This window comes from Moritella sp. (genome assembly GCF_013215705.1).
Taxonomy (GTDB): domain Bacteria; phylum Pseudomonadota; class Gammaproteobacteria; order Enterobacterales; family Moritellaceae; genus Moritella.
In genome coordinates this window covers 1-57,671 of the sequence record NZ_JABSQR010000001.1, presented here as the reverse complement: position 1 = coordinate 57,671, position 57,671 = coordinate 1, and the positions used below count along the sequence as shown (strand labels likewise).

52 protein-coding genes and 2 pseudogenes (1 of these 54 running past the window's edge) are annotated in these 57,671 nt (G+C 39.8%); 22 read left to right on the top strand and 32 right to left on the bottom strand.

Annotation, left to right across the window (positions count from 1 at the left end; genetic code table 11):
* Both glgC and HRT96_RS00260 read left to right on the top strand, forming a co-directional pair.
* Positions 1 to 1,039 carry the 3' portion of a glucose-1-phosphate adenylyltransferase gene (gene glgC, locus HRT96_RS00265; RefSeq protein ID WP_293150545.1) on the top strand. The gene continues 278 nt to the left of window position 1, outside the view, so only the last 1,039 of its 1,317 coding nucleotides appear in the window; its start codon lies off the left edge, out of view; its stop codon occupies positions 1,037 to 1,039.
* Positions 1,040 to 1,192: 153 nt separating this feature from the next.
* A complete protein-coding gene (locus HRT96_RS00260) occupies positions 1,193 to 2,770 on the top strand; it encodes a glycogen synthase (protein ID WP_293150542.1) in 1,578 nt (525 codons plus the stop codon).
* A 131-nt stretch (positions 2,771 to 2,901) separates the two neighbouring features.
* Here HRT96_RS00260 and HRT96_RS00255 read toward each other — a convergent pair whose 3' ends face one another.
* The 5 genes from HRT96_RS00255 to HRT96_RS00235 all read right to left on the bottom strand — a co-directional run bounded on the left by HRT96_RS00255 (position 2,902) and on the right by HRT96_RS00235 (position 6,744).
* On the bottom strand, positions 2,902 to 4,176 hold the full coding sequence (locus tag HRT96_RS00255) for a DEAD/DEAH box helicase (RefSeq protein ID WP_293150539.1): 1,275 nt from the start codon (positions 4,174 to 4,176) through the stop codon (positions 2,902 to 2,904).
* Positions 4,177 to 4,330: 154 nt separating this feature from the next.
* On the bottom strand, positions 4,331 to 4,864 hold the full coding sequence (locus HRT96_RS00250; RefSeq protein ID WP_293150536.1) for a DinB family protein: 534 nt from the start codon (positions 4,862 to 4,864) through the stop codon (positions 4,331 to 4,333).
* A gap of 55 nt (positions 4,865 to 4,919) precedes the next feature.
* Complete coding sequence (gene dmpI, locus HRT96_RS00245) at positions 4,920 to 5,123, bottom strand: 4-oxalocrotonate tautomerase DmpI (protein ID WP_293150533.1); 204 nt, start codon at positions 5,121 to 5,123, stop codon at positions 4,920 to 4,922.
* 89 nt (positions 5,124 to 5,212) lie between these two features.
* Positions 5,213 to 6,100: an SDR family oxidoreductase gene (locus tag HRT96_RS00240; RefSeq protein WP_293150530.1), complete on the bottom strand. Its 888-nt coding sequence runs from the start codon at positions 6,098 to 6,100 to the stop codon at positions 5,213 to 5,215.
* The gene (locus HRT96_RS00235; protein WP_293150527.1) at positions 6,097 to 6,744 is read right to left on the bottom strand and encodes a TetR/AcrR family transcriptional regulator; all 648 of its coding nucleotides are present in this window, start codon (positions 6,742 to 6,744) and stop codon (positions 6,097 to 6,099) included. Before HRT96_RS00235 ends, HRT96_RS00240 begins: the two co-directional genes overlap by 4 nt.
* Positions 6,745 to 6,751: 7 nt before the next feature.
* Between HRT96_RS00235 and HRT96_RS00230 the strand changes: the two genes are divergently transcribed.
* On the top strand, positions 6,752 to 6,991 hold the full coding sequence (locus HRT96_RS00230; RefSeq protein WP_293150524.1) for a hypothetical protein: 240 nt from the start codon (positions 6,752 to 6,754) through the stop codon (positions 6,989 to 6,991).
* Positions 6,992 to 7,072: 81 nt separating this feature from the next.
* A pseudogene (locus HRT96_RS00225) lies at positions 7,073 to 7,189 on the top strand (type I methionyl aminopeptidase); the annotation flags it as partial.
* 206 nt (positions 7,190 to 7,395) lie between these two features.
* Here the strand turns inward: HRT96_RS00225 and HRT96_RS00220 are convergent.
* Positions 7,396 to 8,997, bottom strand: coding sequence for a trypsin-like serine protease (locus HRT96_RS00220; RefSeq protein WP_293150521.1), 1,602 nt, complete (start codon positions 8,995 to 8,997; stop codon positions 7,396 to 7,398).
* A 437-nt stretch (positions 8,998 to 9,434) separates the two neighbouring features.
* On the opposite strand from HRT96_RS00220, the gene HRT96_RS00215 reads away from it, so the two are divergent.
* Entirely contained in the window at positions 9,435 to 10,301 is an 867-nt protein-coding gene (locus tag HRT96_RS00215; protein WP_293150518.1) for a DNA replication terminus site-binding protein, read from the top strand.
* Positions 10,302 to 10,314: 13 nt separating this feature from the next.
* Here the strand turns inward: HRT96_RS00215 and HRT96_RS00210 are convergent, their stop codons facing one another.
* On the bottom strand, positions 10,315 to 10,749 hold the full coding sequence (locus HRT96_RS00210) for a TM2 domain-containing protein (protein WP_293150515.1): 435 nt from the start codon (positions 10,747 to 10,749) through the stop codon (positions 10,315 to 10,317).
* Positions 10,750 to 10,955: 206 nt separating this feature from the next.
* Here HRT96_RS00210 and HRT96_RS00205 point away from each other — a divergent pair, with 206 nt between their 5' ends.
* Complete coding sequence (locus HRT96_RS00205) at positions 10,956 to 11,375, top strand: CBS domain-containing protein (protein WP_293150512.1); 420 nt, start codon at positions 10,956 to 10,958, stop codon at positions 11,373 to 11,375.
* 67 nt (positions 11,376 to 11,442) lie between these two features.
* On the opposite strand, the gene HRT96_RS00200 is transcribed toward HRT96_RS00205, so the two are convergent.
* Positions 11,443 to 12,705, bottom strand: coding sequence for a multidrug effflux MFS transporter (locus HRT96_RS00200; RefSeq protein WP_293150509.1), 1,263 nt, complete (start codon positions 12,703 to 12,705; stop codon positions 11,443 to 11,445).
* Positions 12,706 to 12,812: 107 nt separating this feature from the next.
* On the opposite strand from HRT96_RS00200, the gene HRT96_RS00195 reads away from it, so the two are divergent.
* Positions 12,813 to 13,307 (top strand): MarR family transcriptional regulator, encoded by a 495-nt coding sequence (locus HRT96_RS00195; RefSeq protein WP_293150506.1) that lies wholly within the window; start codon positions 12,813 to 12,815, stop codon positions 13,305 to 13,307.
* 63 nt (positions 13,308 to 13,370) lie between these two features.
* On the opposite strand, the gene HRT96_RS00190 is transcribed toward HRT96_RS00195, so the two are convergent.
* The 5 genes from HRT96_RS00190 to HRT96_RS00170 all read right to left on the bottom strand — a co-directional run bounded on the left by HRT96_RS00190 (position 13,371) and on the right by HRT96_RS00170 (position 17,721).
* Complete coding sequence (locus HRT96_RS00190; RefSeq protein ID WP_293150503.1) at positions 13,371 to 13,895, bottom strand: hypothetical protein; 525 nt, start codon at positions 13,893 to 13,895, stop codon at positions 13,371 to 13,373.
* Positions 13,896 to 14,346: 451 nt separating this feature from the next.
* Positions 14,347 to 15,339 carry a Gfo/Idh/MocA family oxidoreductase gene (locus HRT96_RS00185; RefSeq protein WP_293150500.1) on the bottom strand — a complete coding sequence of 331 codons (993 nt, stop codon included), beginning with the start codon at positions 15,337 to 15,339 and terminating at the stop codon, positions 14,347 to 14,349.
* Positions 15,340 to 15,400: 61 nt separating this feature from the next.
* Positions 15,401 to 16,156, bottom strand: coding sequence for an alpha/beta fold hydrolase (locus HRT96_RS00180; RefSeq protein WP_293150497.1), 756 nt, complete (start codon positions 16,154 to 16,156; stop codon positions 15,401 to 15,403).
* Between the two features lie 118 nt (positions 16,157 to 16,274).
* Complete coding sequence (locus tag HRT96_RS00175; protein WP_293150494.1) at positions 16,275 to 16,994, bottom strand: tRNA-uridine aminocarboxypropyltransferase; 720 nt, start codon at positions 16,992 to 16,994, stop codon at positions 16,275 to 16,277.
* A gap of 136 nt (positions 16,995 to 17,130) precedes the next feature.
* A complete protein-coding gene (locus HRT96_RS00170) occupies positions 17,131 to 17,721 on the bottom strand; it encodes a hypothetical protein (RefSeq protein ID WP_293150491.1) in 591 nt (196 codons plus the stop codon).
* Between the two features lie 365 nt (positions 17,722 to 18,086).
* Here HRT96_RS00170 and HRT96_RS21900 point away from each other — a divergent pair, with 365 nt between their 5' ends.
* Together HRT96_RS21900 and sbcB are read left to right on the top strand one after the other, a co-directional pair.
* Positions 18,087 to 18,260: a 3-alpha domain-containing protein gene (locus tag HRT96_RS21900; RefSeq protein ID WP_366052043.1), complete on the top strand. Its 174-nt coding sequence runs from the start codon at positions 18,087 to 18,089 to the stop codon at positions 18,258 to 18,260.
* A 191-nt stretch (positions 18,261 to 18,451) separates the two neighbouring features.
* Entirely contained in the window at positions 18,452 to 19,894 is a 1,443-nt protein-coding gene (gene sbcB / locus HRT96_RS00165; RefSeq protein WP_293150488.1) for an exodeoxyribonuclease I, read from the top strand.
* An 82-nt stretch (positions 19,895 to 19,976) separates the two neighbouring features.
* On the opposite strand, the gene HRT96_RS00160 is transcribed toward sbcB, so the two are convergent.
* The gene (locus HRT96_RS00160) at positions 19,977 to 21,905 is read right to left on the bottom strand and encodes an AsmA family protein (RefSeq protein WP_293150485.1); all 1,929 of its coding nucleotides are present in this window, start codon (positions 21,903 to 21,905) and stop codon (positions 19,977 to 19,979) included.
* Between the two features lie 616 nt (positions 21,906 to 22,521).
* Between HRT96_RS00160 and HRT96_RS00155 the strand changes: the two genes are divergently transcribed.
* Entirely contained in the window at positions 22,522 to 23,913 is a 1,392-nt protein-coding gene (locus tag HRT96_RS00155) for a YjiH family protein (RefSeq protein WP_293150482.1), read from the top strand.
* Positions 23,914 to 24,028: 115 nt separating this feature from the next.
* Here HRT96_RS00155 and dcd read toward each other — a convergent pair whose 3' ends face one another.
* From dcd to apbC, 3 genes and pseudogenes are all read right to left on the bottom strand, one after another.
* The gene (gene dcd, locus HRT96_RS00150; RefSeq protein ID WP_293150479.1) at positions 24,029 to 24,631 is read right to left on the bottom strand and encodes a dCTP deaminase; all 603 of its coding nucleotides are present in this window, start codon (positions 24,629 to 24,631) and stop codon (positions 24,029 to 24,031) included.
* Positions 24,632 to 24,661: 30 nt separating this feature from the next.
* Positions 24,662 to 25,306 carry a uridine kinase gene (gene udk / locus HRT96_RS00145; RefSeq protein WP_293150476.1) on the bottom strand — a complete coding sequence of 215 codons (645 nt, stop codon included), beginning with the start codon at positions 25,304 to 25,306 and terminating at the stop codon, positions 24,662 to 24,664.
* A 152-nt stretch (positions 25,307 to 25,458) separates the two neighbouring features.
* Positions 25,459 to 26,538, bottom strand: a pseudogene (apbC, locus tag HRT96_RS00140) (iron-sulfur cluster carrier protein ApbC); the annotation flags it as partial.
* A gap of 200 nt (positions 26,539 to 26,738) precedes the next feature.
* On the opposite strand from apbC, the gene metG reads away from it, so the two are divergent.
* The 3 genes from metG to cdd all read left to right on the top strand — a co-directional run bounded on the left by metG (position 26,739) and on the right by cdd (position 31,100).
* Positions 26,739 to 28,802, top strand: coding sequence for a methionine--tRNA ligase (gene metG, locus HRT96_RS00135; protein ID WP_293150473.1), 2,064 nt, complete (start codon positions 26,739 to 26,741; stop codon positions 28,800 to 28,802).
* Between the two features lie 111 nt (positions 28,803 to 28,913).
* On the top strand, positions 28,914 to 30,104 hold the full coding sequence (locus tag HRT96_RS00130; RefSeq protein ID WP_293150470.1) for a class I SAM-dependent methyltransferase: 1,191 nt from the start codon (positions 28,914 to 28,916) through the stop codon (positions 30,102 to 30,104).
* 102 nt (positions 30,105 to 30,206) lie between these two features.
* A complete protein-coding gene (gene cdd / locus HRT96_RS00125) occupies positions 30,207 to 31,100 on the top strand; it encodes a cytidine deaminase (protein ID WP_293150467.1) in 894 nt (297 codons plus the stop codon).
* 99 nt (positions 31,101 to 31,199) lie between these two features.
* On the opposite strand, the gene HRT96_RS00120 is transcribed toward cdd, so the two are convergent.
* From HRT96_RS00120 to HRT96_RS00110, 3 genes are all read right to left on the bottom strand, one after another.
* A complete protein-coding gene (locus HRT96_RS00120; RefSeq protein WP_293150465.1) occupies positions 31,200 to 32,186 on the bottom strand; it encodes a GGDEF domain-containing protein in 987 nt (328 codons plus the stop codon).
* Between the two features lie 117 nt (positions 32,187 to 32,303).
* On the bottom strand, positions 32,304 to 33,143 hold the full coding sequence (locus HRT96_RS00115) for a 2OG-Fe(II) oxygenase family protein (RefSeq protein ID WP_293150462.1): 840 nt from the start codon (positions 33,141 to 33,143) through the stop codon (positions 32,304 to 32,306).
* A 242-nt stretch (positions 33,144 to 33,385) separates the two neighbouring features.
* Positions 33,386 to 34,063 (bottom strand): thiol:disulfide interchange protein DsbA/DsbL, encoded by a 678-nt coding sequence (locus HRT96_RS00110; RefSeq protein WP_293150459.1) that lies wholly within the window; start codon positions 34,061 to 34,063, stop codon positions 33,386 to 33,388.
* Between the two features lie 362 nt (positions 34,064 to 34,425).
* Between HRT96_RS00110 and HRT96_RS00105 the strand changes: the two genes are divergently transcribed.
* The gene (locus tag HRT96_RS00105) at positions 34,426 to 36,339 is read left to right on the top strand and encodes a methyl-accepting chemotaxis protein (RefSeq protein ID WP_293150456.1); all 1,914 of its coding nucleotides are present in this window, start codon (positions 34,426 to 34,428) and stop codon (positions 36,337 to 36,339) included.
* Between the two features lie 500 nt (positions 36,340 to 36,839).
* Complete coding sequence (locus HRT96_RS00100; RefSeq protein WP_293150453.1) at positions 36,840 to 38,753, top strand: methyl-accepting chemotaxis protein; 1,914 nt, start codon at positions 36,840 to 36,842, stop codon at positions 38,751 to 38,753.
* 66 nt (positions 38,754 to 38,819) lie between these two features.
* Here HRT96_RS00100 and HRT96_RS00095 read toward each other — a convergent pair whose 3' ends face one another.
* The 6 genes from HRT96_RS00095 to HRT96_RS00070 form a co-directional block, all read right to left on the bottom strand.
* Positions 38,820 to 39,593: an EAL domain-containing protein gene (locus tag HRT96_RS00095; protein WP_293150450.1), complete on the bottom strand. Its 774-nt coding sequence runs from the start codon at positions 39,591 to 39,593 to the stop codon at positions 38,820 to 38,822.
* Positions 39,594 to 39,758: 165 nt separating this feature from the next.
* Complete coding sequence (locus tag HRT96_RS00090; RefSeq protein WP_293150447.1) at positions 39,759 to 41,222, bottom strand: diaminobutyrate--2-oxoglutarate transaminase family protein; 1,464 nt, start codon at positions 41,220 to 41,222, stop codon at positions 39,759 to 39,761.
* A 53-nt stretch (positions 41,223 to 41,275) separates the two neighbouring features.
* Complete coding sequence (nspC, locus tag HRT96_RS00085) at positions 41,276 to 42,445, bottom strand: carboxynorspermidine decarboxylase (RefSeq protein WP_293150596.1); 1,170 nt, start codon at positions 42,443 to 42,445, stop codon at positions 41,276 to 41,278.
* Between the two features lie 2 nt (positions 42,446 to 42,447).
* Positions 42,448 to 43,665 carry a carboxynorspermidine synthase gene (locus HRT96_RS00080; protein WP_006034442.1) on the bottom strand — a complete coding sequence of 406 codons (1,218 nt, stop codon included), beginning with the start codon at positions 43,663 to 43,665 and terminating at the stop codon, positions 42,448 to 42,450.
* 127 nt (positions 43,666 to 43,792) lie between these two features.
* On the bottom strand, positions 43,793 to 45,307 hold the full coding sequence (locus HRT96_RS00075; RefSeq protein WP_293150593.1) for an aspartate aminotransferase family protein: 1,515 nt from the start codon (positions 45,305 to 45,307) through the stop codon (positions 43,793 to 43,795).
* 385 nt (positions 45,308 to 45,692) lie between these two features.
* The gene (locus HRT96_RS00070) at positions 45,693 to 46,451 is read right to left on the bottom strand and encodes a helix-turn-helix transcriptional regulator (RefSeq protein ID WP_293150441.1); all 759 of its coding nucleotides are present in this window, start codon (positions 46,449 to 46,451) and stop codon (positions 45,693 to 45,695) included.
* Between the two features lie 125 nt (positions 46,452 to 46,576).
* On the opposite strand from HRT96_RS00070, the gene HRT96_RS00065 reads away from it, so the two are divergent.
* The gene (locus tag HRT96_RS00065; protein ID WP_293150438.1) at positions 46,577 to 47,458 is read left to right on the top strand and encodes a hypothetical protein; all 882 of its coding nucleotides are present in this window, start codon (positions 46,577 to 46,579) and stop codon (positions 47,456 to 47,458) included.
* 3 nt (positions 47,459 to 47,461) lie between these two features.
* Here HRT96_RS00065 and HRT96_RS00060 read toward each other — a convergent pair whose 3' ends face one another.
* Together HRT96_RS00060 and HRT96_RS00055 are read right to left on the bottom strand one after the other, a co-directional pair.
* Positions 47,462 to 48,592, bottom strand: a complete 1,131-nt coding sequence (locus HRT96_RS00060) for a DNA alkylation repair protein (RefSeq protein ID WP_293150435.1) — start codon at positions 48,590 to 48,592, stop codon at positions 47,462 to 47,464.
* Positions 48,593 to 48,757: 165 nt separating this feature from the next.
* Positions 48,758 to 49,171: a RidA family protein gene (locus HRT96_RS00055; protein WP_293150432.1), complete on the bottom strand. Its 414-nt coding sequence runs from the start codon at positions 49,169 to 49,171 to the stop codon at positions 48,758 to 48,760.
* 230 nt (positions 49,172 to 49,401) lie between these two features.
* Here HRT96_RS00055 and HRT96_RS00050 point away from each other — a divergent pair, with 230 nt between their 5' ends.
* The gene (locus HRT96_RS00050) at positions 49,402 to 49,851 is read left to right on the top strand and encodes an SMI1/KNR4 family protein (RefSeq protein ID WP_293137928.1); all 450 of its coding nucleotides are present in this window, start codon (positions 49,402 to 49,404) and stop codon (positions 49,849 to 49,851) included.
* A gap of 275 nt (positions 49,852 to 50,126) precedes the next feature.
* Positions 50,127 to 50,696, top strand: a complete 570-nt coding sequence (locus HRT96_RS00045) for an NnrU family protein (protein ID WP_293150429.1) — start codon at positions 50,127 to 50,129, stop codon at positions 50,694 to 50,696.
* Between the two features lie 235 nt (positions 50,697 to 50,931).
* On the opposite strand, the gene HRT96_RS00040 is transcribed toward HRT96_RS00045, so the two are convergent.
* Positions 50,932 to 51,846: an alpha/beta hydrolase gene (locus tag HRT96_RS00040; RefSeq protein ID WP_293150427.1), complete on the bottom strand. Its 915-nt coding sequence runs from the start codon at positions 51,844 to 51,846 to the stop codon at positions 50,932 to 50,934.
* A gap of 79 nt (positions 51,847 to 51,925) precedes the next feature.
* A complete protein-coding gene (locus HRT96_RS00035) occupies positions 51,926 to 52,882 on the bottom strand; it encodes an alpha/beta fold hydrolase (RefSeq protein ID WP_293150424.1) in 957 nt (318 codons plus the stop codon).
* 202 nt (positions 52,883 to 53,084) lie between these two features.
* On the opposite strand from HRT96_RS00035, the gene HRT96_RS00030 reads away from it, so the two are divergent.
* The 4 genes from HRT96_RS00030 to HRT96_RS00015 all read left to right on the top strand — a co-directional run bounded on the left by HRT96_RS00030 (position 53,085) and on the right by HRT96_RS00015 (position 55,481).
* Positions 53,085 to 53,309, top strand: a complete 225-nt coding sequence (locus HRT96_RS00030) for a DUF368 domain-containing protein (RefSeq protein ID WP_293150421.1) — start codon at positions 53,085 to 53,087, stop codon at positions 53,307 to 53,309.
* Between the two features lie 254 nt (positions 53,310 to 53,563).
* Positions 53,564 to 54,055: a prepilin-type N-terminal cleavage/methylation domain-containing protein gene (locus tag HRT96_RS00025; RefSeq protein ID WP_293150418.1), complete on the top strand. Its 492-nt coding sequence runs from the start codon at positions 53,564 to 53,566 to the stop codon at positions 54,053 to 54,055.
* 234 nt (positions 54,056 to 54,289) lie between these two features.
* Complete coding sequence (locus tag HRT96_RS00020; protein ID WP_293150415.1) at positions 54,290 to 54,919, top strand: hypothetical protein; 630 nt, start codon at positions 54,290 to 54,292, stop codon at positions 54,917 to 54,919.
* 112 nt (positions 54,920 to 55,031) lie between these two features.
* On the top strand, positions 55,032 to 55,481 hold the full coding sequence (locus tag HRT96_RS00015) for an SMI1/KNR4 family protein (RefSeq protein ID WP_293150412.1): 450 nt from the start codon (positions 55,032 to 55,034) through the stop codon (positions 55,479 to 55,481).
* Positions 55,482 to 55,487: 6 nt separating this feature from the next.
* Here the strand turns inward: HRT96_RS00015 and HRT96_RS00010 are convergent, their stop codons facing one another.
* The gene (locus HRT96_RS00010) at positions 55,488 to 56,117 is read right to left on the bottom strand and encodes a LysE family translocator (protein ID WP_293150409.1); all 630 of its coding nucleotides are present in this window, start codon (positions 56,115 to 56,117) and stop codon (positions 55,488 to 55,490) included.
* Positions 56,118 to 56,427: 310 nt separating this feature from the next.
* Positions 56,428 to 57,564, bottom strand: coding sequence for a hypothetical protein (locus HRT96_RS00005; RefSeq protein WP_293150406.1), 1,137 nt, complete (start codon positions 57,562 to 57,564; stop codon positions 56,428 to 56,430).
* Between the last annotated feature and the right edge of the window lie 107 nt (positions 57,565 to 57,671).

Here is a 57,671-nt window from a genome sequence, read left to right as displayed (position 1 = left end):
ATCTGTCGAGATCTTACCGGCATCACAACGTTACGGTAACGATTGGTACTCAGGTACGGCTGATGCAGTATTCCAAAACATCGATATTATCCGCGACGAAAAACCTAAATACGTGATGATCTTATCTGGTGATCACGTATATCGTATGGATTACGGTGATCTGCTTGCTAAGCACGTAGAAAATGGCGCTGACATGACAGTATGCTGTATCGAAGTACCGACAGAAGAAGCGGCTGGTCAATTTGGGGTAATGACCGTAGATCAAGATAACCGTGTTAAGCGTTTCGACGAAAAACCGGCACAACCAAATGAGATCCCTGGTAAGCCAGGTCAGTGTTTAGCATCAATGGGCAACTATGTATTTAATACTGAATTCTTATTTGATCAACTAGAAAAAGATGCGACACGTACCACATCTGACCGTGATTTTGGTAATGACATCATTCCTGCAATCATTGAAGATCATCAAGTATTTGCATTCCCATTCAGCGATCCTGATAATGATCAACAACCGTACTGGCGCGATGTAGGTACGCTGGATTCATTCTGGGAAGCGAATATGGAATTGGTTACACCAGAACCACAGCTTAACCTTTATGACTCAAACTGGCCTATTTGGACTTACCAAGAGCAGCTACCACCCGCTAAATTTGTTTTTGACAATGATGAACGTCGCGGCATGGCTGTAGATTCGACCGTTTCTGGTGGTTGTATTATTTCTGGTTCTACAATCCGTAAATCACTGCTATTTTCGAGCGTACATGTTCATTCATACTCAACCATTGAAGAGTCGGTAATATTACCGGGTGCCGATATCGGTGAACATTGTCAATTACGTCGTACTATCGTTGACAGCAAATGTGTGATACCAGCGGGTTTAATCGTCGGTCACGATAAAGAACAAGATATAGCCAATGGCTTCCGAGTTTCGCCAAAAGGTATCACCTTGGTAACATCGGATATGCTGAAGAGAATGGCAGAAAAAGACACAAAAGCAGCACTCGAAAACACCGCTAAACAAACTGCAGAACTTGTTTAAGCGATAACAGATAAACGCTGATCTATAGATAATAGTCTAAAGCAATAAGTCGCTTAACTAAGTGACTTATTGCTGTTTTTGTTTTATAACTTTAATTTCACAACTATTTCTAATAACACAACTTTAATATTCTGCTTTAAGGACAATTTATTCATGCACGTTTTAATGATAGCCGCCGAAAATGATGCGATACCAGGTGCTAAAGTTGGTGGCGTTGCTGACGTCGTTCGGGATTTACCAAAAGCCTTACCTCAGCATGATGTAAGTGTTGATGTTGTGATCCCTGATTATGGTCAATACGCGACAAAGTTTGAGTCTCGTCAACTGGCCAGTGTCAATGTTGAGTTTGCCGGCCAAACAGAAACAGTGACCTTGTTCGAACTGTTTTTTCCTGAAACGCCAAATAAAGTCCGCCAATTTGTAGTACAACATCCGCTATTTGGTCAAGGTGGTCATGTTTATAGTCATGACGAAGGTAACCGCCCTTTTGCCACTGATGCAACCAAATACGCTTTATTCAACCTTGCCGTATGCCAACTTCTTATCGAGTCAAAATTAACCCGACCTGATGTATTACATTTACACGACTGGCACAGTGCAACAATCGCAGTACTAAACCAATACGCGCCGCAATATACAGAACTTGCAAACATTCACTCGGTCTACACTGTGCATAACATTGCCCTGCAAGGGATCCGCCCAATTGCAGACGATGAATCAAGTTTACGCCACTGGTTCCCTACCCTTAACTTTGATCAGAGTGTTGTTGCCGACCCACGTTATACCCATTGTTATAATCCGATGCGTGCTGGTATTAATCTTTGTAACAAAGTCCATGTAGTATCACCAACGTATGCAGAAGAAGTATTACATGCCAGTGATGCTAACAATGGTTTCTTCGGTGGTGAAGGTCTAGAAAAAGACTTAGCAGCAGCAAAACAGCAAGGTCGCTTAGTCGGTATTTTAAATGGCTGTGAATACGCTGCTACGCCAACGAGTAAACGCAATAAAGTTAATATAAAACCTGCACTCAGTACTTTTTTAGCCCCTGCACAACAACAGGTTAAGCGTTGGTTAGCACAGTCTGCGCAATTAAAAACAGTACATTACCTGGCTAATGAACAGATCAATAACTGGCATAGCCAGGCACCATTCACTGACTTCTTAGTGACTAGCATTGGCCGTTTGACCGATCAAAAAGCCCTGCTGTTACGCCAGCCTTATCGAGGTAAAACGGTATTGTCGGTATTACTTGATGATCTTGCGCGAGTGAATGGTCGACTGATTATTCTTGGTTCGGGCGATACCCGCATTGAATTTGAATTCATGCAGCTAATGGCGAGTCACGATAATTTCTTATTTTTGAACGGTTATGGTCAAGCGTTATCAGACCAAATGTATCTACATGGCGATCTGTTCTTAATGCCAAGTTCATTTGAACCTTGCGGTATTAGCCAAATGCTAGCCATGCGTGACGGGCAACCTTGTCTTGTACATGCGGTTGGCGGTTTAAAAGATACCGTTCAACATTTAGAGAATGGCTTTAGCTTTAACGGTTCATCACTGCAGGAACAAAGTGATAATTTGATTACCGCTTTTAACGATGCAATCAAACTGCATGCGAACAACCCTAAAACATGGAAAAAAATTGCCGACAACGCAAAATCAGCTCGTTTTAGCTGGCAGGAAAGCACCAAACAGTACCTAGACTTGTTATATACACCTGCTTAGATAAACACGACTAGGCTGATTATATAAAAAAACCACCCTGCAATGCTCGGTGGTTTTTTTTATAAGCATAGATTTATCTTTCATTCAGGTTTTAATCAGAAAGAGTGATCATCTATTTATTGTGATTGCTATCAAGATTTATTCAACCAGATATCGGCATTCACAGGCGCTTGATTTTTACGTTTTTTCTTACCGCTGCCTTCAGGTGGCGCCATCGGTATATATGCTTCGACAGATTCATCAACTTCAAAACCGACTTCTTGCTCACGCTCAAGTCGGATCTTGTTCTTTTTCTCGATGGTGCTGAAATGATGATAATCTTCATGATCGATAAGCGATAACGCTAAGCCAACTTCACCAGCACGGCCACTTCGACCAATACGGTGCATGTAGTCTGATGGGCTTCTTGGTAAGTCAAAGTTGATCACGACAGGTAGTTTTTCAATATCAATACCACGAGCAGCAATATCGGTTGCGATTAGCACGTGAACCTGGCCAGCTTTAAAGCCATCAAGCGTACGAATACGAGCACTCTGCCCCTTATCGCCATGAAACACTTGCGAGGTAATGCCACGTTTAGCAAGTTTGTCCGCTAAGTGATTACAGCTGTGTTTAGAATTAACAAAAATAAGCACTTGTCGCCATTCATGTCGTTTGATCAAATGCGCTAACAAGGCTGTTTTCTCGCCTTTGGTAACAGTAAATACGCGCTGTACTAAGGTACTGGCATCCGCACTTTGCAATTGAATTTCAACCGGATCATTTAGCAATTCTTGAGTTAAAGCTTGAACTTGCTCAGGAAAAGTGGCTGAAAATAATAAAATTTGTTTTTGCTTTGGCGTTAATGCCAATAGCGCAGATAGCTCTTCAGTAAAGCCTAGGCTTAACATGCGATCGGCTTCATCTAACACTAAGGTTTTAACTCTATCGAGCTTAATCGCATTACTTGAAATCAAATCGAGTAATCGACCAGGCGTTGCCACCAAAATATCCGTGCCGCCACGTAATGCGAGCATTTGCGTATTCGCAGATACACCACCAAAAACAGCAACCGTTTTAACTGCACCGTTTAAATGTGCAGCATAAGATTTAATGCTGTCAGCAACTTGTATAGCGAGTTCACGGGTAGGCACCAAAATTAGTCCAGTAACATAGTTACCTTTACTGCTGGTATCACCCAATTGTTTTTCAGTATGTAGTTGCTGCAATAGTGGCAGTGCAAATGCAGCTGTTTTACCCGAGCCGGTATTAGCCCCTGCAATTAAGTCACGTCCAGCTAATACACTTGGGATAGCTTGTGCTTGAATTGGCGTTGGCTGCAGATATTCCATCTCAGTCAATCGAGTTAATAAAGGTGAAATAAGGCCAAGTTCAGTAAAGTTTGCAGGTGCTGTTACAGTGGTCATTAATATATAGAGCTCAAAATAAGATAATAGCCGGCTATTTTAGCGTATTTATGCCCTGTTAAGTTAGTTAAATCGTGCTATACCTGCTGTAATGTCATTCAACCCCTGCATAAACCGAATTTAATTCGACGTAACGTTCCAAGGGTTAAGGGGGTTATACCTTTGCATCAGGGATCGAAAGTAATAAATCAGTTACCCCTACATCAACACCGACTTGAGTCAGCAGCGTAGTAACCTGCCCTCGGTGATGAGTTTGATGATTAACTACATGTTGTAATATTTGGCCAAAGTTCTTAGCAAAATGAAGACCTTTCGTATTTTTGTACTCTAATATACCTGACAAATCACTTTCTGTTATCTCCGATGTAAAATTCAAAAATGCGTTATCCATTTTGCTTCGAGCTTCCTGCAAAGGCCCAAATGTCGAATACAGGGTTTCATCTAGCGCGTTCGGACTGGGCAGATTACGAACATATTCAAGAGAATTAAACCCAGTTTTATGATCTGCAAAGCGTTTAAGCCAAATTGTATCACCAACAAGAATATGATTTAACGTCCCCATTATTGATCGAAAAAATGCGCCCCGATCTTTTTCTAATTCTGACAAACTCAAAACTGATGCTGATTCAAATAATCTTTGATTCATACTCTGATTGTATGCTGCCATAAGCTCAAAATTGGATTTCATCTTTATCACTCTCACTCAGTAAAAAGCCATTTAAGCGGCGGATAATGGTTGGCTATTATTTTTTACTTAGCTCTTGCTTGATTTGCTTTACAGTTTTACCACCAACAGCAATATTTTCATCTGGTTGCTCTCGAATTGAAACTAAGAATAGTTCTTTTGGTATGCCTGTCACTTCGACAGAAACTTCAGTTAATCTCAGAATTAATTGTTCTTTAACTTCTGGTGATAATTGACCTGATTCAAATGCGATAAATGGCAAAATTTTATTCCTTTAAAATAATTGATGAAACTCTAACTCTTAGATAAATACTATACAAAAACTTACGACACACGCTCTACTATGCTTTGCTATTTATTAAAAGTACCGTTATTCTCAACCTGAAAGATATCTTGAAAGTAGCCACCTAAGCTTCTGTTTCCATAGGTCGGAGCAATCATATCCTGCGCCATCGCAGTAAGAAAAAATTCAGCAGGACCTCCTAATTTCTCAGGTAGCATAGTGGCAAAGAGCAACGATATTTTTCTCATCCAGTCAGGTAAGTATATAATCCGCACCGTTTTATCTTGTGCGCCAAAGGCGAGTTTTGCTATCTCGTTAACAGATAAGATTTCAGAACCTCCCACATCAAACTCACGCTCCTCTCTTTTTATCACATCTAGACAGAATCGAGCCAGATCTTCTCCATGGATTGGGTTTAATCGCACATCGCCTTTGCCAAAAAGATAAACTCGACCAGATTTTGCCATTGAATAAAATTCTTCAATATCGGAATAAAAACCATTTGGTCTCACGACACAGGGTTTTAGTTTCTTCGATGCGAGTAGTTTTACAGCAAAGCGCTCTTTTGCTTGAAGCAGTCTCACGTTCTGATACTTTGAAGCATTAAACGCAGAAATGTAGATGAATTTTTTAACACCTGCTCTTTCAGCTTCTTGTAACAAATTTAGATTGGCCTGAAAATCAACATCTATATAACCTAATCCATCCTTTTGACGGGTGATGCCCACGCAGGAAATAACCACGTCAATGCCTTCACAGCAGCCAACTAAAGTTCCAGCATCGGTAACTTCCGCTAATTCAATTTGGTCACTAAGCAACCCCATGTCTGTCAGTTTACTTTTATTTCTGCCCAATGCTTTAAAATCAGAGTCCCTTTTAAGCAACTCATTAACCAAATGGCTACCAAGGTAGCCCGTGGCGCCAGCGACTAAGACCCGAAGATTTGTTGTCTTCATTTGTATTCCTCTGCAAGAATGTTAGATAAGAAAAATCGAGTACCAGAAGCGATATGATTCTCTAGTTGCTGACAATCCATCTCTATCTGTCCTGTAATTCTGACTCGATCATAAAAACCACTGCGCCAGATATGAAATAGAATATCTCCTAAAGTCGTTATATCGAACAAGGGAGAACTAATGCCTGCCTGTTCAAGTAACTCGCCAATTTGAGAGACCGCTTTCTGTGGGCCATTTCGATATAATGCCTCTTTAAATTCTATAAATCGCGGCCCGGACGCAAGCATCGCATTATCAAAGGCAACGACTCTAGGCTGACTAATTAATGTCATGAGCGCTATCCCTATGTTTATCAGTACGGGTTCGAGATCCAAAGGACTTTTTAAGTTTACACTTTTACTCTGCAGAGCCTGATCAAATGCATTTTGGGTAAATGTTTCAACGTATGCGCCCAATACACCTTGAATATCGCCAAAACGACGGTATAAAGTTGCCTTAGATATCCCCGCGTTTTTTGCGATTCTTTCTATAGATAGTCCAGAAATACCTTCGTTCGCCAAAATATCGTCTATTGCGTCAAACACCCTTTGTGTTTTCTGGTGATCTACAGGGCGACCTGTTGTTTTTTTATGGATTTCTGGCATCTACATCATGACCTTTAACATTAGAACATACTATAAATGTACATCAACCTATTATGATACGCAACCGTATCATAAAGCACGTATACGTTCTATTAATTCACAAGCCGAATTTTGGATGAAAATTGGCATGCTAGCAGAGCTTCACCCTCAACTTTCATTCAACCAAATCATCGCTGATCTTATTAAATCATCAAAAGTATCTATTTCAAATCTAACAGTAGCCGAAGGATCAAATGATGAACAATAGCGTGAGTATTAAAACAACGACTGAAATAGAACTAATGCGTAATATGGTTAATGATTTAAAGGCTCGCCCTGCCAGTAAGGGACAGTAGTTACTCGAGATAAGAAACTGTCAGCTCAGTCTGAGCACACGGTATTAATAACAAGTTCAGGTTATGATGTCCTAACTTTACGTGAAGAGGAAAAATATCCTGCGAATTAATCCTGTAGTGGCTAGGTAATACTGACCACCATTTTCGATTCACTCCTGTAAATGATTTTGTATGATAAGCGGTTCCCATTTTTACATGAGTAAATGGGCAAGTTCGGCTTAACTTAACCACGACACTCTACATCGTCAATCCTTTCGGAACAGGACTTTGAATGACTTGAGGCGCCTTTGCAGTTGTAATAAAGACTAGAATCTAGTTAGCTAGAAAACCGTCTTCTTACTAACGCCAACATACCTAAATAAAGTACGGTTAACCAGTTGATCGCACCGCCACTACCACCAGAACTTCTCTCTATAGAATTGCCACCTGGTATAACAGACTGGCCACCTGTAGAATAAGCAAAATTGCTGATGGTAACGCGATCATCCCCTACTAAACGAGCCAAATATTTCTTGTACTCAAATACAACTGTATTATTCTCTCTAAGTAGATTAATAGTCAGCCGCCCCACTTTATGGGCACTCCATCGATCATATAAATGTCCATTAACGTATATACGGAAGGTACTATGACCAAGTTTCGTATTTATATACGCATCAAAAGATAAACGCCCAGCAGGTAAATCTGTAATCGTTAATTGCGAGAATTCATTATTACCTAGAACTGGAGTTTGAATTGAACTGTCATTCTTTACCCATGAATTTTCTGAAGAGTATACGTTACTGTTTGCAATAGAAATCATATCGCTAACGCTTATAGCAGCACTTTGAATACCAATATATGACACAGCTATATCAAAGTAAGAAGTTTGTGCATGATCAGTAAACACTTTGACCAATACTTTACCAAAATCTAATTCCCCAACAGTGTAGTTAATCATGATTTCACAACTGCCATTAACTGCGATCTCAGCACAATTATTAACTATTATTGAAGCATCTGAGCCTTGTATTGTAGCCCCAGATGTTCTAATCACTTGCTTTGTATTATTTCGGATATAAAAGGAATGTGAATAAGTTCCTACACTTTTAGCCCCAACAAACTCTGATTGACGGTAACTAAATCCTTGAGTTTTTTCCGAAATCCAGTCTACAAAGTAGCTCACATTAGCATAAAAACCGTAGTGTCCAGCTTCTGCACAACCATCCCCCCAACTCACTATACCAAGTTGTTCATAAGTACTGCCATTATAAAAAACTATCGGTCCACCACTGTCTCCCTGACAAGCGTCATAAACGCCATCTTCGTATCCAGCACAAAATGTATTATCATTTAAGTCCACGTGATTAAGACATAAATTTTGCTCTACTAAAGGAACATTGACTTGATATAACTCACTTTTAAATAGCTCTGTTTCTCGATCAGGATCTTGATCTCCCCACCCCATAACAGTTAAAAGAACACCTGGAGAAAGGTTGGGACGTAAAGACTTATCAGCCAAATTAACGGCAGTATAATCAACCTCTTTATCAAGTTCTAAAATAGCAATGTCATTACCACTTGATGCATTCAGATAGTTTTCGTGAATATAAATCTCTTTAATGCTATACCTGTGTTCTGCAACATCATCCTGAGTAAGAGCTGAAATACCGATAACTGCGTCTAAATCTTGTGCCTCTTTCGTAGCTACACAATGCGCGGCTGTTAATATATAACGCCCACCTAAAAAGCTTGCTCCGCAAAATTGGCCATTATATACATCTCGATTTTTAGACACTAAAGCCACCATAAATGGCCAGCTTTCACTATCACTTTTTACTCCATTAATAATTCTTAAACTCATCTCCTCTGCACTAGACGGCTGACTCAGCAATAAAGGAGCTAAAACCAAAAATGGAAATATTTTTCTTAAATACATTACCTTTTATCCTAAGCTATTGATTTGGCCTATTCATCACCAGATATATCTATACTTCGTTGAGATCATTATTACATTAACTTTCATATGCTATTCGAGACCATTCAATATCTTGCATTGAATTTTTATAGTTTTGTTTAAACTCTTAAAGATCTAACTTTAAATCACACAGCCAACGATAATATCATGTAATTACTCTGTTAATTAGTATTTAACGTTTCGGTTATGATCAGCATCTTTATTAGAGGTTTTTCTATCTTGGGATACAAGTCGCTACAGGGGAAAAATAGAAATACCATTTAAACCACTATATCGATCAACGAATGATCAGCGATGATCACATAACGATCACCCAACTGCAGTCCCTATTGCATGATGGTCTACTCGTTACTATGCTAGTTATCAATACCACGTTTTCATTGCTACTAGGATTAAAAATGACTGACATTAAAAGTTTATTTGAGCAACTCACGACAAAATTGCAACAATTAGAAAAATTATTAGCGACCACACAACCAGTGCAAGCATTGGTCAGTCGGATCCCCGCGGTACTAAAAGGCCAGGAACAGGCAGTCATAAACCAAATCATGCCCGAGTTAGTCACCGACATGCTGGCGATGAAGTTAGCTGCAGAAGCCTTTAAAGACATTCATATTAAACACCCCTTCTCACAAAAATCAGCCCGACGCTACGTGGGTATTATTCACTTACACCCAGAGCACCAGAATAGCGCTAAGATCATCACTACCATTGGGCAAATTAATACCATCAAAGGCGTAATCGAACATGCGGTAGTCAACGAAAATGAGTCACGCCAGGCACGTTTCAGTGCGATCCATGATAATTGCCCCGGTATAATGACAGTTCACTTGTATCGCAAGATCCATTGCTTGGAAAATGAATATGTTAAATCGGTACGTTTCAGTTGGCAGCGTAAAGATTCATTACACCAACCTGACAAGATAAAATTATTAGGGGAAATTACCGCAGAACAAGAGAGAGCTACGCCTGATAATCAGCTGGCACTAACACAGCTGCATCAACAAATAGCGACGACAGCAGAGCATGAATTACGTGTGCGCAGGCCAGTTAAGGTTCAACCCGCTGCAAATATTGTGAAGGTGACAGGGTTAAAAACAGTCACAGCCCCATTACCGATAATCGTAGTACAAAAAGAACCACTCGAAACACATGAAGTCGCTGACTTTATTGCATCTCACATGCGTAAGCAGCGCTCAGATAAACGTAAGAATGTTGTGTTAGGGACTTTTTCGGGTAAAACAATTGAGAAAGTAATGGCTTGAACAAGTTAAAACACTAGAACCAAGGACGGTTTTCTAATACATAATCTTGCTCAAATTCGACTTCTGATTTACACAAATAAATCACAAATTCCACCAAGGCAATAATGGCAATAACCATCGAGGGCAAGCCGAGAAAAACATAACCGAATACAAACAATACCAACATGCATAGGCCCTGTTTGTGATAGCCTAAATAGAATTTATGAGCGCCGACTGCACCAAAGAAAAAAGACAACAATACCGCCCCGGTTTTCTTGGATTTACCCACAGTCACCATAGTGGCGGAGGCAAGCGTTCCTGACTGTATAGTGAAATTAATGTTACTACCAACCCGAGGAATGCTCTTATGCATCCACTGATTCATATTAAATGTATAATGACATCCATCCTCATCAGAAATAATCCCTTTTTTACTTCCAATATTGAATTCAAGGACCGATCCCTTCATAACTAAACTCCATCCATAATATATAAGTAGCTAAATTATCACACAATTATAAACAATAACACTAAAATACAGCTGGTTACATCACGATACAAAAATAAATAAACAATTAAATATCCAGCTGTATTATTTTGTTGAACCTCAATATCGCATTCTATATATAATGAGGTATACTGAAAAATCAATATTATATAACTCGGAGTTAGTGTATGAAAGTAAGAGATATAATGGCAGACAATGTTATTTGTATAAGCCATAAAGCCACTTTAAAAGACGCACATGAATTAATGCAAACGCGTGGGGTACGTCACTTACCTGTTATCTCCGAAAATGATGGTACCTTGATTGGGGTTCTGACGCATAAAAAAATGATCAGTGCAGTCATGACAATGATCAACAAATATGGTACTGATGCACTAGCAAGAAAAGAACGCGGTCAGTTAATCGAAGATTTGATGACGACCGATTTTCAAAAGCTAACAGAAGATGAGCCATTGAAAATTGTTGTTGAATACTTCATTGATAATAAACTCGGTTGCCTACCCGTTATTGATGATGAAAATAAGGTGATTGGTATCGTTACTTCGTCTGATTTTGTTAGATTATGCGCGCACTTACTGAATAAATAACACCTGTAAGTTGATATTTAATCGTAGGCTGATAATCCTTCATCAGCCTATAAATCACATTGATGTTTTAACCTGCTGTATTATTACGTGAATAGCGAGCTGCAATCGTTGCTCCCAACAGTGCTATGACAGATGAAATGAGCATGATGATAACCACAGGTTGCACAGCTCCCATACTGACAAATGCTGATAACGCACTCACAGTGCCACCGACTGTGTATTGAGTTGCCCCTAATGCCGCAGAAGCAGAACCGGCATTTCGGCCAAATCGTTTCATAAAACAAGCACTGGCATTTGCGATAACCGCGCCATTGGCTGAGATCGCAATAACAAACCCTGCAACAGTCACGTACAAAGCGTCAGGAACCATCACCGATGCTGTCACTAATATTATGCCTCCAAGTACTTGCAAGCTTAAGAAAGCTTGTAACAATGTCTCTGGCTCAAATTTCGCTAATAAAAATGTGTTAGTACGATTAACAACAACCAAACCGCAAATATTTGCAAAAAATAACATTGAAAACTGTTGCGCCGTTTGCTCAAATACTTCCATATACATCATCGATGCATTGGTTAAAAAGATCATCATTACCGAGTAAGCAAATGCTTGTGCAACCATGAAACCTAAAGCGCGTTTCTCACTGAACACCGACAATAAACCAAGCTTTGGTTTAATCTCATCCAACTTATCTTCAGCTATCGTCTTCTTAACTGGTTTCGGTATATAGCGCATCACCAAAATCGCCACCAATGCAGCCATTATTGCCAATGTATAAAAGATCCAACGCCAATCAGCTACCGACATGATAATCGTTCCCAGAGTCGGCGCAATTGAGGGCGCTATCATCATAATAAGCGCAATCAATGAGAACAGCTTAGCCGCTTCTTTACCACTCGTGGTATCACGAATAGTTGCTGGCACTCCAACAACGGCCATACCGCCACCGATAGCTTGCACCACGCGCCATAACCATAACACTTCTATTTCTGTTGCTGTCGTCAGCAATATACTCGCAATTGCAAACACAACTAAACCTGCAATCATGGCATAACCACGGCCTTTTTTATCGGACAAAGGCCCGCCGATGAGCTGTCCTATCGCAAGACCAAAAATATATAAACTCACGGTTACTGACATCAAGGTGATATCAACCCCCATTGCTTTGGCCATTGTTGGCATCGCAGGTAGGTAACTATCAATCGTAAATGGGGTTAAAGCAAATACTGCAGCCAGTGTCAGTATTAACGTTTTATTCATTTTTCCGGCTGTAGTTGTATTATCTATGCTTGCCTCATTCATTATGATTGAGGATGTATTATTCGGTGTCATTTCACGCCTCCAACTATCTTCCTGGAAAGATAATAACTGGACTTTATCTTTCTGGCAAGATATATTATGGATGTGTTCAGACATGCATGCATATTAAGGGACAGATAGTGACGAATAACATTAACGAAATACTACAAGCAATGGATGATAACTGGCCTGAGTGTGCTGACGGCGTATCACCTGCTTTATTACGCTTGCTGCAGGTCAGTAATCTATTTCACCATCGGATGGAAACACTGGTCGCGAGCTTTGATTTACAACGTGCAGAGTTCAGCGTATTAAGCACGTTACGACGCAGTCCTGCTCCCTATTGCCTATCCCCAACAGCGCTATACCAATCGATGATATTTAGTTCTGGCGGACTGACTAAGGTGTTAAATCGTTTAAGCCAAGCGGCGTTGATTGAAAGAATTGATAACCCAGAAGATAAACGCAGTAAACTGGTACTGCTCACCAGCAAAGGTAAGCAATTAATTGAGACTGTTATGCCTAAATTACACCAACAAGAAAGAAAGAGATTAAGTGTATTATCGGCAGATGAGCTGCAACAACTCGATGCTATGATGCAGCGGATGTTAGCGAAAAATAAGCCCACAAACTAATGCACCGGCCCGATTATCATCACCGGTGATGATTGCTATCGGGCTAATCTCTATAATAGTGATTTAAAAGCGACGGATGCTCATCTCAACATTTACATGATGAAATACCTGTAAAGATGGCAGTGATGGAATTGTCACTGCGCTCGCATTGGTTTTGAGAAACAAAGAAACCGGAAATTGTTTTGAGGATGCAAAATAAATCGACAGCAATTGTAACCCATCTTCCTGGTGTAACGGCTGCATTTCTACCGATAAGGCTTCGAGCTTGTCTGCGTTTTCTAGCCATGTAAGAAACCCTTTAAAATCGTCTTCAAGCACTTCATCACTGGCAAAACTAATTCTTAAAAAATCCAACTCAAGAAATGACCATAGCGGCTCAATCTCTGATTCGTCACATAGATCAATCTCGATATTAATGCCATTAATACAATGACCATAATGCGTTAGGTGTTTGATCTGGCTAATATCACAAGCTTGCTTAGTATTCGCAATATTAATTTTAGCATCTGGTGTGTGCAGTAACAGGGTTTCTACTTCTTGCGCCGTCGGCACGTATTCGAATATGACTTCTTTGCGGGGCGATTCCATTGCAATACCTTATTTATCCATATTAATTATACCCAAACGACTTCAAGATGCACAATCAGCATCCTGAAGTCGTTTGGGTATATCTAAACACACTGTCTCATTTGACCAGACTATTACATATATAAAATAGGGTAAATATGTCGTATTCAATAAATATGATCAAAACGACATAAATATGGAAATAAAGAGGTAGTTGTGTGATGGAGCTTAGAAAAACAATATTCACTCGTGCATAATTACAACATATACATAACAAATTTTTATATGTAAATTCTTTTGCATTCAGTTATTTATATATTTCATTTAACATTTTGTAAACCAATTGCGATTTTTAAAAACTAATTCAATTTTAATGATTATTTTTAATTTTCTCGCTTTGATCGTACCGGTTAATGTAATACGCATCGGAGTTAATAATCGGTGCTGTGTTGATTGAAATAGCGCTAGGCAATTATTTACTGTGTAAGATCTGTTCCATCACCCAACTGGTGTGTAACGCCGTTTCGCCAGTTGATGGATGAGCAATGTGATTAACCAGGTGTTCACGCATATTCTGTACATGGTATAACTGAATATTTTCAGGGTTATCGATAACAAACTCTTGGCGTGCCGTTAAAGTTTGTAACGTCACGGGCATTTCATCAAACACAGAAAAACTGATCTCTCCTTCACTGCCTGTGATCAGCACCCGATCTTGTCTTGTACAACCGCCAAAATTCCAACTTCCGACACCTGTTACACCATTTTTGTGCTGCCAGCATGCTGATATTGAATCTAACGATGAGTAGAGGCCTTGTTGATTGGTGCCAAGCCCTTTCACGATATCAAAATCACCCAACAAATAAGCAAACAGATCAAGTCCATGACTGGCTAGATCGTCAAAGTAACCACCAACAGCAACTTGTTTATCTGTTCGCCAATTAAACTCACCCGATAAATCTAATGCGTTGGCTGGTTTATTTAAAAACGCATTAATCGTTCTTACTTGGCCAATCGCACCTGATTCAAGTAATGCTTTCACTTTATTAAAACGCGGTAACGAACGGCGATAATAAGCCACAAATAAGGGAATGTCTTTGTCGTTAAACGCATTGTAAATCGCCAAACTGTCCGCATAACAGGGTGCCAGTGGTTTTTCGATACAGCAAGGCTTACCCGCGTCAGCCACTTGTAAGGCGTAAAATTTATGACTATCAGGGGGAGTGGCGATATACACGGCATCAATATTATCGTTATTGATAATATCTGCAGGATCTGAAGAGTATGCTTCGATGTTATGTCTTAACGCATAATCTTGCGCAAGAGCAAGATTACGCCGCATTACAGCCGCAAGTTTAAAACCATCTGTTTTTTGATATGCAGGGCCGCTTTTTAATTCTGTGACAGTGCCACAGCCGATGATGCCCCAGCGAATAGGGTATTGTGTTTCTTTTTTTCGCTGCATATTCTATCCATAAAAATATTGAATGTAATCAGTATGAAAAATAATATATGCTATTTAGATATCAGTCCAGCGCCCGCTTCAATTCTGTGACATATTGCTGGTACTGTGAAATATCGTTATGGCTGGCTCCGGTGATCAGAATAGTCGCCACCAATTGATCAGCAAACTGCGCAATTAACGATTCAGCCCTTGCTCGAGGGATCACCTGGTCGTGCTCAGCAATGAAGATATAGGTTGGCGCGGTAATGTTTTCCACGCGATTTATTGACACGTATTTATCTTTAAGCAACAGATTTACCGGAAACATCCAGTAGACCGACTTAGCAACATTGACGATACTATCAAAGGGAGTGATCAATACCAGCTTGGTTACTTGTCGGTTCGCCGCAACATAGGTAGCAATGCCAGTACCGAGACTTCTGCCCATCAGGGTTATCTGTTCGTGATTAACGGTTACCCGGTCGAAAATAGTCAAGGCCTCATGATAGAGGTGTCCCTCAGTGGGAGAGCCCGTACTATTGCCATAACCTCGGTAGGGAATTAGATAGACGCTATACTCCGGTAACACATCCTTAAAAAAGGGGATGTTGTTTTCGATATTTTCGGCATTACCGCCATAATACATTAACGCTTTAGCGCGCCCTTCGTTAACCACCCAGCCACGTAACTGTTCACCATCGGACTCAAAGCTGATTGCTGCTACACCATTTACTGGCGTTGCCGGTTGCGGAAAATACAAGAATTTACGTTGTAATACGAATAACACAACACAAATACCGATATAGAACACGAGCATAGTGATCAACATACTTTTCATGACGACTCCCTATCTTGTTTAACGACATGCTTATACCAATTGCATTAAAAATTGGCAACAACAACCCCAAGGTCAGTAGACAGTCAGGGTTCTATTGTTAAGTCTAGGTACTGTGAAATTAAACCGTTAGTGTCTGTAAACGCTTCAACGCGGCATCGACACCGACATTAAGTTGCTTAGTGCCGGAAAGATAACGTTCGCGGAAAACATCAAACCAACAGCCAAGAATATCCGCATTCAGTGCTTCACCATGATGACCCAGCACCAATGATGCAACTTCTGCCGTTGCAAGCTGATTGTCTTTTGCCGCCTTGCGGATCTGATACTGCGAAACTACGTCAGGATCAAATGAGATCACCGGTATATCTTCTAACCACGGGCTTTTTTTGAACATCTTCTTCGCTTCACGCCAGCTACCATCAAGTAGGATGTATAATGGTCGTTTACCCTGTTCAATTATTAATGGCCCTGTTTGTACCCGCTCACGCTCAACCACATACTCTTCAGGGAAGATAACGAATGGCTGCCAACAACTTTGGTTAATGATATCTATCATCTCTTGATTGGGCTCTGTACGTGACCATTGGTAAGCAAATGTGTCTTCAATGACATCTGCAATCAAACGGCCTGTATTACTCGGTTTTATCATTTCATAATCAAACATCACCAGCATAAAGCCAGCTGTCGATTTTACTAACGGTTGGTGTTCACAAATACAAAATTGCTTGCCTAACATGCAGTAATCACAACGAATTAATTTACCGCCACGAGCTTTGAAAGGTTTGGTACTGTCAGCTAAACGCTGTATTGCTAATCGATGAACATTATGAATGCGCATAAAGTGATACCACTTAGAAATAAATTGCCAAAATGCAGATAAAAAAATGACCCAGAACCAAGTTCTATCACCACCGTCGTGGGACAACACTTGCTACTGAGTCATTCACATAGTTAAGGTACGCGTCAAGCGTTACTTAATTATGGTGCTTACGATCTTCCAATTCAGATTTAGTCGCACGAACCTGACGCATAAAGAAATTAGCCATCGATGCAGCAGCAGGTTTCTTTTCTGGTGCTGGCATTTTAGACGTTATTACGCGTGGCTTTGGTGGCGCAACAGGTGCAGCAGCAACAACAGGTCTTGCAACTTCTGGCTTCACAGCAGCAGGGGTCGCATGTACAGGACGAACCTGATTCGTCACAAATTGTGACGATGCAATGTGTTGTCTTTGATGTTGTACTTGTTGCGGCACTGGTTGCCCAACCATTTGCGGACGAGTTCGAATCACTTCTATCGAGTAAAGTTTACTTGAGACAGAGTTTGTAGACTGCGAGACTTGCTCGCGACGTAAACGTTCACCAGTTGATTTGAATTCTTGGTATTGTACAGCTAACCAATTCTTCAAATGCATCAACATACCGGCTTCAATTAATTCGAGACAAGTTCTGCTGTTGTACTCAACCAGTTTCGTTTCTGAAAAATACGTCTTGGCTTCTGCTTCTGAGCCGATGCGTTCGACTAATTCGAACCATGTTGATAAACCTAAAACTGTGTAATGACTCATTGTCTACCTTGCAGATAACCAGCTACATTTTAGTAGCTTTCTAGAAAAATTAGGAGGCGGATTCTATACCTTTGCCGCTGAGATTAAAAGCATATTTACGAAAAAAACTTAAAAATAATGTGATAACTCATAAATATGCGCTTTCAACTTCATTTAGACTAGACTAAATTAATTTTTTAGTGTTCGAAACGAACAAAAAAATAATAATACTTTTTAACCAAATGAGCCACGATTCAATTTCGAAAATAGATATTATCCGTTTTGTTATTCTCCTTGCGGTTTCGAATTACTTAAATGAAAACACCGCAACTAAAATGTTATTAATAAGAACATACTCGAATGCCTGACTCTTCATCACACCATGAATGATAAGTGAAAATGATGCTTTAATCCGAATTAAACGACTAGACTCTGCAATAACAGTGAAACAAGTGTGTGAGTTATTCTTTAGTGAGCCATTAAACAAAGCCAATCTAACCCGATTGATAGAAATCCCTGCTCTCTCACTATCTAGGCTGAAGTGGCCAAAACACGCTTAGAAGCGAATACCGTTGAGAATTGGAATTTTAGATTGTTGGATCATGCTTGATCTAAGGCTTTATAACTTGCCATCTATTCACGCTTAGCTTACCCTCTCACTATCGTTTAACAGCATATATTCATGAGTTTTCAAGCCATTAAATATCCGCTGTATTTAATTAGATACAAATGAATAAGAACAAGGCGTAGTATGGATAACAATTCGAATAAATCAGCAGCTGACCAACCCACTTTTTACTGGCATGACTATGAGACTTTCGGGTTAAGCCCGTCCCTCGATCGCCCCTCTCAATTTGCTGGCATTCGCACCGATATGAACTTTAACGTGATCGGCGAGCCAGATATGTTTTATTGCCGTCAGTCCGATGATTACCTTCCTTCGCCAGAAGCCGCTTTAATTACAGGTATCACACCGCAGAAAACCCAAGCTGAAGGTGTGAATGAAGCAGAATTCAGTAAGCGTATTGAAGCGCAGTTCAGCCATAAAAACACCTGTATTATTGGATATAACAATATTCGTTTTGATGATGAAGTAACGCGTAATATCTTCTACCGTAACTTCTACGACCCTTACGCACACACCTGGAAAGATGGTAACTCACGCTGGGATATTATTGATTTAATGCGCGCTTGTTATGCACTGCGTCCAGAAGGCATTGTATGGCCAGAAAATGATGATGGCCTGCCAAGCATGCGTCTTGAGCTATTAACGAAAGCCAATGGAATTGAACACGCCAATGCCCATGATGCGACATCAGATGTATACGCAACCATTGCTATGGCTAAATTGGTTAAAGAAAAACAACCTAAATTATTTGATTTCTTATTTAATCTGCGTAGCAAGCGTAAAGTAGAATCACTTATTGATATCATCAACATGACACCATTAGTGCATGTGAGTGGTATGTTCGGTGCCGACCGCGGTTTCACAAGCTGGGTCGTGCCACTGGCTTGGCATCCGACCAACAATAATGCCGTGATCGTGGCTGACTTAGCCCAAGACATTACCCCGTTATTAGAATTAAGCGCAGATGAACTACGTGAGCGTTTATATACACCCAAGAAAGATCTCGGTGACCTAGCCCCTATTCCGCTGAAGCTTATTCATATCAATAAGTGCCCAGTACTAGCACCAGCGAAAACCTTATTACCTGAGAATGCCGAACGTTTAGGTATTGATCGCAACGCCTGTTTAGCAAACCTTAAACGTTTAAAAGAAAGCGCAACGCTACGCGAGAATGTGGTTGGTGTTTATCAAGTAGATCGTGAATATCCAAAATCAAACAATGTTGATGCCATGATCTACGATGGTTTCTTTAGCGCTGGGGATAAAGCTAACTTTGAAATATTACGCGAAACAGCACCCGAGCAATTAGCAGGGCTGCAACTAAAAATCAGTGATGAACGTTTTAACGAGTTGTTCTTCCGTTATCGTGCGCGTAACTTCCCGCATTTATTATCAATGCCTGAGCAACAAAAATGGCTTAATCATTGCCGTAGCGTGCTTGAAGACGCTGCACCGGCCTATTTTGACCGATTAGATGCATTGGCGATTGAAAATAGTCATGACGAACGCAAAATGAAACTGCTGCAGCAACTATACCTCTATGGTCAGAAGATCATTGGTGCATAACAGCTAACGAAGCAAATTAAAATGAGCGCATTAAAAAGCCTGTTAGTGATATCACTAACAGGCTTTTTATATTAACCGCAAATTAGAATAGTTTTTTCAAACCTCTAAATATTTTATTCTTAATTTTATTCTTGTCTTCGTCGGATCCAAGATACTTATTAATCAGTTTATCTTTTTCAAGCTCAATGACTTGTTTAGTAATATCACCGAAATCAACTTTAATACTTGGCGCTGCAAAGCTGCCTTTCACTTCGACAGGAAGACGCAAGTCACGAATAGCCTTCATTGTTGAACTCGATTGACCACCAATATTTTCGGCCACTGAGGCGCCAAAAGTAAAATCAAGTTTTTCACGCATCAGATCTGCATAGCCCTGGCCATCAACCTTGATCGCAGGTGAAGCCAAATCGATCTTCGTCGATGTTAACTTACCACCACCGAGTTTAAAGTTTGCTACCATCGCGCTGAAATCTGTCTGTTCACTTTGATCCGCATTACCGACAGGTTTCTTGCTAAACATAGCAATCGCTTTACGCACTTCTTGTGCCACATTAATCCCTAACACAGCGCCATCAGAAAACGTGGTATTAATCGTACCCTTAGTCATCGACTTCAACTTGGTCATGGTTAAACCTTTACCGCTTAAACGCACGTCTACATCAACCAAACCGGTCAGCATTTTTTTACCTGCCGCGATTGTGACTAATTGCTCTGACTGTACTTTTTCCAGCGTACTATTAATATTGAATACCGCAGGCTTCTTATTACTGTCTAACAGGGCCTTAACCATTAACTTGCCTTCATAAAGATCAGACGACAGTCTCGTTAACTGGAATACACCATCTTTTAACTCACTTTGTAGCTTAATATTATCCAAGACATACTCGCCTTGCTTAATTTGAGTGATCGTCAATGTCCCTTTTTGATTAACACTTGATAGCGCACTAAGATCCGGTTCAACTTCTACTTGTTGTTTTTTACCCGTTTGACCTGCTGTGCCTTTAGCCGCTGATTCGTTATTTGTTGATTTATTCTTTGCAGATACAGGTTCAGCCTTAGGCAGCCAATCATCAACGACAAGGGTATTCATTGCGAGGTTGTATTCAATACTCGGCTTTGAAAATACATCGACAGACAAATCACCAGTGACGGTCAGTTCATCGACAGCTAATTTAAGCCCTACAAATGTTACTGTTTTATAAGCATTGTCATAGGTCAGGTCACCTTGCAGTGAAATAGTCATTTCTGGGCGAGGTAGTAACTTGCCAGTTAACGCGAGTTTATTATCCAGCTGTGCTAATTTTATTTGGTTAAATTGCTCATCAACGGTGAGTACCATGCTGGTATTTAATTTAGCGGTTAACTCATTGGTACGATAGCTTGCAGCTAATGTGATCGCAACAGGCTTACCAAAGGCAAATTCGCCAATATTTAAGCTGCTGTCAGACAATTTATGATAGGTGCCGTCTTGGCGATTATTCAAAGATAACTGGGCGTTGGTTATATTCACCCCTTTAACTACAAATTGATATTCACTTTTGGCAATCTCGCCTTCTGCTGTTACCTTAATCGCTTGAATATCTTCGTTTGATAATGGCTTTTCTGGCGGCGCTAATCTAGCAAGTAACTCATCCATGTTATTACGGCCATCAGCTAACGTCTCCACATTCACTGTTAAGCCATCAACTTGCACATTCGTTACCACAATTGTTTTAGTCAATAGCGACATAAGCTCAACGGCGGCATGCACACTCTTCACTTCAATTTGTTTCGAGTCTGCATATTCATGTTGATTAAATAAGGTAAGTTTGCCTAATTCAAAACCAATCTGTGGATAAAAGGTTAAATGTAAGTCCCCTTCAATCGTGACGTCTTGTTTAGTCAATTGCTTTACTTGCTCAATCAAATTATCTTTAATTAATTCTTCATTAACCAGGAATTTAATTGCAATAACACTCACGATAAAAATTATCGCAATGAGCCCGCCAATACCAAGCAGTACTTTTTTCATCCTAAAATCACCTTATAAAAATACATCTAAATCAATTAAGATAACGCGCCAAGCTTTATGTTAACGCCACCTAGCCTAATAATATCATGTAATTACCAGAAAGCAGAAAGATTAACAACAATACATATTATCGATACAAATAATTAACAAGTTTTAATTATATTTCAGAAATTTCTCATTATATTCTACAAAACGAAACAGTTAGCTCAAAAAACAATCATAAAAACAATTTCGTTATTTGAATATTATTCACAAATATAGCTTAAATACGAAAACATAATCATAATTACTGCATATCTATTATTTATAGAAATAAAAAACTAGAAAAAACACACTAATCCATATAATAAATTAAGTTTAAAAACGATTTATGCGAGCTGGCGCACCTAAAGTTCCATAAAACATTTTATTTTCATGATCCCTGACACGTGGTGTTAATAATATGTTTCTAACATGTATGTTCGCAGTTACTATCTCCGGCAATCAAGTTAAAGGTAGTTTAAAACTCCAAACGTTAGAGTAAAAATAGATATACAAATAGAAATGGAATATTTAGTGGCAACACTGTTATATCAATTTGATCCTCAGTGTTAGTCCTATAAAAGGGAACTATTTAATGAAAGATAATAATATTTACGCTGAATCACCGCGTGACATAAATAAAACAAACTCAAGTAATAAATCACTACTTCGATTTTTGTTACCCTCGTTAATCGGCTTATTTTTATTCATGACACCGGTTACCTATGAAGGTGACATGACAATTCCAGTCGCCTTATTAGCAAAATTGTTAATGGCAGCATTGGACGGTTATTTACTTAATATCATTACCGTCATCATTTCATTCATGGCTGTGGCATCCACATTAGCCGTGTTGCTTAAACCAAAATTTATTACTGAGCGTGCATTCTTCAAAGAGTTATTCATGCCAACACCACTTTGGCTAATCGTCAGAATCCTCAGCTGTGCTTTTACTATCGCAACTGTTTATCAAGTCGGTCCAGAATATATCTGGAATGAAAATACCGGTGGTTTGGTACTCAACGATTTATTACCAACCTTATTCGCAGTATTTATCTTTGCGGGCTTGCTGTTACCGTTACTGCTTAATTTTGGTTTACTGGAGTTATGTGGCGCGTTATGCACTAAAATCATGCGTCCTATTTTCAATCTACCTGGACGTTCTGCGGTAGACTGTATTGCCTCTTGGTTAGGTGACGGCAGCGTTGGTATCTTATTAACGGATAAGCAGTACCAAGAGAAGTTTTATACTCAACGTGAAGCAGCGGTTATTGGTACTACGTTCTCGGCGGTATCGATTACCTTTAGTCTCGTTGTGATTGCGCAGGTTAATTTAGAGCAATACTTTTTACCTTACTACATGGCAATCACATTATCAGGTATCGTAGCGGCGATCATAGTGCCTAAACTGCCACCACTATGTTGGAAAAAAGATATCTATATTGATGGTACACCAAAAAACCACGATTTAGAGTCGATCCCAACTGGACACACTGTGTTCTCATGGGGTATTGCCCAAGCCGTTGATAGAGCATCAAAAGTAACCTCATACAAAACAGTGTTTATCGAAGGTTTAAAAAATGCAACGCATATGGTGTTTGGTATCTTACCTGTGGTAATGGCAATCGGCACTGTTGGTCTACTTATCGCGGAATACACGTCGGTATTTGCAGTACTTGGTAAACCGTTCATGTATTACCTTGAATTCATGAACGTGCCAGAAGCGGCTCTTGCATCTGAATCGTTAGTGGTTGGTTTTGCGGATATGTTTGTACCAAGTATTCTGGCTACATCAATGGAAAGTGATATGACTCGATTCATTATTGCCGGTGTATCAGTATCGCAACTTATCTATATGTCAGAAGTGGGCGCATTACTGTTAGGCAGTAAAATACCCGTTAATATCGTTGACCTATTTATTATCTTCGTACTCCGTACAATCATAACACTGCCGATTATCACAGGTGTTGCACATCTAATCTTCTAAATTACGGTTAGCTAAGAAAACGTAAACAAAAAAATGCCCATCACTTTAACGGTGATGGGCATTTTTGTATTCGAATTAAGTCCAGTTAGCTACTCATTATATGACTGAGTAATCATTATGCACTTTGATTGCTATTATCGTCTTGGTTAATACGGCTTGTATCGGCACCATGTTGGTTTTTATACTTCGCATCTTTACGTTTATTGTAAGGACGTGCTGCCGGTGCAGTCAGTGTTTCAAAGTTTAACGCAGCAATGGTCATTTTAGGACGTAATGCTAGCGGCAATTTACCACTGTTATAAAACTCAAGTACGATACGACCAGACCAGCCCGGATCAATACGATGTGCTGTTACATGCACCATAAGACCAAGACGAGCGAGTGATGAACGTCCATCTAACCAACCCACGATATCCGCAGGCAACGTTACTTTCTCAAACGTTACCGATAAAGCAAATTCACCTGGGTGTAAGATAAATGCTTCACCGTCAGGTATTACGATTTCGTCGCTCATGACTTTATCAAGCTGAATAGCCACTTCTTCTTTAGGGCCACTCAAATCAATATAAGGCGCGTTATGAGCCTGAAACACTCGAAATTCGTTACCTAAAGTAACATCAACGCTTACGCCACTAATTTTACTTTGTTCAGGTCTTGGCTCTATAGAAATTCGACCATCATCTAAGTATTTTTCAATATCTGTATCGCACAGGCGCATGTTTTCTCTCTTTGAATAGGTGCTGTGTTATTAGTCGTTTAATAACTGACAAATTTTTGCTTTTAATGTATCAATCGCGAAACGGTTCTTGCCACCACGCGGTACAATAAGATCTGCATATTGTTTTGATGGCTCAATGAACTGTAAGAACATTGGACGAACCGTGTCATTGTATTGCTCAATTACCGATTCCATTGTTCTGCCGCGTTCAGCAACATCACGCTGTAAACGACGGATAAAACAAATGTCTAACGGGGTCTCCATAAATACACTTGCGTGAATAATTTCACGGATATTTGGATCTGTCAGTAATAAAATACCTTCTAAAATGATCACTTTCTTGGGTGTCAATTTAATCGTCTCAGCCAAACGCGTATGTTCTGTATAGCTGTACGTTGGAATTTCTACTGCCTTGCCGTCACTTAAATCCTGTAAATGACTGCACAATAATTTATGATCCATCGCTTGTGGATGGTCATAATTTGTTTTAACTCGCTCTTCCATCTCGAGGTGACTTTGATCACGGTAATAACAATCTTCAGTAATTATTGCAATTTGTGATTCGCCAAATTCTGCAACAAGTTCATTATAGATTGTTGACGAAAGTAAGCTTTTACCAGATGCAGAAGCACCTGCGATTGCGATGATCACACAAGAGTTAGATATATTATTCATTAATAAAATGATCCGTTGGGAGCCTAAGACGCCGCTATTATAGAAATTTATAGTCTGTCATTCTAGAGTAAACCGAAAAATACCTATAATAAGTTAGTAAATACCTCTACTAAACGAGTAAATACCTATAATAGCGCATCAAAGTACCTACATTACGTTAGCTTAATCGGTATCTCTGTTGATATAGTGTGCGTTTGAAAAAACATTTTACTCACAATATCATTTGCTAATTGTGCATAGATAGCTGCAAATTCAGAATCAGGTCGTGCCACAACCGTGGGGGTACCAGCATCAATATCCGCACGCAGGTCAATATGTAACGGTAGTTGAGCAACACATTCAGTGTCAAAACGAGCCGCCATTTTCACTACACCACCGCTACCAAAAATGGCTTCTTCATGACCGCAGTTACTACAGATATGGGTACTCATGTTTTCGACAACGCCCAATACTGGTACTTTAACTTGTCTGAACATGCTAATGCCTTTTGCTGCATCAGCAAGTGCAACATCTTGTGGGGTGGATACGATCAATGCGCCCGTCACTGGAATATTTTGGCTCAAGGTTAATTGAATATCACCCGTGCCCGGCGGCATATCGATAAATAGATAATCGAGTTCACCCCAATGCGTTTCACTTAACAACTGCATTAATGCTTTACTCGCCATTGGGCCACGCCAGATCATCGCTTGATCATGCAGGGCAATAAAGCCAATACTGTTAACCGCTAATCCATGTGCGTTAATGGCTTTCATGCTGTTACCATCGTACTGCTCTGGGCGAGAATCACTTACACCAAGCATTAATGGTATTGATGGCCCGTAAATATCTGCGTCCATGATACCGACTTTCGCACCCATTTTAGCCAATGCCAGTGCCGTATTAACGGTGGTCGTTGACTTACCTACCCCACCTTTACCAGACGCAACCGCAATTACATTCTTCACACCATGAATCGCAGGTGCGTCGTTACAACGGGCTAAGGTCGCAATGTCTAACGTTATCACCCATTCAATGCTTTCCACGCCTTTCATTAGCGCGACTTTGGGTGCTAACTTAGTTTTAACGTCGTTTTCAAAATCCAACGATGGAAACGGTAACCGTATCTGGATCTCAACACAACCGTCCTTGTTGCTAATTGTTTCTAATACATTACTGTCGCCAATATTTTTTAACCAATTTTTAGGTTGAAAAATACCAACGAGCCGAGTGATCTTTGCAATATCCATAACCGCCTCTTTATTTGAGCTTGTAAGTGTTTAGCTTTTAAGCATTTATACTTTATTAATCTACTATATCAATGATAAAGCAAAGAATCACAAATAAATACGCTAAAAACAGCAGGGTTTTTAGCCTAACATCTATGCTTTATAGGTCGTATCAGGTAACATCGGATAACTTTATTTTTAACCACAAGATGAATCAGATTTTTATGACATCAGAACGCAAAATCTTAGTAACAAGCGCATTACCCTATGCCAATGGCCCTATTCATTTAGGTCATATGCTTGAGTATATCCAGACTGACATCTGGGTTCGTTTCCAAAAGCAACGTGGTCACACATGTACATATGTATGTGCAGATGACGCCCACGGCACGCCAATCATGCTTAAAGCGCAAGAGCGCGGCATTACGCCGGAAGCAATGATCGCGCAGACTAAAATTGAGCATATGGCAGATTTTGCTGATTTCAATGTTGGTTTTGATAATTACCATTCAACGCACAGTGATGAAAACCGTGAACTTGCAACTATCATCTACACGCGTCTGCGTGACAATGGTCATATCAAAACACGTGTAATCTCACAACTATTCGATCCTGAAAAAGAAATGTTCTTACCGGACCGTTTTGTTAAAGGTATCTGCCCAGAATGTAAGAGCGAAGATCAAAATGGTGATAACTGTGACGCTTGTGGCGCAACGTACTCTCCAACGGATTTAATCTCGCCAAGATCAGTTGTGTCTGGTGCCGAGCCAGTGCTTAAAGATTCAGAGCATTATTTCTTCGACTTACCTGCATTTTCTGACATGTTACAAACATGGACACGTTCGGGTGCCCTGCAAGATGAAATCGCCAATAAACTCGCTGAATGGTTTGAAACAGGCCTGAAACAGTGGGATATCAGCCGTGATGCACCTTACTTTGGTTTCGAGATCCCGGATGCACCGGGTAAATTCTTCTACGTTTGGCTAGACGCACCAATCGGTTATATGGGTAGCTTCAAAAATCTTTGTGATCGTCGTGACGATCTTGATTTTGACGAGTACTTCAAAAAAGATTCAACGACTGAACTTTATCACTTCATTGGTAAAGACATCGTCAACTTCCATAGTCTATTTTGGCCAGCAATGCTTGAAGGCACGGGTTTCCGTAAGCCAACAGGTGTGTTTGCACACGGTTTTGTTACTGTAAACGGTAAGAAAATGTCTAAATCACGCGGCACATTTATTATGGCGCGTACTTACCTAGACAACCTAAACCCAGAATACCTACGTTATTACTACGCAGCAAAACTAAGCAGTAAGATTGTTGATTTAGATTTGAATCTAGAAGATTTTGCACAGCGTGTAAACTCTGATGTTGTGGGTAAAGTAGTGAATCTTGCCAGCCGTACGGCTGGTTTCATCTACAAACGTTTTGATGCAAAACTAGCAAGCGAAATTTCAGAACCTGCATTATTAGCTGAATTCGTTGCTGCTGGCGATACTATTGCTCAATACTACGAAACGCGTGAGTTTAGCAAAGCGATCAAAGAAATTATGGCACTTGCTGATAAAGCAAATGCATACATTGCAGACAAAGCACCGTGGCAACTTGTTAAGCAAGAAGGCTGTGAAGCAGAAGCGCATCTTGTTTGTACTATGGGCATCAATTTATTCCGTATCCTATCGGTTTACTTGAAACCTGTACTACCAGATATGATTGCTGAAGTTGAAAAATTCTTAAATGATGAATTCAACTGGGATAGCTACAAAACAGTATTAACAGACCACGAAATCAACAAGTTTAAACCGTTAATGCAACGTGTTGAAATGGACAAAGTTGAAGCCATGGTTGAAGCATCTAAGCAAAACTTAGTGGTTGCTGAAAAAGAGAAAGAAGTAGTTGTTGAAGAAACACCTATCGACCTAGCTTCTGATAAGCACCTTAAAGATGAGCCAATTGGTGAAATGATCGCATTTGATGATTTTGCTAAAATTGACTTACGTATTGCTAAAATTGTAAAAGCTGAACATGTTGAAGGCGCTAAGAAACTACTTAAGCTAACCTTAGATGTGGGCGGCGAAACGCGTCAAGTATTTGCTGGTATCAAATCAGCTTACGAGCCAGAGCAACTTGAAGGTCGCTTAACGGTTATGGTTGCTAACTTAGCACCACGTAAGATGAAGTTTGGACTGTCAGAAGGTATGGTACTTGCTGCAGGCCCTGGCGGCAGCGATATCTTCGTACTAAATCCGGATGAAGGTTCTGAACCTGGCATGCGCGTAATGTAAGACGGTTTAGTCATAAAAATAGTGTTTCATCGCTATTATTATCGCTAACTTTAAAGGGACTCGCACTGAGTCCCTTTTTATCTATCTACTATAGAAGAATAAGAGATTTAAATGACAGCTCAAATTATCCTTGCGAAAGGCAAAGAAAAAGCACTTAAACGTAGACACCCGTGGATCTTCTCTGGCGCAGTTTCAAAAGTGAAAGGCGAAGCAGCCGCTGGTGAAACAGTTGATATCATGAGTGCGGGCGGCGAATGGCTAGCATCTGGTAGCTACTCTCCAGAGTCTCAAATTCGTGTACGTGTGTGGCATTTCGACCGTGGCGTAGAAATCGATCAAGCATTCTTTGAAAAGCGCATCAAACAAGCACAATCATTACGTGATGAGTTAATCGCAGAAAAAGGCCTAACTGGCTACCGTTTGATTGCAGCAGAATCTGATAGCCTTCCAGGTATCACAATCGACCGTTATAACGATTTCTTAGTATGTCAGTTATTATCTGCCGGTGCTGAATTCCACCGTGACACACTGGTTGCAGCATTAAGCGTACTTTACCCAGAATGCAGCATCTACGAACGTTCAGATGTAGCAGTACGTAAAAAAGAAGGTCTAGAACTAGTAAAAGGTGTTCTGAAAGGTGAAGAGCCACCTGAAGTGGTTATCATCGAAGAAAACGGCGTTAAAATTGAAGTTGATATTAAAGGTGGCCACAAAACTGGTTTCTATCTTGATCAACGTGATAACCGTCAAGCTGCTGCAAAATATGCAAAAGGCAAAGACGTACTTAACTGCTTCAGCTACACTGGTGGCTTCGGTGTTTACGCACTGCAAGCTGGCGCTAAATCAATCACTAACGTTGATTTATCACAACCTGCGCTAGACATTGCAAAACGTAATATGGAACACAACGGACTAGACCTTTCGAAAGCTGAGTTCGAACGTGCTGACGTATTCAAAATTCTACGTAAATACCGTGAAGAAGGCCGTACATTTGATACTATCATTCTTGACCCACCTAAATTTGCAGAAAACAAAGCGCAAATGAAAGGGGCTTGTCGTGGTTATAAAGACATCAATTTTGTAGCAATGCAAGTACTTAAGCCAGGCGGCACACTGTTAACATTCTCATGTTCAGGCCTAATGGAAGACGGGTTATTCCAGAAAATTGTTGCTGATGCAGCACTGGATGCAGGTAAAGATGCTTATATCGTTGAGCGTTTATCACAAGCGGGTGATCATCCAACGGCTAGCTTCTATCCAGAAGGTTATTATCTAAACGGTTTAGTACTAAAAGTTTTATAATTTAGAGCTCTATCCTTGTAATAAATCGGATTTAGTTGCAAAGTGGCACTCAGATAGAATTTTATTCTCTATTCAGTGCCACTTTTTAACAAGGCCAATTTTATGAAAGAAAAACTCCTTACCGCACTTCCGTGCTTACCTGAATCACTTCAACGCCATGTTCACCCTATCATCACCAACCCTGATTTTAAGGGTGTTATTAACGCTGACGATGTCGACTTATTACAACTGCATTCTGCACTCGAAACACCTGCGCTATTACTGAGTTTATTACCCCTAGCTGCCGCCTATTCTGTTGCACCTATCTCAGACTTCAATGTTGGCGCAATTGCACGAGCTGGATCGGGTAACCTATACTTTGGTGCCAATTATGAATTTACTAATCAAGCATTATTCAACAGTGTTCATGCTGAACAAGCAGCCATTAATAATGCCTTTAGTCATCATGAATCTGCTATTTTAGACATTACGGTCACCGATAGTCCTTGTGGTCACTGTCGTCAATTCATGAATGAGTTACACTGTGCACCCGAGTTAAGTGTCAATTTAAAGGCAACAGGGATAAAAACCTTAGCGACTTTACTGCCCGATTCTTTCGGTCCAATTGACTTAGGTATTAGCGAATCACTATTAGCAGCTAAACCGGTTAATTTAACTTTGCAACAACCAAGCGACTCAAGACTGGTACAAATGGCACTCAAAGCAGCAAACGACAGTTATGCGCCTTATAGTCATTGCCATGCAGGTATTGCGTTAAAAACAACAACGGGTACTGTGATTGCCGGCCGTTATATTGAAAATGCGGCTTTTAATCCGTCACTATCACCACTACAATCCGTATTAATTAATTTAAATTTAGCTGGGTTTAGATTAGCTGATATTGCCGCGATGATCTTAGTTGAAAAAGCAGAGACTAAGATGAGTCACGCGCAAGCTACGCAAGTACTTGTGTCTGAAATCGGTGTTGAAAATTATCAGCATCTATATGCACATTAGATGAAAATTAAAAGCATCCGTTAGTTCATGTATAAAATAATTAACTGATGCTTTCTTCTGGTTTAACCTTTTATTTAACTTCATATATTAAAATTAGCTTTATTTAAACAATTCGTGTTCATGCTCGACACCATATTCAAGGTGATGTTGGCCCTCAATTTGTTTAAAGTTTGTTACCTTGTTTCTCCCTGAACGTTTTGAGTCATACAAGGCTACATCAGCTTGCTGCACGAGTGTTGATAATATCCTGCCACTCTCTAATTCTGTAAAACCTATACTGATGGTAATAGTCCCAACTTGTGGAAATATATGCTGCGCGATCATCCCCCTTAACCGCTCCAATATGAGTACTGCTGTATCTTCTGCTGCACATTTAAACAACACCGAAAACTCTTCACCGCCATAGCGAAAAATATAATCTTGACTACGAAAGTTGGTTTTAATTAAGCGCGCGATTAAGATTAACACCTCATCGCCAATGACATGTCCAAACTGGTCATTCACCTGTTTAAAGTTATCAATATCTAACATACCCAGATACCAAGCACAGTGCTCACCAATTTTCTCGCGGTGATCATGACCAGCGATCACCTCCATCAACTTACTCTCAAAGGTTTGTCGGTTAAGTAATTCAGTCAATGGATCAAGTCTATTTTTAAACAGGACATGGCGTTGATTGGCATAAATGTGTAATACATTAACAGCCGTGCCAAATTGATTGGTATCTAAAATCTCTTCCTTTGTATGCACGGCAACAACAAAGCCAATTACCGATTCACAATGACAGATTGGGATATAGCTGATTCGGAGTTGTGAGCACAGACAGGTATGGATCTTATTATCTTGTAATTTAAGATATAACGAATCAATATTTTCAGGCGTAAAGTCTTGCTCGGTTAAATTATCAGTAATTAAGGTGATGTTCTGCTCTTTTAGCGCGTTTTCCCTCACAAACACTGCAATTTTCTGCGTTTGTAAAATAGCTTGTAACGAATCAATGAGTCTAACGTCAAGTTGCGCCTCATCTTCCGATTCGGTTAATGAGATAAACCATTCATGCGCACAACCATTAACCGATTTTAACATTTACTCATACCCTTTAAACATCATTAATACAGAGAGTTTAGTAAACAAAACATAAAATTGAGAACAAAAAAAAGCGCATAAATGCGCTTTGATGAGTAACTGTAATCAGCATAGACGTTACAGCACGCCTAATTCACGTAACCTTTCCGTTAAGTACTCATCGGCAGTGTAACGTTCTGATAATACAACGTCTGCTTTAGGGTGCAGAAATAGCGGTAACGAAACACGCGCTTTAGTCATGTCTGCACCTTCAGGGTTAATAACGCGGTGCGTTGTTGATGGGAAATAACCACCTGATGCTTCTTGAAGCATATCACCGATATTAATAATGATATTACCAAAATCGCTTGGTACGTCTAACCAGCTACCATCTTTATTTAGTACTTGTAAACCAGGTTCGTTAGCCGCGGGCAGCACTGTAAGCATATTAATGTCTTCGTGTGCAGCAGCACGGATAGCGCCTACTTCTTCATTACCTGTCATTGGTGGGTAATGTAAAACACGTAATAATGTACGCGAACTGGCTTCAACCATCTTTGATAATGGCATGCTGTATTTTGCAGATACGTCAACTGGTGAGAATTCTTCCACCCAATCCAGTAATTCAGCGGCTAATGCATTGGCTTGCGAGTAATACGCGAGTATATTTTCTTTTAATGACTCAGGAATACGACCCCAAGTATATACATGGAAATACTCTTTAATATCTTTAACACTGTGGCCTTTTGCGGTTTCAGAGACAGTTGCAGGGAAAAAACCATCTTGCGTTTCAGGTTTAAACAAGAAATCGTGTTTTTCTTCGGTTTCAAAGAATGCTTGCCATTCAGTGTAAATAGCTTGAACTAACGCCGGATCAATCGGATGATTAGTTAATACGCCAAACCCTGTGTCACGAAGCGATTTTACAAACGCTTCACCGCAATTTTCAGCACGGTAATCAATTGCTGCTAATGTCATGTTCATAGTTCTTTGTTAAAAATTTCACGAATAATAAAATTCATTAGATATAAAGTCTACTGTTAAAGCTGAGTTTAACCATATAATTTATCATTTGATCTACACATATCGTTATTTACGTTCACAAACGATACGATCTACTTTTGAATGAAAGTTGATATAGAAAAGGAGCGGGACACACTCATCACTGTAAATAAACAAGTATCGCTCCTTTCAGGATTAACAAATAAGATGTATTACGCTTATTTATCTAAACGGTTCAGATAAGTAATCGTTGCAGCTAAGTCTTCTAATGTTTTATGTGCGCTAGAGTTAACCAGGTATTTTCCTTGTACGAGAAAAGCAGGTACAGATGAAATATTAGCGTTCGTTACAATCGTTTCTGCTTTAATCATGGCTTGATAAACCGCTTCGTGCTCTGCTTCGCTTAAATCAATTGGGCTTTTCATGTTGTATGTTGCGAAGATGGCAATCATCTCAGCTTTTTTCTGTGCAAGTGTCATCGTTTCAGCAACGTCTTCAGTCTCTTTACCTTTACCATGATCATGCTTGTCTGCACCAGCACCACTTTGGGTATAAGTAAACAAGTCAGTCATCATCTCATGGCTAGGTTTACCGTTATTTTGATTCGCTGCTGCATAGTAAACATAAGCAGAGCGCTGCGCACTTTTATTAAAGGTTACGTGGGTTTTAGCAATCTCTATTTTAGTCATATCTTCAATTGCAGGGATCATGGTTTCCATGTTCTTACAATTACCGCACGCAAGAGAAAAGATTTCGACAACATCAGGCAAGTCAGGCATTGGCGTTGGAATAACAGCGTATTCATTCCCTTCTTTTGGATTATTGTCTTCGCTGCAACCAGCAAGCGCAAACAATGACACAAAAACGAATAACAGCGGTTTAAAAATAGATTTCATAATATAGAGGACCATTAGTTGAAAATGAAGATAGATGTTAAAAAGCACGAGATCCTATAATCTATTGTTAGTAGTGTCGAATAAGATTACCTTGCTTTACTTTCACCATGATATAGATCAATTATGCTAAATAAGTATAACAACTTTAAACTGGTCAAGGCGCCATCCACTTCCGTTGGGTATATTAATACTTAATGATTAGAAGCATTCTATTTATGTGACGAGCATCACTTATTGGCCATTAAAGATGTGATGTTACTATTTCCTGCCGATAAGCTAATACGAATGTAATTGCGATAGTGTTATCGCTGTGTAATGCGAGTATCCACTCTCGAATTAATTTATAAAAAGGATGTACCCACGTGAATTTTTTATCAAGTTTCAAAGGCCGGATAATTACAGTAATTATGTTACTGCTCATCACGACGCTTGCAATATCAAACTTTCTTTCTTATCGCCAAATGTCCGCGTTAATTAAAGATGATATAGATAAGTACTCAACCCTGAAAGTCAGTAGTACATCCGAATCAATTAACGCTTGGTTTCAAACCATCAAGGACGGTTTGATCGGGACGGCTCTCGATTTTTCTGTAGCACGTAACGATGACCAGATTATTTTAATGGTGCAGCAAATCAATGCATCAACAAAAGCAACAGACATACTAGTAGGTTTTGAAGATGGCCGTTCTTATAGTGCGACGAGCGGAAAACATGACGCATCGGAATACGACCCGCGTGCACGAGGTTGGTATGAAGAAGCCAAACGTCAAAGAAAAACAATTATTACGCCTATGTATAAAGATGCATTTACCAACAATCTATTGGTAAGTATTGCCGAACCATTTTACCATAATGGGCAATTACAAGGTGTATTACTTGCTGATATCGAATTGAACGTGCTTGAAGATATCGTTAAAGCTTCTGCATTTTCTAATGCGACCACAAGTTTGTTTGATGAACAAGGTACGATAATTGCGTCTACAGATGCCATCGAAAATCCGGGGAAATCAAAACTTGCCGATAACGCTGCATTTACACAGTTACAGCAAAACATGTTAGCGGAAGAAACAGGTAAACTCGCTCTTTCAGTCAATGGTAAAGAAAAGATCAGCTATTTTGAAGCTGTTAAGCTTGATAGCCGATTAAGCTGGCATATAGTGGTAACGCTAGATAAAGACGCGCACCACGCCGTCATTACAGACAGCTTTAATGATTCATTGATCACGGCTGTTATTTTAATTCTTATCGTGTCGATATTAGTATACATTTGCCTTAATAAACTTTACCAACCCATTATTGCATTAAAATCAACAATTCAAGATCTCGCACAAGGCAACGGCGATTTAACTCAGCGATTGGAAGTAACAAGTAAAGATGATTTAGGCCAAATAGCCGAAGGCGTAAATACCTTTATTAGCAACCTACAGTCAATAATGTTAGAAATATCACAATCAACAACGCATATTTCTACCGGGATTGAACAGTTACGTTCTCAAACAGAGCACAATAACGCCGTATTAATTGATCATGCAAGTGAAACCGACCAGGTTGTTGTTGCAGTAACAGAAATGAGTTCGACGGCTGACAGTGTGGCTCAAAGTGCTGCGCAAAGCGCAACCTTCACACAAAAATCAACCGATGAGGCTCACCAATCCAAAACAGTAGTTCAAGGTGCAGTAAACGGGGTTGCAGACTTAGTAAATGAAGTTGAAGCAATGGCTCTCAACATTCAAACGATGAATGAAGATACCCATAAAATTAGCAAGGTATTAAGTGTGATTGGTGAGATTGCAGATCAAACTAACCTACTGGCACTAAATGCAGCGATTGAAGCGGCACGTGCTGGCGAACAAGGCCGAGGCTTTGCGGTTGTTGCCGATGAAGTTCGAACGTTAGCCGCAAGAACTCAGCAAAGCACTTCAGAGATTAACGAGATGCTAACCCGCTTACGCAATGGCGCTGATACCGTTGTAAAAGCAATGGACGCAACGAAATTGAGCTGTCAGCAAACAGCTGATACAACGGCAAGTGTCAATGTCAGTCTTGATTCTATGACGAATTCAGTGATGCAGATTAATGATCTCGGTATTCAAATTGCAACGGCTGCTGAAGAGCAAAGCTCAGTAACAGAAGAGATAAACCGTAACATGACAATGATTCAAAGCATGGTTTCTCAGTTAACTGAAAATGGCAAAAAAACCATGGACAGTACGCATACGCTTGCAAGTTCGAATGAACAATTAGTCGCGATTGTTGGACAGTTCAAACTAAACTAAAATAAATTGATTCAATGTAGGTCTTTATCGCTTTAAAGGCCTACATCCTAGCCAATCTTCCCAGTAATATTTATTTTCACTCGTAGCTAACAGATTCAATTTTATGACGATAACCTCTATTCAATGACCGAAGAGATAAATCGTAATATGACCATGAGCCGAAGCATGGTTAATCAATTAACTGAAAATGGCGAAAAAACCATGGACAGTACGTGTCATCTAGCAAGTTTCAATGAACAATGATTGGCCATCGCCAGCCAATTTAAACCAAAGCAACTTCGATACAATATATTAAGAATCATAGCTTTATATAGCCGTAAAGATTGACTTGGAGTGATAATAAAGCATTTAACGCCAATGTTAACGTTATAAACACCAACAAAACCCTACCCGAATTTTCATATGAATGATAGCATGTTAGAAAACTGCAATAATCTGAATATATATTGGCAAATCAGCTAAATAGCAATATTTATAACTATTAAAGGATATAAACTCACGTGGATTTTCTATCAAGTTTTAAAGGGCGAATAATATCTGTCATTATTCTACTCTTAATAATCACCTTAACTATTTCTAACTTATTTTCTTACCGCCAGTTATCTTCTTCGATGTCGAGTAATATCAACGACTACTCTATATTAAAAGTTGATACCACATCGGCAAAAATTAATACTTGGTTCCAAACAATTAAAGACGGTTTGATTGCAACGGCACCCGATTTTGCCCAACCACGTAGTGACGAGCAGATACACTTAATGGTACGACAAATCACCGCTGCTACTAAAGCCAGTGACATCGTGGTTGGTTTTGCCGATGGCCGATCTTATGGCGCTGCAAGTGGCAAGCGAGATTTAGCTAGTTATGATCCCCGTACGCGCGATTGGTATACCCTAGCACAACAAAAACGCACTACAGTTGTAACTGCAATGTATAAAGATGCGCTAACTAAGCAATTACTTATCAGTATTGCTGCCCCGTTTTATAAAAATGGTCAACTTGAAGGTGTACTGCTTGCCGATATCGAGCTAGGCGTTTTGAATGATATGGTTCGTGCGTCTGCATTTGCCAACGCGGTAACAAGCTTACACGATAATCAAGGTACTACAATCGCGTCAACAGCACAGATCCGCAACCCAGGACAAAGTAAGTTAGCTGACGAAATGGGCTATGCGCAATTACAACAAGAGATACTCAGTAAAGATGAAGGCGTAACAAACTTCACTGTTAATGGTGCAGATAAAGTGAGTTACTTTGAAAGCATCAAGCTAGATGATTCGATGAGTTGGCATTTACTCATCACAATAGACCAATCTGCTCACTACGCCACAGTGCAAGAACTATTAGAAGACAGCATATTCAGTGCCATACTGCTTATTCTTGTGGCATCGGCGATTGTATATGCCGCACTTAATCGATTATACCGTCCAATTCTGGCGTTAAAGTCAACGATTGTAGACCTTGCTCAAGGCAACGCAGATTTAACACAACGCTTAGCGGTAAACAGTAATGATGATTTGGGTCAGATTGCTGAAGCGGTAAATCGATTCGTGAGCAACTTACAAGCAATGATGTTAGAGATATCACAGTCGACAGATCATATTTCTTCAGGTATTGAACAATTAAGATCGCAAACTGAACACAACAATACGGTATTAATCGACCACGCGAGTGAAACAGACCAGGTTGTTGTAGCGATAACAGAAATGAGTTCTACCGCTGATAGCGTTGCCCAAAATGCGGCTCAATCTGCAACCTTTACTCAGCAATCTGCAGACGAAGCACGTAAATCAAAAACTGTTGTAGAAGGCGCTGTGCACGGTGTGGCAGACTTAGTTAATGAAGTTGAAGCGATGGCTCTCAACATTCAAACAATGAATGAAGACACCGATAGGATCAGCTCTGTATTGAGTGTGATTGGCGAAATTGCAGACCAGACTAACTTACTGGCATTAAATGCGGCGATTGAAGCTGCACGCGCTGGTGAACAAGGCCGTGGTTTTGCGGTTGTAGCTGATGAAGTTCGTACGCTAGCAGCACGCACACAGCAAAGTACCTCTGAAATTAACGAGATGCTTACACGTTTACGTAATGGCGCTGATATGGTTGTTCGTGCGATGGACATCACCAAAGCCAGTTGTCAACAAACAGCCGAAACTACAGCCAGTGTTAATGATAACCTCGATTCAATGACCGACTCTGTCATGCAGATTAATGATCTGGGTATTCAAATAGCAACTGCAGCAGAAGAACAGAGCTCAGTAACGGAAGAGATCAACCGTAACATGACCATGATCCAAGGGATGGTAAATCAACTAACCCAGAACGGTGAGAAGACTATGGACAGTACACGTAATCTAGCCAGTTCAAATGAACAGTTAGTGGCGATTGTTAGTCAGTTTAAACTGAAATAATACCGTATAAATATAAGATTACTTATGTAACTTGCTCGGCCCTTGCTTATATTAAGGGCCGATGTATTAAAGGCCGAAACTCGGTGCAGATACAAATTGTGGTTTAAATAGAAATCCTTGAACATAATCAATATTTAATGCTTTTGCAAATACCAGATCCTCATCCGTTTCAACCCCCTCCAAAATTGTTTTCTTTCCGGCCTCTTGAGCGTAAGAAATTAACGCTTTAATTAGCAGTAGAAAACTTGAATTGTGTTTATTCAATACCACAAAACGATCGAACTTTATAAAATCAACTTGCTCTAATACTGCGGTCGACAGCATAGACTGGTCATTACAGATATCATCAAGCGCAGTTCTTATATTATATGACGCCATTAACTTGATCATGTTCAGGCTCATTTTGGCATCGTTTATTTCTGAATTTTCAATTAACTCTACCACTATTTCATTATCCCTATGCGCTAAAAACAATCGAATGAAAGGGTTTAATTCCGTCGCCGTTACCGAATGCTCAGCGACATCGTCGCCATAAGCAAAATAGGAGTCTTGATCTAAATTAACGAATAATTTGAAATTTTTAGGAGCATGTTTAAGCTGTAATTTTTTCTGTGCTAATTCCACCTGAAATAGTGATAGCGGATTATGATGCAAAGCTTTATATACGTGATCAGGGGGAATTGGATTGTTTGCTTCGTCATAAAATCGAGACAAAGCTTCATAAGCAAAAACCTCAAGTGTTTCAACCGCAATAATAGGCTGATACTCAACACCATAATTCTTTGCTTTTAATATATATAATAGTAGTTTAGGTGGTAAAGTTGGCGCTATATTAGTCAAATCTGTTAACTCTGGCTTAAAAACGATTTAGTATACTAACACCAAATGTTAATAATTCTCAATATCACTACCAATAGTTAGCTCAAAAAATGACAATTAAATTATAAAAAAGGCCTTTAGTTCAGAACTAAAGGCCTATTTATTTACGATTAAATTCTTTATTAATTAAGCAACTGAGTTTATCGCATCGGTTAAAATAGCAACAACCACATCAATTTCTTCTGGTTGGATGATGAGTGGCGGTAACATACGGATAGTCGAACCAAAACGGCCGCCTAACTCGATAATCAAACCACGACGTAATGCCGCTTGTTGAATTTCTTTCGCACGTAGCCCATCTTGTGGCAAGTTACCCAATACATCACGTTCGCCATTAGGATCAACAATTTCGATGCCTAACATCAAACCACGGCCACGCACATCACCGATAACGTTACTGTCAATCGCTTCTAGATCATGTTTTAACTTAGCGCCCATTGCACCCGCATGTAAATGCAGTTGCTCTTGTGCAAGATGACGCATGACCACCAACCCAGATGCCATTGCTAACTGATTACCACGGAATGTACCCGCGTGAGCACCAGGGTTCCATTTATCAAAGTCATTATGATAAATAATCGCGGCTAATGGTTGCCCACCACCTAGCGCTTTAGAAACAACAATCACATCCGGTTCAATATCGGCATGTTCAAATGCAAATACTTTACCTGTACGACCCATACCCGCTTGAATTTCATCAATGATGAGTAGAATTCCGTGACGTTTAGTGATATCACGTAAGCCTTTAAGCCAAGTAGGATCGGCGGGCAGTGAACCAGCCTCGCCCTGCACTGCTTCTACGATAATAGCGGCAGGTTTAGCAACACCCGATTCCGGATCTGTTAGCATGGTCTCGAGTTGATAAAGACTGGTCTTAATCCCTGCTTCACCTAGGCCATAAGGACAGCGAAGTGCATACGGGAATGGCATAATTTGCACATCCGCGCCCGTCATACTCAGTGCTGATTTAGGCCCTAAGTTGCCCATCATCGCTAACGCGCCATGCGTCATGCCATGGTAAGCACCCGAGAATGCGAGAATTGAACGACGACCCGTGGCAATTTTAGCTAACTTCAATGCTGCTTCAACCGCATCGGAACCGCAAGGGCTACACATTTGAATACGTGCATTGTCAGCCATATTACCCGGTAACAAACCCAATAATTGAGTCATAAACTCATCTTTAATTGGCGTCATCAGATCTAATGTTTGCATTGGTACTTCTGATTGCACCGCTTCAATCAAAGCTGCTGTCACATCGGGGTGACTATGGCCAAGCGCTAACGTACCCGCAGCAGCTAAACAATCAATAAAGATCTGTTGTTCAGTATCTTCAACAAAGATACCTTGACCGCGTTTAAGCGCAAATGGCAAACGACGCGGATAACTGCGAGCATTTGATTCACGCTGTTCTTGGCGTTGTAAATAGCTATTAGTCGCCAGCACGCGTGCTGGCTGACTAAGAAACGAAGTCAGATTTAACGCAACAGGCGCTGGTGCGCGCGTCACTGGTTTATCGTTATTCATTTCTGTCACATAATTTAAAACTTCGCTCACGGCGTTTCCAACCTTCTTTGATCTTTTATTCATAATTGCCACCTTGTGAAAGGTATCAGTCATATTGTTACTTACACTTGGCAAGATTACCCTTGGCCCAGTGTCGCCTTGAAATCCTGATAATTAAATTGATTCAGGGTTTCTATTTTACCTTCAACACCATTACTACCAACACGCTTATAGTAGATACTTGGCATTTTTAGGCCGTTAAACCAGTTCAGTTTCACCATGGTATAACCTGCTGAATCTTTGATGGTTAAACGATCGCCAACTTGTAATGGTTGTGGAAAATTGGCTTCACCAAATATATCCCCCGCCAAACATGAACAGCTACCAATAATATAAGGGTGCTGACCATCTTCAGTTGCTTGTGCAAAACTCGCCGGTTCGTTATAGATAAGCGTATCTAAACGATGCGCTTCGGTTGCACTGTCAACAATCGCCGTTTTCTTATCGTTTTCAACAATATCTAATACCGATACAACAAGGTCTGTGGTATCTGTAATAACAGCTTCACCCGGTTCAAGATATAGTTGTACTTGGTGTTTTTCAGCAAAGGCTTTAAGTGCTAATGCTAATTCTGCCACTGGATAGCCAGGATAAGTGAAAAACAAACCGCCACCCAGACTCACCCATGAAACTTGATCCAAGTGTGCTGAAAACTGTTCTGAAATAGTAGTCAAGATCTTGTTATAAGCAACAAAGTCTTTATTTTCACAGTTCATGTGGAACATCAAACCATCAAGTTTAGCCACTGTTTCCGCAGTTAGTCCCGCTTGTTTAACCCCTAAACGAGAATAAGCACGCGCGGGATCGGCAAGATCCTGTCCTGCATAGCTCACTTCTGGATTGATGCGTAAACCAACACTGCTTGAAGCGGGCAACAAAGGCTGCATACGCTCAAGTTGTGATACCGAGTTAAAAATAATTTTATCGGCAATATCACGCACAGCAATTACATCATCTTCGCTGTAACCCACGCTATAAGCATGTGTTTCACCGGGGAATGTTTCGTGACCAAGCTGTACTTCGTACGGGCCACTGCTGGTTGTACCGTCTAGGTATTTACTGATAGTGTTGAATGTTCCCCAAGTAGAGAAACACTTCAACGCCAACACCAGTTTTACACCAGACAGATCTTTTAACTGCTTGCAGATCTCAAGATTGCGCAACAAGTTATCTTCATGGATCATGAAATAAGGTGTTTTCAGAGGCGTGCTAGACGCCTCTGTTTGCATAGCTTTAGCAGCCGGCATTATTAGCATTCCAACTCTTGAACTTCCCACGTTAGACCAATGCGCGGCATCAAGTCTAAGAAGTCATCAGGGTTAAGCTGTTCTACATTGAACAAACCAACGTCGCTCCACTTACCTTGGAAGTAAAGTAATGCGGCAGTGATTGCAGGCACGCCCGTAGTGTAAGAAATCGCTTGATGCTCAACTTCTTTGTATGCTTCTTCATGGTCACAAATGTTGTATACGAATACGCTACGTGGCTTGCCACCTTTGGTACCACGAACCCAAGTACCGATACATGTTTTACCTGTGTAACCAGCAGCAAGTGATGTTGGATCCGGTAAGATAGCTTTCAATACTTTAAGTGGTTCAACCGTAATACCGTCTGTAGTTGTAACAGGTACTTGGCTTAATAGACCAATGTCACGCATTACGTTGAAGTAGTTTAGGTAGTTATCAGAGAAACCCATCCAGAATTCAATGCGTTTTGCAGGAATGAACTCTGCTAATGAACGTACTTCATCGTGCGCCATTGAGTAAACTTTTTGCTGACCAACAACTGGGAAATCAAATTCCATTACACGGCTGTGGCAAGGCACTTGGTGCCATTCTTTGTTTTCAAAGTAGAACGAATCGCCTAAGATCTCTAACATGTTTGTTTCTGGATCAAAGTTAGTTGCAAAGCGTTGACCGTGATCACCCGCGTTTACGTCCATTACGTCGATGCTATCGATTTCATCAAACAAGTGCTTGTAAGCATATGTTGCGAACACGCTTACTACGCCTGGATCAAAACCAGCACCAAGAATACCTGTGATACCGGCTTTTTCGAAGTCTTCACGGAATGCCCATTGTGGATCGTAAGCTTCTGGTACTTGCTGGCCTTCACTACATAGATCCGTTGCTACAGATGTATCTAGGTAAGCCGTTTTCGTTGCGACACACGCGGCCATGATTGCGACGTTAACCCACGGAGGACCAGCATTGATTACTAAATCTGGATTTACTTCTTCAATTAATGCAATAAGTGCTTCTTTGTTATCAACGTTGATTTGACGTGATACTAAGCTACGGCTCTTGTCTTTTAAGTTGTCACGGTTGTGCACACTCGTGATGATCTTGTCACATTTAGCGATTGTACGTGATGCGATAGTGATATCACCAAACACGTCATTGTTTTGTGCACATTTATGCGCAATAACCCAACCAACACCACCAGCACCAATTTGTAATACAGACATATCTATTCCTTAAACTTATTCTTTTTTGTTATTTATTAATTAGCGTTTAGATTCAATATCTAAACAGCCTATCCTGTCACTAATTGGCGTATTCAAGAAACGCCAACCAGTGTTATCTTTGCTTTGTCTACTTGATATAATCTTGCTCTGCTGCAAAATCAGCGATCTTGGTAAACAAGCTTTGAAAATCATTTAACTGCAAGCATGGATTCAAAATCGTCAGTTTTAGACAGGTATAACCATTGATTTTGGTTTCGCCTAATACGGCTTGCCCTGCTGTTAACAGATCTAAACGTAAACGTTGATTGATCACGCTGACTTCATCTTCATGCTCAATCGTCACGTCGTCGTTGTATCTAAACAACACGGTACTTAATTGCGGTTGCGCTAACAGTTCAAACTTGTCCGTTGCTGTTACTAACGCTGCTACATCTTGAGTCAAGCTAATGAGGTGATCGTACATCGCACCAAATTTATCTGTCCCCAAAGCTTGCATAGACATCAGTAGCTTTAACGCATCAAAACGCTTGGTCGTGGCAATGGATTTATCAACCAAATTTGGCAGTTCATCCGTTTCACGATTTAAATAATCGGCATGATGCAGCAAGTATTTAAAATTGTGTTTATCACGGATCAATAATGCGCCACAGCTAATCGGTTGGAAGAATAACTTGTGGAAATCGGTGCTAATCGAATCAGCTAGCTCAATACCCGCTAAACGGTCTCTGTGCGAGCTTAAGATCAATGCCCCGCCATATGCACCATCAACGTGGAACCACATGCTGTGCTGTTCGCTGATAGCCGCAATGGCTTGCAGATCATCAATCGCGCCAAGGTCAGTGGTACCCGCAGTACCAACCACGCAGAACGGGATCAAGTCTTGAGATTGTAAATCAGCAATCGTTGCAGTTAACGCGTTCATATCTAAACGACCAAATTCATCGGTCGCGACAGTTACAACAGCACGCTCACCCAGCCCCATTAACGATGCTGATTTTTGCACCGTAAAATGACTGGTTTGCGAACATAGGATGCGTAATTTTTTGGCGTAACTTGGTAAACCGTCTTTTTGAACGCTTTCACCCGAGATCTGTTCTACCGCACGATCACGTGCTAATAATAGCCCCATTAAATTACTTTGCGTACCACCACTGGTAAATACACCATCAGCGCCATTACTTGTCGCTGACTGTTCCAGGTTATAACCAAATAGTTCACATAACCAATCTGTCATTTTCTGTTCTACGTAAGTAGCAGAAGACGCTTGGTCCCATGAATCCATAGATTGATTTAATGCCGAAATAATCGTTTCAGCCGCTAATGCTGGGATTAACGGTGGCGTGTGTAAATGTGCAATACAATGCGGGTGCTGCACAATAATTGAGTTTTTACCGATTAGGTCAACGTTATTCGAAATGATGTCTGCCAAGGGGGCAATCGGTGCTTTGCCAATTGGCATTGCCTTGATCAGCTCATTCAATTGCGCTGGTTCCAACCCTGAATACGGCGCATCAATCGCCGTAATCATTGTCGAAAGTTGTTGTGCGGTATGCGAGATCGCATTCAAATAATGTGGTTCTGCAGTCGGATCTATATTTACAAATACATCAGACCAATCATTGTGTTGTTTTGAGTTTGTCATCATTCTTCAGCTTGAAATAAAATACATATTTAATTGTTTATCTCTAAAGTGTGTAATTACAAATATAACAATTGCGATTCACAATTTAATAAATAACGAGAGATGTTAAATTCTAGGCGGCAAAGCAAATAGCTCGCGCTAATCAGAGATCAGAAGTACGGTAGGGAAATACGAAATGTGTGATTGATGGTTTGTATCACTGTATTAAAAGTCCATATAAAAACAAAATAATCGAGTCACTCGATTTGATGACGGCAATTTAATTTAAATGTAATCAAGATGCAAGTTTTTTATGCCATCAGCAATATAAATTAATCTGTAAATACAAGCGGGTTTGGTTATATCAACTATAAAGATAACAATATATAGGTATACTCAATACGTTCTAAACTTTAAAGGTTGGCACTTTAAAGTAACTAGCAAGGTCAAAAGGCGTTGTGGTCGCAACCAATTTAAACGGTTTCAGTTCTTCTGTCGGATAAAACATTTGATCTAATGTGGCTTGTTGCTGAAAGCGAAAATACAGATTATCGACTTCTTGATAGAACTGCTTACTACTGGCCTCACTTAATAACCGACTCGCGGAGTAAAATGGATAATTAGTCCCTGTATGTGAAGAGATCGCCTCTTTGATAAAACGCTGATTAACCCTGACTAATGTCTGATGCATAGGCCCATCAGAGCGCCACTTAATCGGTCGGTTTACAACAAAGTAAAAGTGGTTGCCTTGTCCTAGTCTAATCAACGACAATTTTTCTAACTCTCGTAAATATAAATATATATCCGTTTGCTGTAAGTTATTTTGTGACGCTATCGTTTTTAAATCAAAATCGCTAATCAGTAGCATAAAGAACGACATCAACCCAGGGTTATCCACCAGCGCAGATTCTATTTCGATAGACAGTACTGTTGGCTCAGTTGGGCGATTACTGGATAACTCAACTAAGTCGGTAAAATTAACCCCGATCGCTTTACAGATATCCATTAATCGACTTAGCTTACAATCTTGCTCTTTAAATAACCGTTTAATGGTGGGTTCTGACGTATCCATCAATTCGGCAAGATCGCGATAACGCAGCCCTTGTGATTTTAAAACTTGTTTAAGCGTACTAAATAGCCCGGTACGTTGTCGTTGTTCATCCATAATCTGATCCTAAAGTTAACAATAAGTATCAATTCCTAATACTCAGCTAAGCACACATTGAATTGTGCTCAACTATTGATAACCTAATTAACGTGCTTAATCAACAAACCAAAAGGAACTGAACCATGAGCCAGTGGAATAAAATAAAGAAAACGGCGTTAACCCTCTCGATTATTGCGGCATCCCTGACGAGTTACGCCGCCAATGCCCAGCAACCCCAATGGACAATAGATAACTTAGATCAACCAGAGTCTGTGGTCACCAGCATTGATGGACAATTTATCTATATCAGTAACATCAACGGCCAGCCAATGGAACTCAATGGTCAAGGTTACATCAGTATCGCCAATATAGACGGAAAAATGGTGGACCAGCATTGGCTTAAAGGACTGGATGCTCCAAAGGGATTAGCAGTATCTGGCCAATATTTATATGTCGCTGATATGCAAAAACTAGTCGAGATAAATACTACAACTGGCAAAGTAGAAAACACATATAAAGCGCCAAACGCTAAAATGCTCAACGATGTGACAGCCACTACTGATGGGTCGATTTATGTAAGCGATTTACTTGAAGGCACAATCTATCGCCTCCAAAATGGTCAGTTTGAAGCTTGGTTTAAAAGCACTGCATTACCTCATCCTAACGGCTTATATGCACAGCAAGGTGAGTTGTTAGTGGGCAGTTGGGGCAAAGGAATGAACAGTGATTTTTCGACAGCTGAACTCGGTTCACTATTACGATTAAACATTGCAGAACAGCAGTTATCGACAGTACCAACCGGATATAAACTTGGTAATCTCGACGGTGTCATTGTGACAGCGGATAAGTCTATCTATGTCAGTGATTGGCTCACCGGTGAACTGTTTAAACTGCAAGGAAAAGAACGTAAGTTAGTCTTAAGTTTGAAACCGGGCTTAGCGGATATAGGTGCCAACAAACAATATCTGTTCACACCTATGATGATGGATAATGAAGTTAACGCATGGAAACTAAGTGATTTTTAATCATTAGCCTCCATCTGTTAATTCAAAACTAACCAGCGCCTCTTTTTCGGTACTGGTCCTACTTTCCTGGCCATTAATAATAATGGCCAATTTATGACTCCCCAAATGAAACACACGAGTGCTGATCACTTTAAAGCTTTGATGACGAGTTATGTGTTCTTGCGCATTCGCAGCTATCACGCGTTCGCTAATTTTAAAGACTTTCCGTGTCAAACTGCCATTTTTTTTCAGATAATACAGGCCGTATTCCAGACGCAGTTTTTGCGCCTGATGGCTGGTATTTTCAATCGAGAAGTTAAACGTGAGCTTATCCCCTACTTCCACGATAGGCGTTGCTATCGCCATTGCGGTGAGCTTTATTTGGTCTTGTTGAAAGCCAAACAATGCCATGATCTCTGGCTGAGCTTGTTTAAGTAAAGTACGGCACGCATGTTTAACGAGTTTATCTGTCTGCGCATTATGACCTAACCACTGCGTTGCTATCTGCACCACGGCATCACTGTTGTCTTTAGCAATATCATTTAAGTTATTCGCCACACTGCGTCTAACGACTTCACAGTCATCTTGTTTCAATGCAGTTAATATGGGGAGCAAAGGCGTAGGATCATGTTTTAATGTGGGCAGTGCCATCGCCCAAGGCAGTCGAGGCCGAGAACCTTCACTCGCTAAGCGGCGTACATGGCGACTTTCGTGTGTAGTCCATGCCAGCATCTGCGCTAACATCTTGGTAGGGTAACGTATGATGAAAGGTCTAACCGCGAATTCACAGCTGGTATATTGAGTCACAGATTCAAAGCCATCTACAGCACTGTCATAATCATCCAGACCATAAATTTCGATATAAGCAGGCAGACACATGTATTCAATGCTTTGTTCTTTAATCCCCTGCTCCCGCAGCTCACCAATAATCAATTTGAGTACGACCACAGCGTCACTGAAATCTACCGGCATAAAGTGATTCAACACTTCAGCGGTATGATACATACGCTGCTTTAGTTCATAATCCACAAAGCTATCATCAAAGATCATCTGGTTAAATTTAACCGAATCAAACTCAGGTATTACCTTGGTTAATACACCCGATAACTTGTCATAAAATACAGGGCAATAAACGTCTTTAAATAACTCAGCCATAAGAAAATTTCCATCCTAATCATAATCAATGCAGCGCTTTATAAAAGTACATAAATAAACAAAACTATATAATAAGCACGGTTAAATTAAAATGCTGAGAAGGTATTGTTATGACAAGGCAGCATGTTTTTATATGTATTAACCAATATCAATTCATGACTCATATTACCTTGCCAACATCATTTCATATTCAACCATCATATTTTCCATCCCTAAACGTTGAACATAACGCAATGTACCGGTTGCGGGTTTAACCTCGACATCAGCCAGAAACGCTTCCCACACGCCCGCTATTTCACCAAATTGTTCGCCACTGATTTCATTGACAAATGTCCAATCAGTGCGCACGATATCATTAATACTGAACCCTGCGTCTTCCAGGAAACCCTTCATCTGTGCAAGAATAAGACGTGTCTGCGCAACAGGGTCTCCGGGATGTTGGGTGATAAATTGCGGGTTGCAGTCGGCATGACCAGTGACAAAAAATATCTCATCAAAATCGCTCAACTTTAGTCCCCAACTAAAAGCATTACGCATATCAGGTAAGTTGGTGTTATGAAACGCTTGTTTATTAGCCATGATGTTCTTCCTTGAGTTTTATTCGTGTTGGCCTTGCAGACCCGATAACGCTACTTTGCCAAAATCCAAACATATCGTCCAATTGATGATTTATATAGTATTCATTGGTTATATCAATAATTAATTGAATCGTATGGTTATCCTGTGTATCTTGTTTTCATTATAAAATTAAGACAGTTTTTATCGTCAATCGCGGTAATAAACCGTTAGCGATCTTGGAGTGTTTTTAAATGAATAGCATTGATACATTTGTAAAAAACTGGGGCAGTAAAAACGCCATGGTACCAATAAATGATGATGATATTGCAGAGCTTGAATCAAAGTTAAATGGTTTTTTACCTGAGTCATATAAATATTTAATATCTACCTATGGCTTGGTCCACACGCCAAACGTGTTAACTAAGATTTGTGATTTGAATTCCGATATTTCTGAAGTGCAAGATTTCCTAAGCCTAGAAGATATCTCTTCACTGTCTCAGTTATATGAAATGAGCGGTATGCCAAAGGGGCATATTTTGTTTGCATCTGATTGTAAGGGCAACATGTTTTGTTTCAAACTGAGCAATTGTATAAGCCAGCAAACAGATGCACCCGTCTGGTTTTATGACCATGGTGCTTGTACCGTGACGCAAGTATCAGATTCTTTCACTCAATGGCTAGACCAGTTCAATGAACTTTAACTGTGAATCGGATATGTTTTGGTTCGCAAACAGAGTTTACCTTCCCTCATATGTAGGATAGGAACGACTGCCTCAGAAAGTGCGACGGCTTGGTTGCTTCAATATGACCATTAAGGTTATCTACAAAAAATGTTTAATCGTTTATTTCCTTAAAAAACACGTTGTTGTGATCTTATCCTACTTTTAATTGCGCGCAATTTGATTTTACACAACATTCATAACGTTGAACAAGGTTATCGTGAGTTTTAATTTGCAGACTTAGAAGGAAATATTTTATGTTGAGTTTAATCACAGGCTTATTCCTATTTCTCGGAATTCATTCAATATCAATCATTGCTGAAGATTTCAGAAACAGAATGGCCGCGAAAAGCGAGAACGGATGGAAAATTATCTATTCACTCATATCCGTTGTAGGTATCGTACTTATTGCCAAAGGCTATGCTGCACTTCGACTCGAGCCTGTACTTGTGTATGTACCACCTTACTGGTTAAAGCATCTGACTTACTTGTTGATGCTGCCAGCTATGGTACTTTTTGTCGCTCCTTACCTCCCGGGAAAAATAAAACAAGTAACCAAGCATCCCCAGCTAATCGCGGTAAAACTATGGGCATTCAGCCATCTGCTAGTAAATGGCATGCTGGCCGATGTCATACTTTTCGGGGCGTTTATAATCTGGGCTGGTGTTGCTAGGATCTCGATGAAAAAGAGAACGCCACGCGTCATTCCAGGACTTAAATCGAACGGAATAAACGACATTATTGCTATCATTATTGGCGTTATTTTAACCGGCGTATTTATATTTTATCTACATCCATTATTGATCGGCATGCCGTTGTCGATTTAAGCTGTTCACATTAAAAATCATCTGGTTATAGTAGCTAGTACCATCCTAACTGCCCCCCACTCTAGTGTTTCTCTGGCGTTACCTAAACGCATTATCAATGAGGCAATTGGGGGAAACTGGAGAAGATGCGGCAGTTAAAATTTTACCTTATTAGCCATAAACGAATTGAGTTAATTCACTGTGCCACTGCAAGATCATCGATAAATGAGTAAGCAAGTGGCCAGCAATTTGTTTTTTAGTGAGAGCTCAACCAATTATAGATCTTTTTATTAACTAGATCAGGCGAAGACTGCATAAACCAATGACCTCCAGGTACAACTTCAACTTGCCCCTTATTCTGTTCTTGTAGCTCTTTTTCCCAGCTTTTAGCATGGAACCAGACCTTTTTGTCCTTCCCGTACATGAAAAGGAAAGGCGTGCCATAATCTTTTATCTCTGTCGCTTTTGTTGTGTTTTTCGTCAATACAGAGTTCCACAAATGCCAGTATGGATAAGTCATTCGGGGATCTGAACGCAAATCGGCGATTGTTTTATTAGGGTCCACATCTTCAATTTTTAAAATTTTGTCCGCAGTATATAGTGCTAACTTATCGCCTAAAAATTCAGGTAAAGTCCAAGCAACGGCAAGTGCAAAGGTATATTTAACATTGATGGTTGGTCGTTTCTCATCGCCAAAACTACCGATGTCAAATAGCACCAGTCTATCTACTAAGTCATTTTTCTTAAGATACTGAGAAGCATAGACAGCGCCCCAGTCGTGAGCCAGAACGGTGACATGTTCCTTATTTAAACCTTTAATAAAGGCGTTCATTATCATTCGGATCTGTTTTATATTGTAATGAGGTCTTTCTCCATTATCTTCTAACTCAAACCCAGGTAACGTGAATCTAGCAATCGAATAATCATCTTTAAAATATTCAACCTGCTTGTCCCAAAGCTCCAAACTGTCAGGGTAGCCATGGATAAACACTAAGGTCTCTTCACCGTCACCATCAAATTTGACTTCAAGGTTTTTTACTATATTGGGAAGATTTTTCTGAAATTCCGCATCAGATATAGGACCTGTAAAGGCAAATGTGTAAATGAGGTAGAGAATGGGAGAAAGTACAACGAGTACAATCAACAATAATCTAATTATAATTTTTTTCATATATATCCTTTTATTTTCAAATCTGGTTTAAAAAGACCAAGCAGGTGTTTATCTTTGTATAAGCTAATTAAATTGAAACCTATCTATACTTAGCTAAATGATCTAACAAGTGGCCTGTCAGTTCTTGATATTTTTCCTGGATAATCCAGTGGCCGGCATCCATTTCGATAAATTTATAGTCAGCTTCGACATAATTTTTAGTGTCATCTACGCCAGAACGCTTAAGCGCATGATCTTGATTTCCCCAAATAAACGTAACTGGCACGTTCACTTTGCCAACATCTAAACCATTTGTGAATACAGCAAAGTTGGCTCGATACCAGTTGATGGCACTTGTCAGGGCTTTCTCCTGACCAAGAATACCAACGTAGTGTTCAATTTCAGCTGCGTCATGCTGTGACCAAATAGATCTTAAACGCTCATAATCATTTTTCGCCATCATGAATTCAGGTAAGATCGGTTTCTGAAAGAAACGGATGTAAGCACTCGATTCATATTGTGCTGTATCTTCACGATACGCTTTACCGAAAGCATCAATATGTGGAACAGAAATAGCCGCATAGCTGATCACACGATCAGGGTTTTCTGCCGCAACCTGCCAACCTACCGCTGCGCCCCAGTCATGACCAATTAAATGAAATTGTTTTAATTCGAGCTGATCGGCAATCGCAATGACATCTGAAGTCAGGTATTTCAATTGATATTGTTCAACGTCATCAGGTCGAGCACCGGCGCTGTAACCACGCTGATTTGGTGCAATAGCGTAATAGCCCTGTGCAGTGAGCTCGTCCATGAATTTGTCCCACATCACTGCTGACTCTGGGAATCCGTGGAGCAATATAACCGGTGTCCCCGTTTTGTCTCCACGTATATCAACCGCAAAACTAAGACCATTCGCTTCAATGATTGTATAACCTTTAGGGTCTGCTGCTGGAAGATTACCGTTTCCGATTTGAGTGGCATATAACATGACGCCAGCCAATGCACATGCAGAGACAACCGCTAAGATTAAGAGTGTTTTTGTGATTTTATTCACTTGTAGTTCCTTTTATAGTAAATACAAATAGAGTAATAGCTCTATTTATATTTATACACTTTGCAATAATCGATGTAAAGCTACGCCAGATTAAAGAAGCTTTAATTATTGATTTTGTTACATTTGTCACAGGCATAGTCGGCAGAAGTCACAGGGCGAGTTGGTAGCGAGACTGACTTTATAACGGATGATTAGCTAATGCATGGATGCTGCACAGTCACCCGATTCCACTGTGGTCGTGCTTGCTGGTATTGCTTTTGCTTATAGTATTATCGTACTGCTACCGCTTAATCTGGAGCCTACCTCGATCAACATATTACTTGCTGGCTCAATTGCGATCTGTGCCATGATCTTACCGGGTATTTCAGGTAGTTTCGAGCAAGTGATGATTTATATAGTATTCATTGTTTATAAGAATGTAATTTGATAATGCACCTAATCATCAATACGAAATTATCTATGGCTGACCTGCCGTTCGAGTTAATGCCGCGACGGCGTTTACTACAAAATCATGTAATTCTGTTTACACAAAATAAAATAAGTACAAATATTGTATTTTAAATACCATAAAAATTTGTAAGGAAGTGTAATTTTCATTATTGTTACACCAACAAAAAAGTATTAGGCAAGATTACGCGTAATACACAACTAGCAATAATCACTTAAAAATGAGTCGTCTACATGTCAAATAGAAATATCAACACGGGTTTTACGCTAATAGAACTCGTTATCGTGATTATAATTTTGGGTATACTGGCCGCTACGGCAATCCCTAAATTTATTGATATTTCAAGAGATGCGTGTATCAGTGTTTTAGAGTCAATTGCGGGAAGTATGAGAAGTGTTTCTTCTTCAGTACATATGAAAGGTATAATACAGAACACGCCAGATACAGGACCAGATTCGCTAAGGGCTATCCAAACTAATTTAGGACCGGTTGATTCATGGTATAAATACCCTGAAAGCAAAGGCGAACAAGGTGTTGGTCTTGGAATTGTTGAATTAATATCCCTCGACGCTGAAGATATTCAAGTTTTTAGCGAAGACAGATCAGATCCAGATTGCTGGTTTATTAAGGTCGGCTATGATGAATCCGTTTGTTATGTTCAATATAAAGAAGCATGCAGTAGCAGTATTCCCCCAGAAATATTTGTAGATTCAACTGGTTGCTAATGGGTAGATAACATTCTAGATTCAGACTAATTACTTTTTAATACCTTGTTATTAAAGAGTAATTTCATACCTCACTTCCCTTTAACACTCCAAGCTTTATCGGTACTATGTGCCTATCTATGAGACTTTCTTATCGGCCAAACCTGTAAAGATCTTCGTACATCCACTTACGACGAACACAAGGAAGAATGCCTTTAATGAATGTCATTCAATTGGCAGGAGTAAGAATCTAAAATGGACGTTATTTGCACCCAATGTAAAATAAAAATTGAAACCGAAGACATCAATGTAGCTAAAGATACCGCCTACTGTTCGAGCTGCCAAAACCTCTTAATCCTATCGTCTATACTAGAAAAACAGCCCAACAACAATTTTGATATTACCCAACCAGTAAGTGGCATCAAAGTGGAAGATAACGGCTATAACTGGTCAATGGAGGCCTCAAATAGAAGTATAACTGCGATTTTCCTCGTCCCCTTCACACTCGTTTGGGCTGGAGGATCTCTTTCTGGGATATACGGTTCTCAGCTAATCAATGGTGAATTCGATCCAAGTCTATCTTTGTTTGGCTTGCCTTTCCTACTAGGAAGTATTGTCTTAATGACTCTTACATTAATGAATATATTTGGTCGAACATGTGTCCGTAATGAGAATGGCAAGGCGCTTATCTTTATAGGTATAGGTTCATTTGGCTGGTACCGAAGATTTGACTGGAAAAATATAGACCAAGTGAAAGAAGTCAATTTACATAAAAATAGACATTTGTCATTAGAAGGGAATAAAAGACTTAACTTAGGCTGGGGGTTAAGCAGCGAAAAACGCTATTTCATGTCTAATTTTCTTAGATCAAAATTAAAAAAGTAATAATAAATTGAATGATTTACTCATCATCTGTATCTTGCTTTCATTATTAAATTAAGACAATTTTCATCGTGAATCACGGTAATGTACCGTTAACGGTCTTGGAGTATTTAAAATGAACAGCATTGATACATTTGTAAAAAACTGGGGCAGTAAAAACGCCATGGTACCAATCAATACTCAGGATATTACAGAGCTTGAATCAAAATTACAGGGTATTTTACCTGACTCATATAAATATTTAATATCTACATATGGCTTAGTTCACACGCCAAATGTATTAACTAAAATTTGCGATTTGAATTCCGATATTTCTGAAGTACAAGATTTCTTAAGCCTGGAAGATGTCGCTTCACTATCACAACTATATGAAATGAGTGGCATGCCAAAGGGGCATATTTTGTTTGCATCGGATTGTAAGGGTAACATGTTCTGTTTCAAACTTAGCGATTGTGCAAGTCAGCAAACAGATGCGCCAGTCTGGTTTTTTAACTATGGAGCTTGTACCGTTACGCAAGTATCAAGCTCTTTCACTCAATGGCTAGACCAGTTCAACGAGCTTTAAAACACATTACAACCGAGTACTGGCTAAACTCACACCAAAGCTGACAAAGAGTCCACCGCTGACATAATTTAACCATTTAGCTATTCGAGGTGTTGTCAGCAACGCTTTAAGCTTCGTCGCAAACAGAATGACCACAAAAAACCAGCTAGCCACAACCAACGCCTGAACAAGCCCTAACATCATGCTTTGTTCTAAAATATGCTGGGGTGAAATAAATTGAGGGAAGATAGACAGATAGAACAACACAATCTTGGGATTGAGTAAATTTGTTAATAACCCTTTCGTAAAGCTACTGAGCAAAGATGGGTTAATGCTGGGTTTAGTCGGTTCCAATGTTAGCTGAGACAGCTTTAGGCCATTTTTGATATTACTCACGCCCAGCCACAGTAAATAACCTACCCCGAGCCATTTAAAAATATTAAAAGCCACAGCAGACTGAGACAGTAACAGGCTTAACCCTTGTGCAGATACAAAAGCATGGATCAGAAAACCAAAACCAACACCGACTATATTAACGAACGCAAATCGCTTTCCCTGGGCCAATGAGGTATACAAAATGAGCAGTGCATTGGGACCTGGAATTATTGCCAATAAAAAAACGATACCAGCGAAGGCCATCAAAGTATTAATCGTCATTTTGGAACCCTTTAAACATTTCGGCAGTACGCCAAATAATATTTGCAAAGATCGCATTGTATCGCGATTAATAGTTAAATAGCCAGTTACTCTTAACGAATTACACCAGAATTCTGTATATACGTAGACTTATTGCATTGATTGAAAAACCTAACATTCTTCTGTTTCCCCTCTCGTTGTAACATAAAATCGGCCACATGAAGTTTTTTAGTCGCAAGGCAAGTCATTTATGGCAACACCCTTTAACCTGGTTAGAGAACAATGCTCCCTCGCTGTAGATTGAAGCATTTTACATAAATAAACATAATAATCATCGAACATCGTTTGGTTGATCATGAATAAGCGCTAGATAGGGTAGTAATTTACGAGGCGCATCAGAACAAATAAATTCTAATTCTTGACCATCCGACATCTTGATCATTATTGGCTTAGAGGTTAAACACTTACCTCTAACTTCATTGTACATATCAGCTGAATTTTCATCGAAATGATCATATCCGTCAATGCTAACGACTAGCCCAGCTTTAAATTGTTTGCATTTTAGGTCATTGATAAAAAAAACATCCTCTGGCAAATTAAAATCAAAACCACCACAATCAACAATCATCAGATGCTTAAACATATCGGAGGCTAACTGGAAGTTATGATTTTTAGTTGTGACTAAAGTTTCTTTAATGTGCCAGCCAAGAGTCTTAAATTGCTCTATGATTAGGTCGGTTTTGACTAAATTATTTACTAACGAAAATAACGTGTCATTATATTGCTTGTCGCTAAAACGCATGTTCAGTGCTTTAAACCAGTCCTTACTATTATAATATCCAAACTTCTCTCTGTTACTAAAGAGAGTTTCCCATATCTTCATAGCACTTTTGTCACCATAAAATTTATCAACTGAATAATGAATAAATGAGCCGCAATTATAGATCATGTCATTATCATTATTTTCATCTGCTTGTTCAATTGAATATTTCCCCAAACGCGATGCGCAGATGTTCAATGATTCTTCGACTTCTTTATCATAAACCTCTTTACTTATCATCCCTAAATCTAATAACGCTGTATATGCCATATAGTCCGCAGAACCTTCATGCAACCATGATGAACCTTTGTGGGTAAATAAAGATGCATTCCATAAGTGGAAAAGTTCATGTGCAACAAGATAATTCAAACTTAAAAAGTGCGGATCAGTAAAATCACCACTTCCCTTACTTAACGTTAGTTGAACTTGATTACCAAGCAATCCTCCAGCGTAATCTCCAGAAGACGATAACTTAAATTGGTTAATGAAGATAACGTATTTATTCGTCAGCAATTTTCCTGTTACTCTTCCATAATAGTTTGTTAATGCTGAGATGCGCTGTATTATTATTTTGTTCAAATCTTCAGATATGTCATCATCCTTAACAACAATAAAATTATCATATTCAATCGGTTTAATATTCCCCAAATATATGTATTTATCCTTGTCGACGTGATTCCCCCAGTGTCAGAATAGTTGCAATGTTAACTTAAATAAGTTTTCATAATTACCAAAGAAGGTTAAAGAGCAACATA

Excerpts from the sequence above, each read along its gene's own strand:
- HRT96_RS00090 (WP_293150447.1), bottom strand. The coding sequence starts at position 41,222 with ATGAATAAAAGATCAAAGAAGGTTGGAAACGCCGTGAGCGAAGTTTTA.
- HRT96_RS00260 (WP_293150542.1), top strand. The coding sequence starts at position 1,193 with ATGCACGTTTTAATGATAGCCGCCGAAAATGATGCGATACCAGGTGCT.
- udk (WP_293150476.1), bottom strand. The coding sequence starts at position 25,306 with ATGAATAATATATCTAACTCTTGTGTGATCATCGCAATCGCAGGTGCT.
- HRT96_RS00220 (WP_293150521.1), bottom strand. The coding sequence starts at position 8,997 with ATGTATTTAAGAAAAATATTTCCATTTTTGGTTTTAGCTCCTTTATTG.
- HRT96_RS00200 (WP_293150509.1), bottom strand. The coding sequence starts at position 12,705 with ATGACACCGAATAATACATCCTCAATCATAATGAATGAGGCAAGCATA.
- HRT96_RS00120 (WP_293150465.1), bottom strand. The coding sequence starts at position 32,186 with ATGTTAAAATCGGTTAATGGTTGTGCGCATGAATGGTTTATCTCATTA.
- dcd (WP_293150479.1), bottom strand. The coding sequence starts at position 24,631 with ATGCGCCTGTGCGATACAGATATTGAAAAATACTTAGATGATGGTCGA.
- HRT96_RS00210 (WP_293150515.1), bottom strand. The coding sequence starts at position 10,749 with ATGAAGGGATCGGTCCTTGAATTCAATATTGGAAGTAAAAAAGGGATT.
- HRT96_RS00010 (WP_293150409.1), bottom strand. The coding sequence starts at position 56,117 with ATGACGATTAATACTTTGATGGCCTTCGCTGGTATCGTTTTTTTATTG.
- HRT96_RS00025 (WP_293150418.1), top strand. The coding sequence starts at position 53,564 with ATGTCAAATAGAAATATCAACACGGGTTTTACGCTAATAGAACTCGTT.
- metG (WP_293150473.1), top strand. The coding sequence starts at position 26,739 with ATGACATCAGAACGCAAAATCTTAGTAACAAGCGCATTACCCTATGCC.
- HRT96_RS00020 (WP_293150415.1), top strand. The coding sequence starts at position 54,290 with ATGGACGTTATTTGCACCCAATGTAAAATAAAAATTGAAACCGAAGAC.
- HRT96_RS00050 (WP_293137928.1), top strand. The coding sequence starts at position 49,402 with ATGAATAGCATTGATACATTTGTAAAAAACTGGGGCAGTAAAAACGCC.
- HRT96_RS00250 (WP_293150536.1), bottom strand. The coding sequence starts at position 4,864 with ATGAAATCCAATTTTGAGCTTATGGCAGCATACAATCAGAGTATGAAT.
- HRT96_RS00110 (WP_293150459.1), bottom strand. The coding sequence starts at position 34,063 with ATGAAATCTATTTTTAAACCGCTGTTATTCGTTTTTGTGTCATTGTTT.
- HRT96_RS00155 (WP_293150482.1), top strand. The coding sequence starts at position 22,522 with ATGAAAGATAATAATATTTACGCTGAATCACCGCGTGACATAAATAAA.
- HRT96_RS00190 (WP_293150503.1), bottom strand. The coding sequence starts at position 13,895 with ATGGAATCGCCCCGCAAAGAAGTCATATTCGAATACGTGCCGACGGCG.
- HRT96_RS00030 (WP_293150421.1), top strand. The coding sequence starts at position 53,085 with ATGGATGCTGCACAGTCACCCGATTCCACTGTGGTCGTGCTTGCTGGT.
- sbcB (WP_293150488.1), top strand. The coding sequence starts at position 18,452 with ATGGATAACAATTCGAATAAATCAGCAGCTGACCAACCCACTTTTTAC.
- HRT96_RS00070 (WP_293150441.1), bottom strand. The coding sequence starts at position 46,451 with ATGGATGAACAACGACAACGTACCGGGCTATTTAGTACGCTTAAACAA.
- HRT96_RS00175 (WP_293150494.1), bottom strand. The coding sequence starts at position 16,994 with ATGCGCATTCATAATGTTCATCGATTAGCAATACAGCGTTTAGCTGAC.
- HRT96_RS00170 (WP_293150491.1), bottom strand. The coding sequence starts at position 17,721 with ATGAGTCATTACACAGTTTTAGGTTTATCAACATGGTTCGAATTAGTC.
- HRT96_RS00235 (WP_293150527.1), bottom strand. The coding sequence starts at position 6,744 with ATGCCAGAAATCCATAAAAAAACAACAGGTCGCCCTGTAGATCACCAG.
- HRT96_RS00065 (WP_293150438.1), top strand. The coding sequence starts at position 46,577 with ATGAGCCAGTGGAATAAAATAAAGAAAACGGCGTTAACCCTCTCGATT.
- nspC (WP_293150596.1), bottom strand. The coding sequence starts at position 42,445 with ATGCCGGCTGCTAAAGCTATGCAAACAGAGGCGTCTAGCACGCCTCTG.
- HRT96_RS00160 (WP_293150485.1), bottom strand. The coding sequence starts at position 21,905 with ATGAAAAAAGTACTGCTTGGTATTGGCGGGCTCATTGCGATAATTTTT.
- HRT96_RS00180 (WP_293150497.1), bottom strand. The coding sequence starts at position 16,156 with ATGAAAAGTATGTTGATCACTATGCTCGTGTTCTATATCGGTATTTGT.
- HRT96_RS00115 (WP_293150462.1), bottom strand. The coding sequence starts at position 33,143 with ATGACATTAGCAGCAATTGATTACCGTGCTGAAAATTGCGGTGAAGCG.
- cdd (WP_293150467.1), top strand. The coding sequence starts at position 30,207 with ATGAAAGAAAAACTCCTTACCGCACTTCCGTGCTTACCTGAATCACTT.
- HRT96_RS00040 (WP_293150427.1), bottom strand. The coding sequence starts at position 51,846 with ATGAAAAAAATTATAATTAGATTATTGTTGATTGTACTCGTTGTACTT.
- HRT96_RS00205 (WP_293150512.1), top strand. The coding sequence starts at position 10,956 with ATGAAAGTAAGAGATATAATGGCAGACAATGTTATTTGTATAAGCCAT.
- HRT96_RS00045 (WP_293150429.1), top strand. The coding sequence starts at position 50,127 with ATGTTGAGTTTAATCACAGGCTTATTCCTATTTCTCGGAATTCATTCA.
- HRT96_RS00060 (WP_293150435.1), bottom strand. The coding sequence starts at position 48,592 with ATGGCTGAGTTATTTAAAGACGTTTATTGCCCTGTATTTTATGACAAG.
- HRT96_RS00055 (WP_293150432.1), bottom strand. The coding sequence starts at position 49,171 with ATGGCTAATAAACAAGCGTTTCATAACACCAACTTACCTGATATGCGT.
- HRT96_RS00130 (WP_293150470.1), top strand. The coding sequence starts at position 28,914 with ATGACAGCTCAAATTATCCTTGCGAAAGGCAAAGAAAAAGCACTTAAA.
- HRT96_RS00240 (WP_293150530.1), bottom strand. The coding sequence starts at position 6,100 with ATGAAGACAACAAATCTTCGGGTCTTAGTCGCTGGCGCCACGGGCTAC.
- HRT96_RS00075 (WP_293150593.1), bottom strand. The coding sequence starts at position 45,307 with ATGACAAACTCAAAACAACACAATGATTGGTCTGATGTATTTGTAAAT.
- HRT96_RS00215 (WP_293150518.1), top strand. The coding sequence starts at position 9,435 with ATGACTGACATTAAAAGTTTATTTGAGCAACTCACGACAAAATTGCAA.
- HRT96_RS00185 (WP_293150500.1), bottom strand. The coding sequence starts at position 15,339 with ATGCAGCGAAAAAAAGAAACACAATACCCTATTCGCTGGGGCATCATC.
- HRT96_RS00015 (WP_293150412.1), top strand. The coding sequence starts at position 55,032 with ATGAACAGCATTGATACATTTGTAAAAAACTGGGGCAGTAAAAACGCC.
- HRT96_RS00080 (WP_006034442.1), bottom strand. The coding sequence starts at position 43,665 with ATGTCTGTATTACAAATTGGTGCTGGTGGTGTTGGTTGGGTTATTGCG.
- HRT96_RS00230 (WP_293150524.1), top strand. The coding sequence starts at position 6,752 with ATGACCTTTAACATTAGAACATACTATAAATGTACATCAACCTATTAT.
- HRT96_RS00255 (WP_293150539.1), bottom strand. The coding sequence starts at position 4,176 with ATGACCACTGTAACAGCACCTGCAAACTTTACTGAACTTGGCCTTATT.
- HRT96_RS21900 (WP_366052043.1), top strand. The coding sequence starts at position 18,087 with ATGATAAGTGAAAATGATGCTTTAATCCGAATTAAACGACTAGACTCT.